Annotated in this window: 57 protein-coding genes (1 of these 57 cut by a window edge); 49 read left to right on the top strand and 8 right to left on the bottom strand. The window is 60.7% G+C overall.

The window, feature by feature from the left end:
- On the top strand, window positions 1-74 hold the final stretch of the coding sequence (locus HU743_RS23770) for a hypothetical protein (protein WP_186651559.1). The gene continues 106 nt to the left of window position 1, outside the view; the window shows 74 of its 180 coding nt (coding positions 107-180); its start codon lies off the left edge, out of view; its stop codon occupies window positions 72-74.
- Window positions 75-77: 3 nt separating this feature from the next.
- On the opposite strand, the gene HU743_RS23765 is transcribed toward HU743_RS23770, so the two are convergent.
- Both HU743_RS23765 and HU743_RS23760 read right to left on the bottom strand, forming a co-directional pair.
- Complete coding sequence (locus tag HU743_RS23765; protein WP_090285247.1) at window positions 78-485, bottom strand: PA2817 family protein; 408 nt, start codon at window positions 483-485, stop codon at window positions 78-80.
- Window positions 486-573: 88 nt separating this feature from the next.
- On the bottom strand, window positions 574-3021 hold the full coding sequence (locus tag HU743_RS23760; RefSeq protein WP_186651557.1) for an acyl-CoA dehydrogenase: 2448 nt from the start codon (window positions 3019-3021) through the stop codon (window positions 574-576).
- A gap of 247 nt (window positions 3022-3268) precedes the next feature.
- Between HU743_RS23760 and HU743_RS23755 the strand changes: the two genes are divergently transcribed.
- From HU743_RS23755 to HU743_RS23740, 4 genes are all read left to right on the top strand, one after another.
- Window positions 3269-3928 carry a transglutaminase family protein gene (locus HU743_RS23755; protein WP_186620805.1) on the top strand — a complete coding sequence of 220 codons (660 nt, stop codon included), beginning with the start codon at window positions 3269-3271 and terminating at the stop codon, window positions 3926-3928.
- 43 nt (window positions 3929-3971) lie between these two features.
- Window positions 3972-4595 (top strand): glutathione S-transferase, encoded by a 624-nt coding sequence (locus HU743_RS23750; RefSeq protein ID WP_186651555.1) that lies wholly within the window; start codon window positions 3972-3974, stop codon window positions 4593-4595.
- A 132-nt stretch (window positions 4596-4727) separates the two neighbouring features.
- Window positions 4728-5660, top strand: coding sequence for an ABC transporter ATP-binding protein (locus HU743_RS23745; RefSeq protein WP_186651553.1), 933 nt, complete (start codon window positions 4728-4730; stop codon window positions 5658-5660).
- Window positions 5657-6436, top strand: a complete 780-nt coding sequence (locus HU743_RS23740) for an ABC transporter permease (RefSeq protein ID WP_186620801.1) — start codon at window positions 5657-5659, stop codon at window positions 6434-6436. Before HU743_RS23745 ends, HU743_RS23740 begins: the two co-directional genes overlap by 4 nt.
- 146 nt (window positions 6437-6582) lie before the next feature.
- On the opposite strand, the gene HU743_RS23735 is transcribed toward HU743_RS23740, so the two are convergent.
- Window positions 6583-7101, bottom strand: coding sequence for a DUF2062 domain-containing protein (locus tag HU743_RS23735; RefSeq protein WP_186546951.1), 519 nt, complete (start codon window positions 7099-7101; stop codon window positions 6583-6585).
- A 135-nt stretch (window positions 7102-7236) separates the two neighbouring features.
- Between HU743_RS23735 and HU743_RS23730 the strand changes: the two genes are divergently transcribed.
- The 12 genes from HU743_RS23730 to HU743_RS23675 all read left to right on the top strand — a co-directional run bounded on the left by HU743_RS23730 (window position 7237) and on the right by HU743_RS23675 (window position 18762).
- Window positions 7237-9471 carry a DNA internalization-related competence protein ComEC/Rec2 gene (locus HU743_RS23730; protein WP_186651551.1) on the top strand — a complete coding sequence of 745 codons (2235 nt, stop codon included), beginning with the start codon at window positions 7237-7239 and terminating at the stop codon, window positions 9469-9471.
- A gap of 101 nt (window positions 9472-9572) precedes the next feature.
- Window positions 9573-10208 carry a MotA/TolQ/ExbB proton channel family protein gene (locus tag HU743_RS23725; protein WP_186546953.1) on the top strand — a complete coding sequence of 212 codons (636 nt, stop codon included), beginning with the start codon at window positions 9573-9575 and terminating at the stop codon, window positions 10206-10208.
- Window positions 10205-10633, top strand: coding sequence for a biopolymer transporter ExbD (locus tag HU743_RS23720; RefSeq protein ID WP_016771006.1), 429 nt, complete (start codon window positions 10205-10207; stop codon window positions 10631-10633). Before HU743_RS23725 ends, HU743_RS23720 begins: the two co-directional genes overlap by 4 nt.
- Complete coding sequence (lpxK, locus tag HU743_RS23715) at window positions 10633-11643, top strand: tetraacyldisaccharide 4'-kinase (protein WP_186546954.1); 1011 nt, start codon at window positions 10633-10635, stop codon at window positions 11641-11643. The genes HU743_RS23720 and lpxK overlap by 1 nt, the downstream gene beginning before the upstream one ends.
- Window positions 11644-11665: 22 nt before the next feature.
- Window positions 11666-11851: a Trm112 family protein gene (locus tag HU743_RS23710; RefSeq protein WP_003179363.1), complete on the top strand. Its 186-nt coding sequence runs from the start codon at window positions 11666-11668 to the stop codon at window positions 11849-11851.
- Window positions 11848-12612 (top strand): 3-deoxy-manno-octulosonate cytidylyltransferase, encoded by a 765-nt coding sequence (kdsB, locus tag HU743_RS23705; protein WP_186546955.1) that lies wholly within the window; start codon window positions 11848-11850, stop codon window positions 12610-12612. The genes HU743_RS23710 and kdsB overlap by 4 nt, the downstream gene beginning before the upstream one ends.
- A complete protein-coding gene (locus tag HU743_RS23700) occupies window positions 12612-13076 on the top strand; it encodes a low molecular weight protein-tyrosine-phosphatase (RefSeq protein ID WP_186651550.1) in 465 nt (154 codons plus the stop codon). Before kdsB ends, HU743_RS23700 begins: the two co-directional genes overlap by 1 nt.
- Window positions 13073-14092 (top strand): UDP-N-acetylmuramate dehydrogenase, encoded by a 1020-nt coding sequence (murB, locus tag HU743_RS23695; RefSeq protein ID WP_186651548.1) that lies wholly within the window; start codon window positions 13073-13075, stop codon window positions 14090-14092. The genes HU743_RS23700 and murB overlap by 4 nt, the downstream gene beginning before the upstream one ends.
- A 308-nt stretch (window positions 14093-14400) precedes the next feature.
- Window positions 14401-14871 carry a (2Fe-2S)-binding protein gene (locus tag HU743_RS23690; RefSeq protein WP_186651545.1) on the top strand — a complete coding sequence of 157 codons (471 nt, stop codon included), beginning with the start codon at window positions 14401-14403 and terminating at the stop codon, window positions 14869-14871.
- Window positions 14868-17189: a xanthine dehydrogenase family protein molybdopterin-binding subunit gene (locus HU743_RS23685; RefSeq protein WP_186651543.1), complete on the top strand. Its 2322-nt coding sequence runs from the start codon at window positions 14868-14870 to the stop codon at window positions 17187-17189. Before HU743_RS23690 ends, HU743_RS23685 begins: the two co-directional genes overlap by 4 nt.
- On the top strand, window positions 17189-18169 hold the full coding sequence (locus HU743_RS23680; protein WP_186651541.1) for an XdhC family protein: 981 nt from the start codon (window positions 17189-17191) through the stop codon (window positions 18167-18169). The genes HU743_RS23685 and HU743_RS23680 overlap by 1 nt, the downstream gene beginning before the upstream one ends.
- Window positions 18166-18762: a nucleotidyltransferase family protein gene (locus HU743_RS23675; protein WP_186651539.1), complete on the top strand. Its 597-nt coding sequence runs from the start codon at window positions 18166-18168 to the stop codon at window positions 18760-18762. Before HU743_RS23680 ends, HU743_RS23675 begins: the two co-directional genes overlap by 4 nt.
- 192 nt (window positions 18763-18954) lie before the next feature.
- Here HU743_RS23675 and rne read toward each other — a convergent pair whose 3' ends face one another.
- Entirely contained in the window at window positions 18955-22212 is a 3258-nt protein-coding gene (gene rne, locus HU743_RS23670) for a ribonuclease E (protein WP_186651537.1), read from the bottom strand.
- A gap of 699 nt (window positions 22213-22911) precedes the next feature.
- Here rne and rluC point away from each other — a divergent pair.
- Genes rluC through sppA form a run of 3 tightly spaced genes read left to right on the top strand, consistent with a single transcriptional unit; the run spans window position 22912 to window position 25534 of the window.
- Entirely contained in the window at window positions 22912-23871 is a 960-nt protein-coding gene (gene rluC, locus HU743_RS23665; protein WP_126365426.1) for a 23S rRNA pseudouridine(955/2504/2580) synthase RluC, read from the top strand.
- On the top strand, window positions 23858-24520 hold the full coding sequence (locus HU743_RS23660; RefSeq protein ID WP_016770993.1) for an HAD-IA family hydrolase: 663 nt from the start codon (window positions 23858-23860) through the stop codon (window positions 24518-24520). The genes rluC and HU743_RS23660 overlap by 14 nt, the downstream gene beginning before the upstream one ends.
- Before the next feature lie 24 nt (window positions 24521-24544).
- On the top strand, window positions 24545-25534 hold the full coding sequence (gene sppA, locus HU743_RS23655; protein ID WP_186620776.1) for a signal peptide peptidase SppA: 990 nt from the start codon (window positions 24545-24547) through the stop codon (window positions 25532-25534).
- A 120-nt stretch (window positions 25535-25654) separates the two neighbouring features.
- On the opposite strand, the gene HU743_RS23650 is transcribed toward sppA, so the two are convergent.
- Window positions 25655-26233 carry a nucleoside triphosphate pyrophosphatase gene (locus HU743_RS23650; RefSeq protein WP_186651535.1) on the bottom strand — a complete coding sequence of 193 codons (579 nt, stop codon included), beginning with the start codon at window positions 26231-26233 and terminating at the stop codon, window positions 25655-25657.
- Window positions 26234-26338: 105 nt separating this feature from the next.
- Here HU743_RS23650 and HU743_RS23645 point away from each other — a divergent pair, with 105 nt between their 5' ends.
- The 27 genes from HU743_RS23645 to HU743_RS23515 all read left to right on the top strand — a co-directional run bounded on the left by HU743_RS23645 (window position 26339) and on the right by HU743_RS23515 (window position 51495).
- Window positions 26339-26866, top strand: a complete 528-nt coding sequence (locus HU743_RS23645; RefSeq protein ID WP_003204262.1) for a YceD family protein — start codon at window positions 26339-26341, stop codon at window positions 26864-26866.
- 13 nt (window positions 26867-26879) lie between these two features.
- On the top strand, window positions 26880-27062 hold the full coding sequence (gene rpmF, locus HU743_RS23640; protein ID WP_003179396.1) for a 50S ribosomal protein L32: 183 nt from the start codon (window positions 26880-26882) through the stop codon (window positions 27060-27062).
- A 4-nt stretch (window positions 27063-27066) separates the two neighbouring features.
- A complete protein-coding gene (gene plsX, locus HU743_RS23635; RefSeq protein WP_186620773.1) occupies window positions 27067-28077 on the top strand; it encodes a phosphate acyltransferase PlsX in 1011 nt (336 codons plus the stop codon).
- A gap of 122 nt (window positions 28078-28199) precedes the next feature.
- Complete coding sequence (fabD, locus tag HU743_RS23630) at window positions 28200-29138, top strand: ACP S-malonyltransferase (RefSeq protein ID WP_186651533.1); 939 nt, start codon at window positions 28200-28202, stop codon at window positions 29136-29138.
- Window positions 29139-29154: 16 nt separating this feature from the next.
- Window positions 29155-29898 (top strand): 3-oxoacyl-ACP reductase FabG, encoded by a 744-nt coding sequence (gene fabG, locus HU743_RS23625; RefSeq protein ID WP_034155354.1) that lies wholly within the window; start codon window positions 29155-29157, stop codon window positions 29896-29898.
- Window positions 29899-30093: 195 nt separating this feature from the next.
- The gene (acpP, locus tag HU743_RS23620; RefSeq protein ID WP_186546969.1) at window positions 30094-30330 is read left to right on the top strand and encodes an acyl carrier protein; all 237 of its coding nucleotides are present in this window, start codon (window positions 30094-30096) and stop codon (window positions 30328-30330) included.
- Between the two features lie 108 nt (window positions 30331-30438).
- Complete coding sequence (gene fabF / locus HU743_RS23615; RefSeq protein ID WP_186620762.1) at window positions 30439-31683, top strand: beta-ketoacyl-ACP synthase II; 1245 nt, start codon at window positions 30439-30441, stop codon at window positions 31681-31683.
- On the top strand, window positions 31683-32498 hold the full coding sequence (gene pabC, locus HU743_RS23610) for an aminodeoxychorismate lyase (protein WP_186651531.1): 816 nt from the start codon (window positions 31683-31685) through the stop codon (window positions 32496-32498). Before fabF ends, pabC begins: the two co-directional genes overlap by 1 nt.
- A 3-nt stretch (window positions 32499-32501) precedes the next feature.
- On the top strand, window positions 32502-33683 hold the full coding sequence (gene mltG, locus HU743_RS23605; RefSeq protein WP_186546972.1) for an endolytic transglycosylase MltG: 1182 nt from the start codon (window positions 32502-32504) through the stop codon (window positions 33681-33683).
- 19 nt (window positions 33684-33702) lie between these two features.
- Window positions 33703-34335 (top strand): dTMP kinase, encoded by a 633-nt coding sequence (gene tmk / locus HU743_RS23600; protein ID WP_186546973.1) that lies wholly within the window; start codon window positions 33703-33705, stop codon window positions 34333-34335.
- Window positions 34328-35311, top strand: coding sequence for a DNA polymerase III subunit delta' (locus HU743_RS23595; RefSeq protein WP_186651529.1), 984 nt, complete (start codon window positions 34328-34330; stop codon window positions 35309-35311). Before tmk ends, HU743_RS23595 begins: the two co-directional genes overlap by 8 nt.
- 42 nt (window positions 35312-35353) lie before the next feature.
- Window positions 35354-35710 (top strand): PilZ domain-containing protein, encoded by a 357-nt coding sequence (locus tag HU743_RS23590; protein WP_186546975.1) that lies wholly within the window; start codon window positions 35354-35356, stop codon window positions 35708-35710.
- Window positions 35711-35724: 14 nt separating this feature from the next.
- Window positions 35725-36516: a TatD family hydrolase gene (locus tag HU743_RS23585; RefSeq protein WP_186651527.1), complete on the top strand. Its 792-nt coding sequence runs from the start codon at window positions 35725-35727 to the stop codon at window positions 36514-36516.
- Window positions 36517-36866: 350 nt separating this feature from the next.
- Window positions 36867-37505: a TetR/AcrR family transcriptional regulator gene (locus HU743_RS23580; protein ID WP_186651525.1), complete on the top strand. Its 639-nt coding sequence runs from the start codon at window positions 36867-36869 to the stop codon at window positions 37503-37505.
- 137 nt (window positions 37506-37642) lie between these two features.
- On the top strand, window positions 37643-38611 hold the full coding sequence (locus HU743_RS23575) for a radical SAM protein (protein ID WP_186651523.1): 969 nt from the start codon (window positions 37643-37645) through the stop codon (window positions 38609-38611).
- A 242-nt stretch (window positions 38612-38853) separates the two neighbouring features.
- The gene (locus HU743_RS23570; RefSeq protein WP_186651521.1) at window positions 38854-39459 is read left to right on the top strand and encodes a DUF4823 domain-containing protein; all 606 of its coding nucleotides are present in this window, start codon (window positions 38854-38856) and stop codon (window positions 39457-39459) included.
- 15 nt (window positions 39460-39474) lie between these two features.
- Window positions 39475-40035 (top strand): DUF1285 domain-containing protein, encoded by a 561-nt coding sequence (locus HU743_RS23565; RefSeq protein ID WP_186651519.1) that lies wholly within the window; start codon window positions 39475-39477, stop codon window positions 40033-40035.
- Window positions 40036-40229: 194 nt separating this feature from the next.
- On the top strand, window positions 40230-40946 hold the full coding sequence (locus HU743_RS23560) for a FadR/GntR family transcriptional regulator (protein ID WP_186651517.1): 717 nt from the start codon (window positions 40230-40232) through the stop codon (window positions 40944-40946).
- A 133-nt stretch (window positions 40947-41079) separates the two neighbouring features.
- The gene (locus tag HU743_RS23555) at window positions 41080-41955 is read left to right on the top strand and encodes an SMP-30/gluconolactonase/LRE family protein (RefSeq protein WP_186651515.1); all 876 of its coding nucleotides are present in this window, start codon (window positions 41080-41082) and stop codon (window positions 41953-41955) included.
- A 270-nt stretch (window positions 41956-42225) separates the two neighbouring features.
- On the top strand, window positions 42226-43044 hold the full coding sequence (locus HU743_RS23550) for an SDR family oxidoreductase (protein ID WP_186651513.1): 819 nt from the start codon (window positions 42226-42228) through the stop codon (window positions 43042-43044).
- A gap of 278 nt (window positions 43045-43322) precedes the next feature.
- Window positions 43323-44327, top strand: a complete 1005-nt coding sequence (locus HU743_RS23545; protein ID WP_186546983.1) for a substrate-binding domain-containing protein — start codon at window positions 43323-43325, stop codon at window positions 44325-44327.
- 53 nt (window positions 44328-44380) lie between these two features.
- Window positions 44381-45925, top strand: a complete 1545-nt coding sequence (gene araG, locus HU743_RS23540) for an L-arabinose ABC transporter ATP-binding protein AraG (protein ID WP_186633243.1) — start codon at window positions 44381-44383, stop codon at window positions 45923-45925.
- A 12-nt stretch (window positions 45926-45937) separates the two neighbouring features.
- The gene (gene araH, locus HU743_RS23535) at window positions 45938-46906 is read left to right on the top strand and encodes an L-arabinose ABC transporter permease AraH (RefSeq protein WP_186546985.1); all 969 of its coding nucleotides are present in this window, start codon (window positions 45938-45940) and stop codon (window positions 46904-46906) included.
- Window positions 46907-47171: 265 nt separating this feature from the next.
- A complete protein-coding gene (locus tag HU743_RS23530; protein ID WP_186651511.1) occupies window positions 47172-47885 on the top strand; it encodes a GntR family transcriptional regulator in 714 nt (237 codons plus the stop codon).
- On the top strand, window positions 47882-48880 hold the full coding sequence (locus tag HU743_RS23525; protein WP_186651509.1) for an ADP-ribosylglycohydrolase family protein: 999 nt from the start codon (window positions 47882-47884) through the stop codon (window positions 48878-48880). Before HU743_RS23530 ends, HU743_RS23525 begins: the two co-directional genes overlap by 4 nt.
- A gap of 226 nt (window positions 48881-49106) precedes the next feature.
- A complete protein-coding gene (locus tag HU743_RS23520) occupies window positions 49107-50573 on the top strand; it encodes a cytosine permease (protein WP_186651507.1) in 1467 nt (488 codons plus the stop codon).
- A complete protein-coding gene (locus tag HU743_RS23515; RefSeq protein WP_186651505.1) occupies window positions 50566-51495 on the top strand; it encodes a PfkB family carbohydrate kinase in 930 nt (309 codons plus the stop codon). Before HU743_RS23520 ends, HU743_RS23515 begins: the two co-directional genes overlap by 8 nt.
- A gap of 44 nt (window positions 51496-51539) precedes the next feature.
- On the opposite strand, the gene HU743_RS23510 is transcribed toward HU743_RS23515, so the two are convergent.
- Entirely contained in the window at window positions 51540-52454 is a 915-nt protein-coding gene (locus HU743_RS23510; RefSeq protein ID WP_186651503.1) for a DUF808 domain-containing protein, read from the bottom strand.
- Between the two features lie 135 nt (window positions 52455-52589).
- Between HU743_RS23510 and HU743_RS23505 the strand changes: the two genes are divergently transcribed.
- On the top strand, window positions 52590-53195 hold the full coding sequence (locus HU743_RS23505; RefSeq protein ID WP_186551057.1) for a TetR/AcrR family transcriptional regulator: 606 nt from the start codon (window positions 52590-52592) through the stop codon (window positions 53193-53195).
- Window positions 53196-53323: 128 nt separating this feature from the next.
- Here the strand turns inward: HU743_RS23505 and HU743_RS23500 are convergent, their stop codons facing one another.
- Entirely contained in the window at window positions 53324-53782 is a 459-nt protein-coding gene (locus HU743_RS23500) for a transposase (protein ID WP_186651501.1), read from the bottom strand.
- 211 nt (window positions 53783-53993) lie between these two features.
- Window positions 53994-54434, bottom strand: a complete 441-nt coding sequence (locus tag HU743_RS23495; RefSeq protein WP_186651499.1) for a heme-binding protein — start codon at window positions 54432-54434, stop codon at window positions 53994-53996.
- A gap of 268 nt (window positions 54435-54702) precedes the next feature.
- On the opposite strand from HU743_RS23495, the gene gcl reads away from it, so the two are divergent.
- Complete coding sequence (gene gcl, locus HU743_RS23490) at window positions 54703-56478, top strand: glyoxylate carboligase (RefSeq protein ID WP_186551060.1); 1776 nt, start codon at window positions 54703-54705, stop codon at window positions 56476-56478.
- Window positions 56479-56587 lie beyond the last annotated feature (109 nt).

Below are 56587 nucleotides of genomic sequence, written 5' to 3'. Positions count from 1 at the left end.
TTTGTGGGGGGGCTTTGGGTCTTGAAAAAAAGGCCCGCATGGGATTTCCAAGCGGGCCTCTGATCGTGTGTTGAAAATTAGTGTTTGCTGTCCTGTGCGGACATGGCCATCAGTTGTTTTTCCTGGTTCCAGTCGAAGGGTTCGTCGTTCTGTTCGGCTTCGAAGCGGCGTTCTTCGAGGGCCTGGTACAGGTCGATTTCTTCGTCGGACAGGTAGTGCAGGCAGTCGCCGGCGAAGTACCACAGCAGATCGCGCGGGATCAGGTGGGCGATTTGCGGGTAGCGGCTGATGACCTGGGTGAGGATGTCCTGGCCCAGGTATTGGCTTTCGATAGGGTCGATCGGCAGGGAGGCCAGCAGTTCGTCGAAGCGCTCGAGGAACAGGGCATGGCTTTCTTCGGGTACCTGTTCGGCCTCACCTACGGCGACCAGGATACTGCGCAGGTGGTCGAGCAAAACAAGATGGTCGGCAACGACGTTGGACACGAGATAAGTCCTCAAGAGCAAAACGGGCGCGGGAGTATAAAGCCCCCGCGCCCGTTTTTCATAAATAACCGCTAAACGTCAGCACGTCTCAGCGGATTTTTCCTTCGGCCAGCGCCAGCTCCTCTTTGTCGAAATCATCGACGTCGATCACTTTGCGGCGTGCCGCTTCGGCATCACGCAGGCTCTGCGCTTCCAGCGGTTGCAGCACGCCGGCTTCCAGTGCCGCGTCGATGGCGTGTTCGCCCGCAGTCGGTTTGACCTGACCGTTTTTCAGGGCGATGTGGAGTTTTTTGTGCAGCGGTTGTGTAGCATTCAGCAGATCGCTGGCGTGTTGCAGGGCGCCCACCGCATCGTCCGGTGCTTGCGGGCGATAGCAGCCGGCAAGCAGTTCTTCCAGCGCCGGATCGCCCTTGGCGCGACCGATGACTGCCGCGACTTCGGCACCGAGTTTGTCGGACGGGCCTTTATGGCGTCGGCCGAACGGGAACACGATGACGCGCAACAGGCAGCCGAGCACTTTGTTGGGGAAATTGCCCAGCAGTTCATCCAGTGCCCGTTCCGACTGGCCGAGGCTTTCTTCCATGGCCCAGCGGAACAGCGGCTCCATGTACGGCGGCGAATCCAGATCGTGATAGCGCTTGAGTGCGGCGGAGGCCAGGTACAGGTTGCTCAACACATCACCCAGGCGTGCCGACAGACGTTCGCGGCGTTTCAGTTCGCCGCCCAGCAGCATCATGCTGAAGTCGGCGAGCATGGCGAATGCGGCGGCCTGACGGTTGAGCGCACGGAAGTAACCCTGGCTGATTTTGTCGCCCGGCGCATGTTCGAAGTGGCCAAGGCCGAGGTTCAGCACCAGCGTGCTGGCGGCATTACTCACGGCGAAACCGATGTGCTTGAGCAGCAGGCCATCGAATTCCTTGAGCGCCTGATCTTTGTCTTCGCGACCAGCGAGGGCCATTTCCTTGAGCACGAACGGATGGCAGCGGATCGCGCCCTGACCAAAGATCATCAGGTTGCGCGAGAGAATGTTGGCGCCTTCCACGGTGATGAAGATCGGCGCGCCGTTCCAGCTGCGACCGAGGTAGTTGTTCGGCCCCATGATGATCGCCTTGCCGCCGTGCACGTCCATGGCGTGACTGATGCACTCGCGGCCGCGCTCGGTGAGGTGATACTTGAGGATCGCCGACAGCACCGAGGGCTTTTCGCCCAGATCCACGGCGTTGGCGGTGAGCATCCGCGCCGCATCCATCATCCACGCGTTGCCACCGATGCGCGCCATGGCTTCCTGAATGCCTTCGAAAGCGGACAGCGGCACATTGAACTGCTCACGAATCTGCGCGTACTGGCCGGTGACCAGACTGGTGAACTTGGCCGCGCCGGTACCCACCGCTGGCAGCGAGATCGAACGCCCGACCGACAGGCAGTTCATCAGCATCATCCAGCCCTTCCCGAGCATTTCCTGACCACCGATGAGGTAGTCCAGCGGAATGAACACGTCCTTGCCGGCGTTGGGGCCGTTCATGAACGCGGCGCCCAGCGGCAGATGGCGACGGCCGATTTCCACGCCGGCGGTGTCGGTCGGAATCAGCGCGAGGCTGATGCCCAGGTCTTCCTTGTCGCCCAGCAGGTGATCCGGGTCGTAAGCTTTGAACGCGAGGCCGAGCAGGGTCGCCACCGGGCCAAGGGTGATGTAGCGTTTTTCCCAGTTCAGGCGCAGACCAATGACTGGCTCACCTTCCCATTCGCCTTTGCAAATGATCCCGGTGTCGGGCATCGCTCCGGCATCGGAGCCGGCAAGCGGGCCGGTGAGGGCGAAGCAAGGGATGTCGTCGCCACGGGCCAGACGCGGCAGATAGTGATTGCGTTGGTCGTCGGTGCCGTAATGCAACAGCAGTTCGGCCGGGCCGAGGGAGTTGGGCACCATCACGGTGGAGGCAAGGTCGCCGCTGCGAGTCGCCAGTTTCATCGCCACTTGTGAGTGGGCGTAGGCGGAGAAACCCTTGCCGCCGTATTCCTTGGGAATGATCAGGGCGAAAAAGCCATGTTCCTTGATGTGTGTCCACGCTTCGGGCGGCAGGTCCATCGACTGGCCGATCTGCCAGTCTGTGACCATCGCGCAGAGTTCTTCGGTCGGCCCGTCGATGAAAGCCTGTTCTTCTTCGCTCAACTGAACCTTGGGGTAGGACAGCAGTTTGTCCCAGTCCGGACGGCCGCTGAACAGCTCGCCATCCCACCACACCGTGCCGGCATCGATCGCGTCGCGTTCGGTCTGCGACATCGGCGGCAGGGTTTTCTGAAACCAGTTGAACCGCGGCGCAGTGAAGTGTTTGCGGCGCAGGTCAGGCAGCAACAGCGGCGCGGCAACCACCGCCAGCAGGCCCCAGAAGATGAACAGCAGCCAGCCCGGCGCGTGACTGAAAATCCCCATTGCCAGTAAATAGACGGCAACGATGCCCAACGCGGGCAGCGGGGCGATGCGTCGGTGGGCGAGATACGCCACGCCGACGATCAAAACCAGTATCCACAACAACAGCATATTCAGTCCTCCGTGAACCAAGGCAAATCGACCCTCCAGAGCTTAGACGGCATCTGTAAAACCGGGTGGTCAGAGCATGGTGATTGAAATCGTGGGAAACCCCGGATGGTTTTTGTAGGTTCGGTGGGCAACACGTGTGGGAAATCGTTCGTAGCTGCGCAGCTTTGCTTTCAGGTTTGGCCGAAACGTCGTTATCTCTGTGCTCAGGCTGTCGCTAGACTCGTGACTCATCCAGGAGATTACCGCCATGCACGAGTATCTGAGCCCCGGCCGCTTCATCGATAGTGACCACCCGGCGGTGGTGGAGTTCGCCGAGCGGCATCGCGGCGCCAGCCATGATCCGCGTAAGCAGGCGATCAGTCTTTACTACGCCGTGCGCGAGGCGGTGCGTTACAACCCCTACACCTTCAGCCGAGATCCGCAAACCTTGCGTGGCAGCTACGCGCTGGCAGCGGGGGAGAGTTACTGCGTGCCGAAAGCCACGCTGCTCGCCGGTTGCGCGCGGCATTGTGGAATTGCGGCGCGCATCGGTCTGGCCGATGTGCGCAATCACCTGTCGACGCCGCGTCTGCTCGAGTTGCTGAAAAGCGATGTGTTTGCCATGCATGGCTATACCGAGCTGTTTCTCGATGGCCGCTGGGTCAAGGCCACTCCGGCGTTCAATCAGCAACTGTGCGAGTTGTTTAACGTTGAAGCATTGGATTTCGATGGCATCAACGACAGCGTTTTTCACCCGTTCAACCGTGACGGCGCGCAGTTGATGGAGTATCTGATCGATCACGGCCAGTTCACCGATGTACCGGAAACTTTCTTCTTCGAACACCTGGAAAAGTGCTACCCGCATCTGTTCAGTGCGCAGTTGCCGGTCCTGCTGGGCGATATGCAGACGGATTTGAGTCGCACCTGATCCGGCGTATGCTGGCCGTCCACTCACTTGCAAAGAGGCGGTCATGCTGAAGATCTGGGGACGGAAAAATTCGTCGAACGTCAGAAAGCCCTTATGGGCTGCCGAAGAGCTGGGCTTGGCGTACGAGGCCATCGATGCCGGCGGCGCGTTTGGTGTGGTCGACACGCCCGAGTACCGGGCGATGAATCCGAATGGCCGGGTGCCGGTGATCGAGGATGACGGTTTCGTGCTGTGGGAATCCAACGCCATCGTTCGCTATCTGCTGGCCAAACACGCCCCAGACAGCGCTTGGTATCCGGCGGATGCGCAAGCCCGCGCAACGGCGGACAAATGGATGGACTGGACCACTTCGAGTTTCGCCGGGCCGTTTCGCACGGTGTTCTGGGGTGTGCTGCGCACGCCTGCCGAGAAGCAGGACTGGAAGGCGATCAACGCCGCGATCAAGGAATGCGATGAATTGCTGAACATGGCCGACCATGCCTTGATCAGCCAGCCTTATCTGTCCGGAAACGAGATTGGCATGGGCGACATCCCGTTGGGCAGCTTCATTTATGCCTGGTTCGAAATGCCCATCGAACGCGCCGCGCAGCCCCATCTGCACGCCTGGTACCAGCGCCTGAAGCAGCGTCCGGCGTACCAGAAGGCGGTCATGACCGCGTTGACTTGATAATTACTATCGACACACTTGACTGTACTTGTGCGGCGACGGCAAGCACCATTGCGCTTCGTGTCGCGGTTGTTTCCCTCGCCGCCCGCCCTTATTTATTCCTTTCCTTCCTTCTTGGTGCATAAATCAGATATGAGTTCCGCTCTGTCCATCCGGCAGCTAACCAAAACCTACGGCAACGGGTTCCAGGCCTTGAGTGGTATCGATCTGGACGTCGCCGAAGGTGATTTTTTCGCCTTGCTCGGCCCCAACGGCGCCGGCAAATCCACAACCATCGGCATTCTCTCGACCCTGGTCAACAAGACCAGCGGCACGGTGAATATCTTCGGCCATGACCTGGACAAGAACCCGGCGGCGCTCAAGCGCTCGATCGGCGTCGTGCCTCAGGAATTCAACTTCAACCAGTTCGAAAAGACCTTCGACATCGTCGTGACCCAGGCCGGTTACTACGGCATCCCGGCGAAAATCGCCAAGGAGCGCGCCGAGCAGTACCTGACCGAGCTCGGCCTGTGGGACAAGCGCGATGTGCCGTCGCGTTCGCTGTCCGGCGGCATGAAGCGGCGCCTGATGATCGCCCGTGCGCTGGTGCATGAGCCACGCCTGCTGATCCTCGATGAGCCGACCGCCGGCGTCGACATCGAGTTGCGCCGTTCGATGTGGACGTTCCTCACCGAGCTGAACCAGAAAGGCATCACCATCATCCTGACCACGCATTATCTGGAAGAGGCGGAACAGTTGTGCCGCAACATCGGCATCATCGACCACGGCACGATTGTCGAGAACACCAGCATGCGCCAGTTGCTCAGTCAGTTGCATGTCGAGACCTTCCTGCTTGATCTCAAGGGCGATCTGTCTGCCGCGCCGCAGTTGGTCGGCTACCCGTCGCGGCTGGTCGATGCGCATACGCTGGAAGTCCAGGTCGACAAGTCGATGGGCATCACCGCGCTGTTTGGCCAACTGGCGCTGCAGAACATCGAAGTGCTGAGCCTGCGTAACAAAACCAATCGCCTTGAGGAGTTGTTCGTGTCCCTGGTGGAGAAAAATCTGTCGAAGGTGGCGGTATGAGTTCCGAGTTCGGTCCCAACCTTGTCGCCCTGCAAACCATCGTTTACCGCGAGGTCAAACGCTTCATGCGGATCTGGCCGCAGACCCTGCTGCCGCCGGCAATCACCATGGTTCTGTACTTTGTAATCTTCGGTAACCTGATCGGCCGGCAGATCGGCGATATGGGTGGCTTCACCTACATGGAGTACATCGTGCCGGGACTGATCATGATGTCGGTGATCACCAACTCCTACGGCAACGTGGTTTCCAGCTTTTTCGGCAGCAAGTTCCAGCGCTCGATCGAAGAATTGATGGTTTCGCCGGTGTCACCGCACACGATTTTGATCGGCTTCACCATTGGCGGCGTATTGCGCGGTTTGGCGGTGGGTCTGATCGTGACGATGCTGTCGCTGTTTTTCACCGATTTGCAGGTACATCACCTTGGCGTGACCATTCTGGTGGTGGTGCTGACGGCGACGATCTTTTCGCTGCTGGGTTTTATCAACGCGGTATTTGCGCGTAACTTCGACGATATCTCGATCATCCCGACCTTCGTGCTGACCCCGCTGACCTACCTGGGCGGCGTGTTCTACTCGATCACCTTGCTGCCGCCGTTCTGGCAGACCGTGTCGCTGGCCAACCCGGTGCTGCACATGGTCAATGCGTTCCGCTACGGGATTCTCGGTGTGTCGGATATTCGCATCGGCATTGCCATCACCTTCATGTTGGTGGCGACGGTGGTGCTGTATCTCGGCTGTGCGCGGTTGCTGGTGAGCGGGCGCGGGATGCGCACCTGATTACAGACCGCGTCGCCTTCTTCGCGAGCAGGCTCGCTCCCACATTGGAATGATTTTCTCTGTGGGAGCGAGCCTGCTCGCGAAGGGGCCAGTCCAGGCAGCGTAAAAAAAACGGCCTCCCATCGCGGAGGCCGTTTTGCATTCATTCATTTCTGCCGACTTTTCTTGCGCCGCCGCCATTGCCGTGCCACCCACCAGCGCCAGTACAGCATCACCAGGCAATAGGCGAGGGCGCCCAGCACCAGGCCGACCACCACCGAACCCAGCAGAAACGGCTGCCACAACGTTGACAGTTCACCGCTGATCCATTCCCAGGTCAGCTCATCCGGCAGGTGCCGTGCGGGCACGTCCATCAAGAACGCGCCGGCCTGATAGGTGCAGAAGAACACCGCCGGCATGGTGATCGGATTGGTCAGCCAGACCAGACTCACCGCGATCGGCATATTGCCGCGCACCATCACCGCCAGCGCAGCCGCCACCAGCATCTGCGCCGGGATCGGCAGGAAGGCCGCGAACAGGCCAACCGCCATCGCCCGGGCGACCGAATGGCGATTGAGGTGCCAGAGGTTAGGGTCATGCAGCAACGTGCCGAGAAAGCGTAAGGATTTGTGTTCCCTGATGCTCGTCGGGTCGGGCATGTATCGTTTGAATAAGCGCCGGGGCATAAGGCTTCTCGGTCGGTTAAGGCGGCAAGTATGTCTGGATTCTACGAACCACCCATTCAGACTTTGTGACAATTGTTGACGGCGGACGTGCCCGGCACCGGCTATGCCTAGGTGGGGACTCTCAAGGACGGGCATATGCGCACAGGGATGATGGCGCTGGCAGTCGGTCTGCTGGCCCCGGTTTTCATGCCGGCCTTGCCGCCGGTCGGTTTGTTGGTGGTGCTGCCAGTAATGGCGTTGATGCTGCTGCCCTTTCGCAGCTATCCATTGGCGTGTTTTCTGTTTGGCTTCACCTGGGCCTGCGTCGGCGCGCAGTGGGCGCTGAACGATCGCTTGCCGCCGCGCCTGGACGGCGAAACCCGCTGGCTCGAAGGACGGGTGGTCGGCTTGCCGCAGAGCAGTGACGGCGTGGTGCGTTTCGAGCTGGCCGATGCGCGCTCACGCCATGCAAAGCTGCCGTCGCTGATGCGCCTGGCCTGGTACGCCGGACCGCCAGTGAAAAGCGGTGAGCGCTGGCGCCTGGCGGTGAAGCTGAAGCGCCCCGGTGGCCTGCTCAATCCAGACGCGTTCGATTACGAGGCCTGGCTGTTGGCGCAGCGCATCGGCGCGACGGGTACGATCAAGGACGGCCAACGCCTCACGCCAGCCCGCAATGCCTGGCGCGACAGTCTTCGTCAGCGCTTGCTGGCAGTGGATGCACAGGGACGCGAGGGCTCGCTCGCCGCGCTGGTGCTGGGCGATGGTTCCGGTCTCAGCCGCGAGGACTGGCAAATTCTGCAGGACACCGGCACCGTGCATTTGCTGGTGATCTCCGGCCAGCACATTGGTTTGCTCGCGGCCGTGGTGTATCTGCTGGTCGCCGGGCTGGCGCGCTATGGGCTGTGGCCGCTGCGCTGGCCCTGGCTACCGTGGGCCTGCGGTCTGGCATTCGCCGCAGCGCTCGGTTACGGCCTGCTCGCCGGGTTCGACGTGCCGGTGCAGCGCGCCTGTGTGATGGTGGCGCTGATGCTGTTATGGCGCCTGCGCTTTCGCCACCTCGGTGCATGGTGGCCGTTGTTATTGGCATTCAACGGCGTGTTGTTGCTTGATCCGCTGGCGAGTTTGCGGCCTGGGTTCTGGCTGTCCTTTGCTGCGGTGGCGGTACTGATTCTCACCTTCGGCGGGCGGCTGGGCGCGTGGCGCTGGTGGCAGACCTGGACGCGCGCGCAGTGGTTGATCGCGATCGGGTTGTGCCCGGTGTTGCTGGCCTTGAGCCTGCCGATCAGCGTGAGCGGGCCGTTGGCGAACCTGCTGGCGGTGCCTTGGGTCAGCCTTGTGGTGCTGCCGCCGGCATTGCTCGGAACGTTGTCATTGCCCGTGCCCTATGTTGGCGAAGGGCTGCTGTGGCTGGCGGGCGGCCTGATCGACTGGCTGTTTATCGGGCTTGCGCTGATCGCCGGACAATGGCCGGCATGGATACCCGCAGCCATTCCATTCTGGGCACTGGCGGTGGGCGGCCTCGGCGCGGTCTTATTGCTTTTGCCCCGTGGCGTACCGCTGCGCCCATTGGGCTGGCCGCTGATGTTGCTATTGGTGCTGCCGCCCCGAGAGCCAATAGAAGAAGGGCAGGCGGATATCTGGCAACTCGACGTCGGCCAAGGTCTTGCCATCCTGATTCGCACCCGCCACCACGCGGTTCTGTATGACGCCGGCCCGCGTGTTGGTGATTTTGATCTGGGCGAACGCGTGGTGCTGCCTGCGCTACGCAAACTCAACGTGCAAAAGCTCGATTTGATGCTGCTCAGCCACGCCGATGCCGATCACGCCGGCGGTGCCCGGGCGGTGAGGCGCGGCTTGCCGGTGGCGCGGATCGTCAGCGGCGATCCGCTAAACCTGCCGGCGGAACTGAACGTCGCAGCCTGTGAAAGTGGCGAGCAGTGGCAGTGGGATGGCGTGCAGTTCCAGCTCTGGCAATGGTCGGACGCTGATGATAGCAATCAGCGTTCCTGTGTGTTGCAAATCGAGGCCAACGGCGAACGCCTGTTGCTCACGGGCGACATCGACACGCACGCCGAACGCGTCCTGCTCGCCAGCCCTCTGGCGGTGCCGACGCAATGGCTGCAATCGCCGCATCACGGCAGCCGCAGCTCATCATCGATGGCCCTGCTCAACGCGCTGCAAGCGCAATCGGTACTGATCTCCCGAGGCCACGGCAATGCCTTCGGTCATCCGCATCCGACCGTGCTTGCGCGCTATCGCAAGCAAGGCCTGCGCATCTACGACAGCGCCGAGCAGGGCGCCATTCATTTGCAGCTGGGTCGCTTCAAACCGCCGTGGACGATGCGTCAACAGCGGCGTTTCTGGCGTGATCCGCCTGCGCCCGGCCATTGATCGGTGCCAGCATGGATGCCACCTCACGGTCGTCGGGGCAGCGGGTCTTAAACGCCAATCGGTATGGTAAAGTGGCGCACTTTTTCGAGGGGGCTGTCACTGTGTGGGAATTGGTCAAATCCGGCGGCTGGATGATGTTGCCGATCATTCTGAGTTCCATCGCGGCCATGGCGATCGTCGCCGAGCGTCTGTGGACCCTGCGCGCCAGTCGCGTCACCCCCGAGCATTTGCTGGGCCAGGTCTGGGTCTGGATCAAGGACAAGCAGCTCAACAAGGAAAAACTCAAGGAACTGCGCGCCAACTCGCCGCTGGGGGAAATCCTCGCCGCCGGCCTGGCCAACTCCAAGCATGGTCGCGAGATCATGAAAGAGTGCATCGAAGAGGCCGCCGCGCGGGTCATTCATGAACTTGAACGCTACATCAACGCCCTCGGCACCATCGCGGCCATGGCGCCGCTGCTCGGTTTGCTCGGCACCGTGCTGGGCATGATCGACATTTTCAGTGCGTTCACCGGTTCCGGCATGACCACCAACGCTTCGGTATTGGCGGGCGGTATCTCCAAGGCGCTGATTACCACCGCAGCGGGCCTGATGGTCGGCATTCCGGCGGTATTCTTCCACCGCTTCCTGCAACGTCGTATCGATGAGCTGGTGGTCGGCATGGAGCAGGAAGCAATCAAACTGGTCGAAGTGGTGCAGGGCGACCGTGACGTCGACCTCTCTGAGGGCAAAGCGTGAAATTCCGTCGCAAGCCCCGGGAAACCGTGGACATCAACCTCGCGTCGCTGATCGACGTGGTGTTCATCCTGCTGCTGTTTTTCGTAGTGACCACCACGTTCACCCGTGAAACCCAGCTGCGCGTGGACCTGCCGGAAGCCGTCAGCGGCTCGCCGGCCGAAGACCAGCAGGTCAAACAGCTCGACGTTGCGATCAGTGCCGAAGGCGTGTTCTCGGTGAACAACAAGATTCTGCCGAAAAACGATCTGGCAACGCTGATGGAAGCCATGCAGAAAGAATCCAACGGCGACACCAACATGCCGTTGTCGATCAGTGCCGATGGCAAGGCCCAGCATCAATCGGTGATCACCGCCATGGACGCGGCCGGCAAGCTTGGTTTCAGCCATCTGCGCATGACGACGGTCGAGGCGGCGCCGAAATCCTGATGAGCCTGTCTGATCGTCTGCTCGCCGCGTGGTACCAGGGGCACCCGGCCCTGACGCTGCTGCGGCCGCTGGAAATGCTTTACCGCCGCGTGGTGGTCAACAAGCGTCAGCGCTTTCTCGACGGTGAAGGTGAAATCTATCAGTCGCCGGTGCCGTTGATCGTGGTCGGCAATATCACCGTCGGCGGCACCGGCAAAACGCCGATGATCCTCTGGCTGATCGAGCATTGCCGCCGCCGTGGACTGCGCGTCGGGGTGGTCAGTCGCGGTTATGGTGCCAAGCCACCGCAACTGCCGTGGCGGGTCGAGGCCGGGCACAGCGCCGAGGTTGCCGGTGACGAGCCGCTGCTGATCGTCCAGCGCACCGGCGTGCCGCTGATGATCGATCCTGATCGCAGCGCCGCCGTCAAAGCCCTGCTCGCCAGTGAGCCGCTCGATCTGATCCTCTCCGACGACGGCATGCAGCATTACCGCCTCGCGCGGGATCTGGAATTGGTGCTGATCGATGCCGCCCGTGGCCTCGGCAACAAACGCTGTCTGCCGGCCGGGCCGTTGCGTGAGCCTATCGAGCGTCTGAAAAGTGTCGACGGCGTGCTGTTCAACGGTGCCCTGGATGATCGCGACGATGGTTTCGCCTTTCGCCTGCAACCCACTGCGCTGGTCAATCTGCGCAGCGGCGAGCGCAAACCCCTCGATCATTTCCCGGCAGGCCAGGCCGTGCACGCGGTCGCCGGCATCGGCAATCCGCAACGTTTCTTCAATACCCTCGAAGCGCTAGACTGGCGCGCAGTGCCCCATGCGTTTGCCGACCACGCCGAATACAGCGTGCAAGCCTTGAATTTCACCCCGTCATTGCCGTTGGTGATGACCGAAAAGGATGCGGTCAAGTGCCGTGCCTTCGCTGCGGACGACTGGTGGTATCTGGCGGTCGATGCCGTGCCGTCGCCGGCCTTCGTGGCCTGGTTCGACACACAGCTGATACGCCTGTTGCCGGATCGTCTTTTGCCTTAACTCTTTTTTCCTGGGAATGTTCATGGACACCAAATTGCTCGACATCCTCGCCTGCCCCGTGTGCAAAGGCCCGCTCAAGCTCAGCGCCGACAAGACCGAACTGATCAGCAAGGGCGCCGGTCTGGCGTACCCGATCCGTGACGGCATCCCGGTGATGCTGGAAAGCGAAGCCCGCACCCTGACCACCGACGAGCGTCTGGATAAATGACCACTGCCTTCACCGTTGTCATTCCATCACGTTACGCCTCGACCCGTCTGCCGGGCAAACCGCTGCTGGATATCGGCGGCAAGCCAATGATCCAGCACGTCTGGGAGCAGGCGAGCAAAAGCAGCGCCAGCCGGGTCGTGGTCGCGACTGACGATGCGCGCATCGTCGAGGCCTGCAAGGGATTCGGCGCTGAAGTGGTGCTGACCCGTGAAGATCACAATTCCGGCACCGATCGTCTGGCCGAAGTGGCGGCGAAGCTGGGCCTTGAGCCGGACGCAATCGTAGTCAACGTGCAGGGCGACGAGCCGCTGATTCCGCCGAGCGTGATCGATCAGGTCGCGGCCAACCTGGCCGCCCACACCGAAGCGCGGATGGCGACGCTGGCCGAGCCGATCGAAGACGTCGAGACGCTGTTCAACCCGAACGTGGTCAAGGTCGTCAGCGACCTCAATGGCCTGGCGCTGACATTCAGCCGTGCCACGCTGCCGTGGGCGCGCGATGCGTTCGCCAAAAGCCGCGAGCAACTGCCGGAAGGCGTCCCCTATCGCCGCCACATCGGCATCTACGCCTACCGCGCCGGTTTCCTGCAGGATTTCGTTAACTGGGGCCCTTGCTGGCTGGAAAACACCGAATCGCTCGAACAGCTGCGTGCCCTGTGGCATGGCGTGCGCATTCATGTCGCCGATGCGTTGATCGCGCCGCCGACCGGTGTCGACACGATCGAAGACCTTGAGCGCGTTCGCCGCCTGCTGGAGGCGTGATGCGCGTTCTGTTTGTGTGCCTGGGCAACATCTGCCGGTCGCCCACGGCCGAAGGTGTGTTGCGCCATAAATTGCGCGAAGCGGGGCTGGCGGATCAGGTTGAAGTAGCCTCTGCGGGGACCGGCGACTGGCATGTCGGCAATCCGCCGGACAAACGCAGTCAGGCCGCCGCGAAACTGCGCGGATATGACCTGTCGCTGCAACGCGCGCAACAGGTCAGCCGCGCCGACTTCGCCAGCTACGACCTGATTCTGGCGATGGACCACAGCAACCTGCGCAACCTCAAGGCCTTGCAACCGTCTACCGGCAAGGCCGAACTGGATCTGTTCCTGCGTCGCTACGCCGGTCTGGTCGATGAGGTGCCGGACCCGTATTACGACGGCGACCAGGGTTTCGAGCAAGTGCTGGACCTGATCGAAGCGGCTTGCGACCAACTGCTGATCGAAGTGAAGGGCCGGTTATGAGTGTGCAGGTGCAATCGCAGGTTTCCCTGAAGCCGTTCAATAGCTTTGGTGTGGATGTTCGCGCGCAATTTTTTGCCGAAGCCCACAGCGATGCCGATGTGCGTGAAGCGCTGGACTATGCCAAATCTCATGAGCTGCCGTTGCTGGTCATCGGTGGCGGCAGCAACTTGCTGCTGACCGCGGATATCCAGGCGTTGGTCTTGCGCATGGCCACGCGGGGCATTCGCGTGCTCAGTGATGACGGCAACCGCGTGGTGATCGAAGCGGAAGCCGGCGAGCCGTGGCATCCGTTTGTGCAACACACTCTGGCCCAGGGTTTTTCCGGTCTGGAAAACCTCAGCCTGATTCCCGGCACCGTCGGTGCCGCGCCGATGCAGAACATCGGCGCCTACGGCGTCGAGATCAAGGATGTGTTCGCCGGTCTCACCGCGCTGGATCGCCAGTCCGGCGAGCTGCGCGATTTCAGCTTGCAAGAGTGCAACTTCGCTTACCGCGACAGCCTGTTCAAACAGCAGCCGGGGCGTTGGCTGATCCTGCGGGTGCGCTTTAACCTTGATCGCGCCGCGCATCTGCATCTTGAATACGGCCCGGTGCGTCAGCGCCTGAGCGAGCAGGGCATCGAGCAACCGACGCCCACCGACGTCAGCCGCGCCATTTGCAGCATCCGCAGCGAAAAACTGCCGGACCCGGCGGTGCTCGGCAATGCCGGCAGCTTCTTCAAGAATCCGCTGGTGCCTGCCGCCGTGGTCGCACAGATCAAGCAGCAGCACCCGGATGTGGTGGCTTATGCGCAACCGGACGGGCAGATGAAACTCGCTGCCGGTTGGCTGATCGAGCGCGCCGGCTGGAAAGGTTTTCGCGAGGCCGACGCCGGCGTGCATAAATTGCAGGCGCTGGTGCTGGTCAACTATGGCGCGGCGACCGGGCTGCAACTGCTCGACCTGGCGCAACGGATCCAGAAAGACATTGCCGAGCGTTTCAATGTCGAGCTGGAGATGGAGCCGAATCGGTATTGAAGCAGTTGCAAGCTTCAAGCGGCAAGCGGCAAGCTACACTGCGTCGTGAGCCACCTGCCGCTTGTGCTTGCAGCTTGTAGCTAAAAACTTGCAGCTAGAGGACGCCCTGTATAAGCAGGGCTTTTTTGTTAATGCTGGGTTAACTTAGCGAGCTAACGATACCACCCATTTGCTCCACCAAAGGCCCGGTTGCGAGCTACAAGCTACAAGCTACAAGCGAATCAGAAACGCCTTTACTTGCGCCTGAAGCTTGCCGCTTGCAGCTCAGATGTGACCCCATAACCTCCAATAACTATGCGGGCGTGCCCATGATTACCCTGAAACTCAACGGTCAAGACCATTCTCTCGATGTCACTGAAGACATGCCGCTGTTATGGGCGATTCGTGACGTCGCCGGTTACAACGGCACCAAATTCGGCTGCGGCATGGGCCTGTGTGGCGCCTGTACCCTCCATATCGACGGTTCACCGGCGCGCAGTTGCATCACGCCGATCGGCTCGGTAGTCGGCCAGAACGTCACCACCATCGACAACCTGCACGCCGACCCGATCGGCAAAGTCGTCCAGCAGGCATGGCTCGACAGCGCCGTTGCACAATGCGGTTATTGCCAGGGCGGGCAAATCATGTCCGCCACCGCTTTGTTGAAAACCAACCCGAACCCCAGCGACGAGCAGATCGAAGAAGCCATGGTCGGCAATATTTGCCGCTGCGGTACGTACAACCGGATCAAGACGGCCATCCGCCAGGCCTCCACCCACCTGAAGGAGGCCAAGGCATGAGCCGCCTTCCGAATGATTTCGCCCTGAGCAACCTCAGCCGTCGTGGCTTTCTCAAAGGCGTCGGCGCCACCGGAGCGCTGGTACTGGCCGCGAGCTGGGGCTGGCAGGATGCATTGGCCGAAGACGCGCCGAAGAAATTTGGCGCCGACGGCATGCCCAATGGCTGGATCGACGACCCCAAGGTTTATGTGAGCATCGCCGCCGACGGCAGCGTCACCGTGGTGTGCAACCGTTCGGAAATGGGCCAGGGCGTGCGCACCAGCCTGACCATGGTCGTGGCCGATGAGCTGGAGGCTGATTGGGCTCAGGTCAAAGTGCAGCAAGCGCCGGGCGATGAAGTGCGTTTCGGCAATCAGGACACCGACGGTTCGCGCAGCATGCGCCATTGGTATGAGCCGATGCGTCGTTGCGGTGCGGCCGCGCGGACCATGCTTGAGCAAGCGGCCGCCGCGCAGTGGAAAGTGCCGGTCGGCGAATGCCACGCGCAGCTACACAAAGTCATCCATAAACCGTCCGGTCGCGAGCTGGGCTATGGCGAACTCGCCGCTGCCGCGAGTGCGTTGGCGGTGCCGGCGCGTGACAGCCTGCGCCTGAAGCAGCCGTCGGAATTTCGCTACATCGGCAAGGAAGGCACCAAGGCCATCGACGGTGCCGATATCGTCAATGGCCGTGCGGTGTACGGCGCCGACGTGCATTTCGATGGCATGCTCTACGCCACCATCGCCCGCCCGGCGGTCTATGGCGGCAAGGTCAAAAGCCTGGATGACAGCGCCGCGCTGAAAGTGCCCGGCGTGCTAAAAGTGATTCAAATCGAAAGCCGGCCGTTGCCGTCGGAGTTCCAGCCACTGGGCGGCGTGGCCGTCGTCGCGAGCAATACCTGGGCGGCGATCAAGGGCCGCGAGGCGCTGAAGATCGAGTGGGACGATGGCCCGAATGCCAGCTATGACTCGATTGCCTATCGCAAGGAGCTTGAGGCGGCTTCGCTGAAGCCCGGCAAAGTGGTGCGCAATACCGGTGACATCGACAAGGCCTTGAGCGGCGCTGCCAGCACGCTTGAGGCGTCTTATTACTTGCCGCATCTGGCGCAGGCGCCAATGGAGCCGATGGTTGCCGTTGCTCGTTTCCAGGACGGCGTGTGCGAAGCCTGGGCACCGAGTCAGGCACCGCAAGTCACCCGTGAGCGCATCGCTGAGCGTCTGGGCGTGCCGTTCGACAAGGTCACCTTCAATGTGACGCTGCTGGGCGGTGGTTTCGGCCGCAAGTCGAAACCGGACTTCGTGGTTGAAGCCGCAATCCTCGCCAAGGAATTTCCGGGCAAGGCCGTACGGGTGCAGTGGACGCGTGAAGACGACATCCACAACTCGTATTTCCACACCGTGTCGGCCGAGTACCTGAAGGCCAGCGTCGACAAGAACGGCATGCCGTCCGGCTGGTTGCATCGCACCGTGGCCCCGAGCATCACCGCGTTGTTCGCGCCGGACATGAACCATGAGGCGGCGTTCGAACTGGGCATGGGCTTCACCAACATGGCCTACGCAATTCCCAACGTGCGTCTGGAGAACCCCGAAGCCAGGGTGCACACGCGGGTTGGCTGGTATCGCTCGGTATCGAACATTCCCCATGGTTTTGCGATCCAGAGTTTCGTCGATGAGCTGGCACACAAGGCCGGGCAAGATCCGCTCAAGTACCAGATCAAGCTGCTGGGTCCGGATCGGCAGATTGATCCGCGCACGCTGAGCGAGGAGTGGAACTACGGCGAATCCCCTGAGCGCTATCCGATCGATACCGGGCGCATGCGCACCGTACTGGAAACTGCGGCCAAAGCCGCCGGATGGGGTCGCAAACTGCCCAAGGGCCGTGGTCTCGGTCTGGCGGTGCATTACAGCTTCGTCACCTACGTGGCAGCGGTGATCGAAGTCGAGGTCAAGGACGACGGCACGCTGATCGTGCACAAGGCAGATATCGCCGTCGATTGCGGGCCGCAAATCAACCCCGAGCGGATTCGTTCGCAGTTCGAGGGCGCCTGTGTCATGGGCCTGGGCAATGCTGTGCTGGGCGAAATCAGCTTCAAGGACGGCAAGGTCCAGCAGGACAACTTCCATATGTACGAAGTCGCGCGCATGTCGCTGGCGCCGAAAGAAGTGGCCGTGCATCTGGTCACGCCGCCCGGTGAAGTGCCATTGGGCGGGGTTGGCGAACCGGGCGTGCCACCGATTGCGCCGGCGCTGTGCAATGCGATTTTTGCCGCTACCGGCAAGCGCATCCGCAATCTGCCAGTGCGTTATCAGTTGCAGGGCTGGCAAAAGGCAGAAGCGTAATGGACAGCGTCGACCTCAATGTCCTGCGCAGCGTGCTGGAATGGCGTCGCGCCGGACAACGGGTGGTGCTGTTCAGCGTGGTCCAGACCTGGGGCACCGCGCCCCGGGCACCTGGCGCCATGCTGGCATTGCGCGAGGATGGTGTGGTGATCGGTTCGGTGTCGGGCGGGTGTGTCGAGGATGACTTGATCGCCCGGCTGCACGACGGCCGGATCGCCGCCGACGGCCCGCCGGTACAGATGATCACCTACGGTGTGACCCGCGAGGAGGCTGCGCGTTTCGGCCTGCCTTGCGGGGGCACCCTGCGTTTGACCGAGGAGCGTGTTGGCGATCCGGCGTGGGTGGCCGAACTGCTGCAGCGTTGCGAAAACCATGAAATTGTCGCTCGCGAGCTGAACATCGAAACCGGCGAGGTGGTGCTTGCGCCGGCGAATAAAGCCGATTCGCTGGTGTTCGACGGCAAGACCCTGCGGGCGATTTACGGCCCGCGCTGGCGCTTGTTGTTGATCGGCGCCGGGCAGTTGTCGCGCTACGTTGCGGACATGGCGCGGCTGCTGGATTTCGAAGTGCTGATCTGCGATCCGCGCACTGAGTTCGTCTACGGTTGGGAAGAGCAGCACGGCCGATTCGTGGCCGGCATGCCGGATGAGGCAGTGCTGAACATCCAGACTGACGAGCGTACGGCGATCGTCGCATTGACCCATGATCCGCGTCTGGATGACATGGCGTTACTCACGGCGCTGGATTCGCCGGCCTTCTACGTCGGTGCACTCGGCTCGCGGATCAACAGCCGCAAACGCCGGGAAAACCTCGCTGAGCTAGGCTTGTCGCAAGCGTCGATCGATCGCCTGCACGGGCCGATCGGTTTACACATTGGCAGCCACTCGCCGGCGGAGATCGCCTTGTCCTTGCTGGCGGAGATTGTCGCGATCAAGAACGGTGTAGAGCTGAAACAGAAGAAACCGCTGGAGGGCGTATGAGCCGATCCATCGCAGTGATTGTGCTGGCGGCGGGCGAGGGCAGTCGCTTTCGCCAGGTCGCCGGCCCTGATAAGGACAAATTGCTGGCTGACTGTACGGGGCGCGACGGCGCGGTGCGTTCGGTGATTGAACAGGTGCTGGTGAATTTGCCGGCCAGCCTCGACAAGCGTGTGCTGGTGACGACTGAGGCACGGCCGCAGGCGATGCGCATGGCGCAGGCTTATGGCTGCGACGTCGTGTCGATCGAATCGACCGGGATGGGCGACAGCATTGCTGCAGGTGTTGCTGCGTGCGCCGATGCGGATGGCTGGTTGATTATCCTTGGCGACATGCCGTTTATCCTGCCATCGAGTATTGAACAGGTGGTCGCGGCGATGGCCGATGATGCGGTGAGCGTCCCGGTGCTGGGTGGCGAGTTTGGTCATCCGGTGGGGTTTGGACGTGGGTTTGGCGCGCAGTTGCAGGCGCTGACCGGCGATCGTGGGGCTCGGCCGTTGTTTGCGCAGGGGCGGGTGGTAGAAGTGGCGGTGGATGATCCCGGAGTGTTGTGGGATATCGATGTGCCTGAATCTTTGGTATTTCCTCATTCCTGAGCCATACACAGATCCCCTGTAGGAGTGAGCCTGCTCGCGAAAGCGGTGGTTCAGCTAAAGATGTGCTGACTGACACACTGCTATCGCGAGCAGGCTCACTCCTACAATGAACATCGGTGCGGTCTGGATTGCGTACATAAAAAAGCCCCGCCTGGCTTTCACCAGGCGGGGCTTTTTATTGAGCTTCAGTAATCAGACAAGCGGTTTAGGCTCGTGCTCTTTTTCCTGAGCCTCTTCGCGCTGTTCAACCGCGTCCTGAACGGAGCGTGGTGCTTCAGCGATTACCGCTTCAACCGATGCCCGCTCAGCGACCGGGGCAGGCGCTGCCTCGACCACGTCAGCCGCAGCGGCGGGTTCGGCGGCGACCGGAGCAGCAGCGGCAGCCAGTTCGGCCTCCTTCTGCAGACGCTCTTCTTCACGCTTGCGACGACGCACTTCACGCGGGTCGTTAGGCGCGCGGCCATTTGGCGTCAGGGCGCTGACCGGAGCCGGCGCTTCAACTACCGGAGCTGGCGCTTCGACAACGGCCGGCGCTTCGACAACCGGTGCCTCAACCACTGGCGCTGGTTCAGCCGCGGCGACTACTGGCTCGGAAACCATGGCTGGCGGTACTTCGGCTTCAGCGACCGGCGCTGGAGCTTCGGTGACAGCTGGCTCGGCAACCCAGTTGAACGCAGTCTGCTCTTCGCGAACTTCACGCACGGTCTCGGTCACTGTTTCAGCTACGGTTTCAACCGCTGGCTCAGTGATTGCCGTTGGCGCTTCAGCGACAGCTTCAGGTTCGGCAGCCGTCTCAACCTGAGGTTGAGCTTCGCGAGCAGGGGCCACTTCGATTTCCGGCGCGGCGGTCACTTGCACCGGAGTAGTCGCTTCGACAACCGGCGCTTCGACTGGAGCGCTTTCCAGTGTAGCGGCGGTAGCACGTTCAGCCTGCTCATGAGCCTGTGCTTCAGCCGGAGCGCTGATGGTGCTGCTGGCTACAGCGGCGGTGACTGCCAGGCCGGCGGCCAGATCGGCAGTGCTTGGGCTTTCAGCGTTTTCGCCGGACTCGGATTCTTCCGAACCTTCGATCACGTTGCCATTGGCATCGCGCTGACGTTCACGACGATTGCTGCGACGACGCTGACCACGGGAGCGACGACGTGGACGATCGCCTTCGGCGTTGTCCTGACCGTCTTCCGGCAGTTGCTCTTCGTTATTGGTGTTGACTTCTTCTTCAGCGACGGCAGCTGCGGCCTGCTCGGCACGCGGTTGACGCTCTTCACGCGGCGGACGCGGGGGGCGCTCTTCGCGTGGCTGACGGGCCGGACGCTCTTCAGCGGTCACGGCAGCAGCGGCTGCGGCTGCGGCTGGCACGGCGTCCAGTGGCTCGCGCAGTTCACGCACGCGTTCTTCACGCTCGCCACGTGGCTTGCGGTCTTCACGCGGGGCACGCGGTGCACGTTCTTCACGCGGAGCACGTGGTGCGCGCTCTTCACGGGCTACCGGTGCTTCGCTGCGAGCTTCACGAGGCTCGCGCACTTCGCGGGCTTCACGTGGCTGACGCTCTTCACGCGGCTCGCGTGGTGCGCGTTCTTCACGCGGGGCACGTTCTTCGCGTGGCTTGCGTTCTTCATCGCGGCGACCGTTACGGTTGCGGCTCTGCTGACGACCGTTGCGACGCTCTTCATTGCGGGCTGGACGCTCGGTGGCCGGTTTTTCTACGGCAACCGGTGCAGCAGGCTCTTCCTTGGTGGCGAACAGGCTGACCAGCGACTTCACCAGGCCTTTGAACAGGCTTGGTTCTGGCGCGGCGACCGGAGCCGGGGCTGGCGCAGCGGCGGCGACTTCGGTCGGCACCGGCGCGTTGGCGCGGGCCGGCGCTGTCTTGACCGCAGCTTCCTGGCGAACCAGGGTGCGGGTCGCGGCGGCTGGCTGGACTTCTTCGACTTCGGCAGCGGCCGCCGCGATTTCGTAGCTGGACTGGTTGGTCGCAGCTTCCGGGCTGTCGTCACGCAGGCGCTGAACTTCGAAGTGCGGCGTCTCGAGGTGATCGTTCGGCAGAATGACGATGCGCGCGCGGGTGCGCAGTTCGATCTTGGTGATCGAGTTGCGTTTTTCGTTGAGCAGGAAGGCTGCAACCGGGATCGGCACTTGCGCGCGGACTTCAGCGGTGCGGTCTTTCAGCGCTTCTTCTTCGATCAGGCGCAGGATCGCCAGCGACAGCGATTCAACGTCACGGATGATGCCGGTGCCGTTGCAACGCGGGCAGACGATGCCGCTGCTTTCGCCCAGCGATGGACGCAGGCGCTGACGGGACATTTCCAGCAGGCCGAAGCGCGAGATGCGGCCGATCTGCACGCGGGCGCGGTCGGCTTCCAGGCATTCGCGGACTTTCTCTTCCACGGCGCGCTGGTTCTTGGCCGGGGTCATGTCGATGAAGTCGATGACGATCAGGCCGCCGATGTCGCGCAGGCGCAACTGACGGGCGATTTCTTCGGCGGCTTCAAGGTTGGTCTGCAGGGCGGTTTCTTCGATGTCGCTGCCTTTGGTGGCGCGCGCCGAGTTGATGTCGATGGACACCAGGGCTTCGGTCGGATCGATGACGATGGAGCCGCCGGAAGGCAATTCGACGACGCGCTGGAAAGCGGTCTCGATCTGGCTTTCGATCTGGAAACGGTTGAACAGCGGCACGCTGTCTTCGTACAGCTTGATCTTGCTGGCGTACTGCGGCATCACCTGGCGGATGAAGGTCAGGGCTTCGTCCTGGGCTTCAACGCTGTCGATCAGCACTTCGCCGATGTCCTGGCGCAGGTAATCGCGGATGGCGCGGATGATCACGTTGCTTTCCTGGTAGATCAGGAATGGCGCGGAGCGATCCAGCGAGGCTTCTTTGATGGCGGTCCACAGTTGCAGCAGGTAATCGAGGTCCCACTGCATTTCTTCGCTGCTGCGGCCAAGGCCGGCAGTGCGCACGATCAGGCCCATGTCGGCTGGAGCGACCAGACCGTTCAGCGCTTCACGCAGTTCGTTGCGTTCTTCGCCTTCGATGCGACGGGAGATACCGCCGGCACGCGGGTTGTTCGGCATCAGCACGAGGTAACGACCGGCCAGGCTGATGAAAGTGGTCAGGGCGGCGCCCTTGTTGCCACGTTCTTCTTTCTCGACCTGAACGATGACTTCCTGGCCTTCGCTCAGGACGTCCTTGATATTGACGCGGCCTTCAGGGGCTTTCTTGAAGTATTCGCGGGAGATTTCTTTGAGGGGCAGGAAGCCGTGGCGCTCGGAGCCGAAATCGACAAAGGCAGCCTCAAGGCTTGGTTCGATGCGAGTGATACGGCCTTTATAGATGTTGGCCTTTTTCTGCTCGCGTGCACCGGATTCGATGTCCAGGTCGTAGAGGCGTTGGCCATCTACCAGTGCAACACGCAACTCTTCGGGTTGAGTTGCGTTAATCAGCATTCTTTTCATGTAGTACCGTCGGTTTCCGGGCTGCCGGAAACGGCGTTCGGCACACACGACTTCTCACGGTCGGTGTCAGGTGCGTCGGGAGTGGTTGGCCATTCCCGTGTCCAGCGATGTCAGGCCAATTGGGCCGATACCGCGACGTACGCGTCCTGCTTGCTGTGGCTACTTAAGCACTCAGTCAGGAGGAGGAATCAACCAGCGGCTGTGGACGAGATGAAGCGTCTTGATCAAACCTGTTGCTACACAGTCCGGCGGTTGTGCATCTCCACCCTACACGTATCCCTGATAATTCGGGTGCTGCCGCGCGCAGAATCCGCAGCGGGTTGGCATTTACCGTGAGCTCCGAAAGGGGAGGTCACGCATCATGGCTAATTCAGGCGATGTTTCCGAAGTCTTCGCTCGGGGTCATTTGCAGCTGACTGCACTTTGTGAACTGGCCGTGAATATTTGCCTGCCAGGCGAGTGAAAACTCTGCTCGGCGGTGTAATTCAGGCCTCATGTCACCTGCGCTCGTTACAACTGCAGACTCCACCGTTACGTAGCGAAAGCCCCGTAGGACGGCCTCGCGCCCTGGTGAATTGCGTTGGTCAGGGCCGGTCTTTGACCGTGGTTCCGCTGTCCAGGCCGCTTTTGGCGGCGTTCGCGACTATAGCAGCAATGATTAAGTGCTTCAATTCCATAAAAATTGTTATCATCCGCGGCATGACAACTACTGCCCCTTCGACTCCAGGCGTTCAACTGCTTGAAGTCTCGCCGGAGTATGCCGGCCAACGAATCGACAACTTTCTCCTCGCCCGGCTCAAAGGCGTGCCCAAGACCTTGATTTACCGCATTTTGCGCAAAGGCGAAGTGCGCGTGAACAAAGGTCGGATCAAGCCTGAATACAAGCTGCAGGCCGGCGATATCGTGCGCGTACCGCCGGTTCGCGTGCCTGAGCGCGACGAGCCGGTGCCGCTGGCCCAAGGGCTGTTACAGCGCCTGGAAGCCTCGATCGTCTTCGAAGATAAAGCCCTGATCGTGATCAATAAGCCCGCCGGCATTGCGGTTCACGGTGGCAGCGGCTTGAATTTCGGCGTGATCGAAGCCTTTCGTCAGTTGCGTCCCGATGCCAAGGAGCTGGAGCTGGTTCACCGTCTCGACCGGGACACCTCCGGCCTGCTGATGATTGCCAAGAAACGCAGCATGTTGCGTCACCTGCACGAGCAGTTGCGCGGCGATGGCGTCGACAAGCGCTATATGGCACTGGTCCGAGGCAACTGGGCCACCTCGATCAAGCAAGTCCGTGCGCCATTGCTCAAGAGCAATCTGCGCTCCGGCGAGCGCATGGTCGAAGTCAACGAAGAAGGCAAAGAAGCCCTGACCGTGTTCAAGGTGCTGCGCCGCTTCGGCGACTTCGCGACCATGGTCGAGGCCAAGCCTGTCACCGGGCGTACTCACCAGATTCGCGTGCACACCCTGCATGCCGGGCATTGCATTGCCGGCGACAGCAAATACGGCGATGACGATTTCACCAAAGAAATCCGTGATCTGGGTGGCAAGCGCCTGTTCCTGCACGCCTACATGCTGACCGTGCCGCTGCCCGACGGCGGCAAGCTGACCCTGCAAGCACCGGTCGATGAAATGTGGGCCAAGACCGTGGAGCGATTGAGTGCGCCCATCTGATTACAAACTGCTGATCTTCGATTGGGACGGCACGCTGGCTGATTCCATCCATCGGATCGTCGAAGCCATGCATTCGGCATCCGGGCGTTCCGGCTTCGAGCTGCGCGATGACTTCGCCGTCAAGGGCATCATCGGCCTCGGCCTGCCGGAAGCGATTCGCACCCTTTACCCCGAAATCAGCGACGCTGAAATGCTCGCGTTTCGCGAGTACTACGCCGATCACTACATCGCGGCAGAAGCCGTGCCTTCGCCGTTATTTGAAGGCGTCGTCGAGTCGATGGCGTCGTTTCGCGAACAGGGTTATCACCTGGCGGTCGCGACCGGCAAGAATCGTCGCGGGCTGGACCGCGTTCTAAAGGCCAACGGCTGGGAAGATTATTTCGATATCACCCGTGCTGCCGATGAAACTGCCAGCAAGCCACACCCTCTGATGCTTGAGCAGATCGTCAGCCACTGCGGCGTGCGCCCGGAGCAGGCATTGATGGTCGGAGATTCGTCCTTCGACCTGCTGATGGCGCGTAACGCGGGGATGGATTCGGTGGCGGTCAGTTATGGCGCGCAATCGATCGAATCCCTGCAGCAGTTCGAGCCGCGCCTGTCGATCGATCGTTTTTCTGAATTGCATGCCTGGCTGGGCCAGCGGGCTTAATAGATTTTTGTTGGGGTAGATGGCATGACCGACGAATGGAAAGCACCGGCCAAGGCAAGTGCCGACGACGGTGACGCAAAAAGCTGGAAGCTGCTGGAAAAGACGCTGCTTGCCGGTGTGCAGGAACAACGTCGCTCGCGGCGCTGGGGGATTTTCTTCAAGCTGCTGACGTTTGTTTATCTGTTTGTTGCGTTGATTCTGTTCACGCCGCTGATGGACATGGAAAAGAGTGCAGCGCGCGGCACGAATTACACCGCATTGATCGACATCAACGGCATGATCGCCGACAAGGAGCCGGCCAGTGCCGACAACATTGTCGGCAGTCTGCGGGCGGCGTTTGAGGACAAGAAGGTCAAGGGCGTGATTCTGCGCATCAACAGCCCGGGCGGCAGTCCGGTGCAGTCCGGTTATGTCTATGACGAGATCAAGCGCCTGCGGGGCCTGCACCCGGAGATCAAGCTGTACGCGGTGATTTCCGATCTCGGTGCGTCCGGTGCCTATTACATCGCCAGCGCGGCGGACCAGATCTACGCCGACAAGGCCAGTCTCGTCGGTTCGATTGGGGTAACGGCGGCCGGTTATGGTTTTGTCGGTACCATGGAAAAACTCGGCGTCGAGCGCCGCACCTACACCTCGGGCGAGCACAAGGCATTCCTCGATCCGTTCCAGCCGCAAAAGCCTGAGGAAACTGCATTCTGGCAGAGCGTGCTGGATACCACGCACAAGCAGTTCATCAATAGCGTGAAGCAGGGGCGCGGCGATCGCCTGAAGGATAAAGAGCATCCGGAGCTGTTCTCCGGGCTGGTCTGGTCCGGCGAGCAGGCCTTGCCGTTGGGGTTGATCGATGGTTTGGGCAATGCCAGTTCGGTGGCGCGTGACGTGATTGGTGAGAAGGAATTGGTGGACTTCACTGTTGAAGAGTCGCCGTTCGACCGCTTCTCGAAAAAGCTCGGTGCCAGCGTCGCTGAGCAGTTGGCGATGTGGATGGGCTTCCACGGGCCTTCGTTGCGTTAATCCGCCGGTAGATTAAAAGATCGCAGCCTGCGGCAGCTCCTACAGGATTAATGTTCAATCGCTTTTTTTGCGGTGACGCTGATTCTGTAGGAGCTGCCGGAAGGCTGCGATCTTTTGCTTTTAAGGAATCTGTACGCCTTCGGCCAACAACATGTCGATCAGGCGAATCAGCGGCAGGCCGATCAGGCTGGTGGCGTCCGGGCCTTCGGTCGATTGAAACAGGCTTACGCCGAGGCCTTCGGCCTTGAAACTGCCGGCGCAGTCGTACGGCTGCTCGAGGCGCAAGTAGCGCTCGATGCGTGCTTCATCCAGTGTGCGCATATGGACCGTGAACGGCACGCAGTCGACCTGGCAGCGCCCGGTCTGGCTGTTGAGCAGGGCGAGGCCGGTGAGGAAGGTCACGCTGGCGCCGCTGGCGGCCATGAGTTGCTCGCGGGCTTTGTCGAACGTATGAGGCTTGCCGATGATGCGGTCGCCGAGTACGGCCACCTGGTCCGAGCCGATGATCAGATGAGCAGGGTGGCTGTCAGCCAAGGCCCTGGCTTTTTCCTCGGCGAGGCGTTTGACCAGTTCGATCGCGGCTTCGCCTGGACGGTGACTTTCGTCGATATCCGGCGAGCTGCAGACGAACGGCAGGTGCAGGCGGGCGAGCAATTCCCGGCGATAGGTCGAGCTGGAAGCAAGTAATAAAGGCAGCATGGGTGTCTCCTGAGGCAGGAGCGGATTCTAACGGAGGCACGCAAGTGACGGACAGGGCACAATTTCCTTTGACATGGGTGGGTGCATCCCTATAATGCTGCGCCTATGTTGAATGACCCGATTCCACCTCACGTTGACCCGCGCAAATTGGCTGATCGTGGCACCACCCTTCAAGGTGAACTGCTGCTGGCCGATTTGAAGAGACTCTGCGACCCGCTTTCCGACGATGTCGGTACGGTGCAGGCCAAATTCGTTTTTGAACGAGATGAACGTAAATCTGTGGTCATCCACAGTTTTATCGACACCGAAGTCAAAATGGTTTGCCAGCGTTGTCTTGAGCTGGTCACCCTGCCGATCCACAGCGAATGCAGTTACGCGGTGGTGAAGGAGGGTGCGAATACCCAGTCGTTGCCGAAAGGTTATGACGTGCTGGAACTGGGCGAAGATCCATTGGATCTGCAGTCACTGATCGAGGAGGAGCTTCTGCTCGCCTTGCCCATTGTGCCTGCTCATCATCCGGAAGAATGCCAGCAGCCGGCGGGAGCAGATGAGCCCGAACCGAGCGAGGACGAGGTAACGCGGTCCAACCCGTTCAGTGTATTGGCGCAGTTAAAGCGTGACCCAAACGTTTAGGAGTTAATCAATTATGGCTGTTCAGCAGAACAAAAAATCCCGCTCTGCCCGTGACATGCGCCGTTCGCACGACGCTCTCGAGGCTAGCACCCTGTCTGTAGAAAAAACCACCGGTGAAGTTCACCTGCGTCACCACGTATCGCCAGAAGGCGTATACCGTGGCCGTAAAGTGATCGACAAGGGCGCTGACGAGTAATCACTTGTCTGCTCAAGTCATCGCGATTGACGCAATGGGCGGGGACTTCGGTCCCCGCAGCATTGTTCAGGCCAGTCTCGCTTGCCTGTCTGCTACGCCCTCGCTGCATCTGACCCTTGTCGGTCAACCCTCCCTTCTTGAAGAATTGATCACCGGCCATTCGGCTGCCGATCGCGCGCGCCTGACGATTGTTGCGGCCAGCGAAGTCATCACCATGGATGAAAAGCCTGCCCAGGCTCTGCGCGGCAAGCCGGACTCGTCGATGCGGGTCGCCCTCGAGCTGTTGCGTGACGGCAAGGTGCAGGCCTGTGTCAGTGCTGGCAATACTGGCGCGTTGATGGCGTTGTCGCGGTTTGTCCTGAAGACGCTGCCAGGTATTGATCGTCCGGCGATGGTTGCCGCGATTCCGACGCAGACCGGTTATTGCCAGTTGCTCGATCTCGGCGCCAACGTCGATTGCAGTGCCGAGCACCTGTTGCAGTTCGCCGTCATGGGTTCGGTGGCCGCGCAGACGCTGGGCATCGCCCGTCCGCGGGTGGCGCTGCTGAACATCGGTACCGAAGACATCAAGGGCAATCAGCAGGTCAAGCTGGCGGCAACGCTGCTGCAGGCGGCTCGTGGCATCAACTACATCGGTTTCATCGAAGGCGATGGTTTGTATCGCGGCGAGGCGGATGTCGTGGTGTGCGACGGTTTTGTCGGCAATATCCTGCTCAAGTCCAGCGAGGGGCTGGCGACGATGATCGCCGCGCGCATCGAAGCGCTGTTCAAGCGCAACCTCGCCTCCCGTGCCGTCGGCGCCCTGGCCTTGCCGCTGATGAAGCGCCTGCAGGCCGATCTGGCTCCGGCGCGACATAATGGCGCAAGCTTTCTCGGCTTGCAGGGCATCGTCGTGAAAAGTCACGGTTCGGCCGGCGTTCAGGGCTTTCAGAGCGCGATTTCCCGGGCGTTGATCGAGATTCAGGAGAACTTGCCCGAGCGCCTCCACGGTCGTCTGGAGGATTTGTTGTCTTAGGCGTTTTCGTCGGACAATGCTTAAATGTGACCGCCCGGTTCAAAGGGCCATCCAAACTGTCAGTTTCTTGCGTCCCACGCGGGGCGTCATTTTCGACGACAAGATCATTAGGGGCTTGTTACATGTCTGCTTCCCTCGCATTCGTCTTTCCAGGACAGGGTTCGCAGTCCCTCGGCATGCTGGCCGAGCTGGGCGCGCAACATCCGCTGATCCTCGAAACCTTTCAAGAAGCCTCTGCTGCGCTGGGCTACGACCTGTGGGCACTGACCCAGCAGGGCCCGGAAGAGCTGCTCAATCAAACCGACAAAACCCAACCGGCCATTCTGACCGCCTCGATCGCCCTGTGGCGTCTGTGGCTGGCTGAAGGTGGCGCGCGTCCGGCATTCGTTGCCGGTCACAGCCTGGGCGAATACAGCGCGCTGGTCGCAGCTGGCAGCCTGACGCTCGCTGATGCGGTCAAACTCGTCGAGCGCCGTGGCCAGTTGATGCAGGAAGCGGTTCCGGCCGGGCAGGGTGGCATGGCCGCCATTCTCGGTCTGGAAGATGCCGATGTCCTCGCGTCCTGCGCTGAAGCGGCGCAAGGCGAAGTGGTCAGCGCCGTCAACTTCAACTCGCCAGGCCAGGTCGTGATTGCCGGTGCCAAGGCTGCTGTCGAGCGCGCCATCGAAGGCTGCAAGGCTCGCGGTGCCAAGCGCGCCATGCCATTGCCAGTCAGCGTACCGTCGCACTGCGAGCTGATGCGCCCGGCCGCCGAACGTTTCGCCGAATCCATTGCCGCCATCGACTGGCAGGCGCCGCAAATCCCGGTGGTGCAGAACGTCAGCGCGCAAGTGCCGGCCGATCTGGACACCCTCAAGCGTGATCTGCTCGAACAGCTTTATAAGCCAGTGCGCTGGGTTGAGTCGGTACAGACTCTGGCGGCCAAGGGTGCGACCACTCTGGTCGAGTGCGGCCCGGGCAAGGTCCTCGCCGGCCTGAACAAACGTTGCGCCGAAGGCGTTGCGACTTCCAACCTCAATACCCCAGACGCCTTCGCTGCCGCTCGCGCAGCGCAGGCCTGAATCAGGAGAAACTTGCATGAGTCTGCAAGGTAAAGTTGCACTGGTCACCGGTGCAAGCCGCGGTATCGGCCAGGCCATCGCGCTGGAACTGGGTCGCCAGGGCGCCATCGTTATCGGCACCGCGACCTCCGCGTCGGGCGCCGAGCGCATTGCCGCCACCCTGAAGGAGAACGGTATCCAGGGCGCGGGTTTCGAACTCAACGTCACCAGCGACGAATCGGTCAGCGCCGTGCTGGCAGGCATTCAGGAGCAGTTCGGTGCGCCAGTGGCGATTCTGGTCAATAATGCCGGCATCACCCGCGATAACCTGATGATGCGCATGAAAGACGACGAATGGTACGACGTGATCGATACCAATCTGAACAGTCTGTATCGCCTGTCCAAGGGCGTTTTGCGTGGCATGACCAAGGCGCGTTGGGGTCGAATTATCAGTATTGGCTCAGTGGTGGGTGCCATGGGCAACGCAGGCCAAGTAAACTATGCAGCCGCCAAGGCCGGTCTGGAAGGTTTCAGCCGTGCGATGGCGCGTGAAGTCGGTTCGCGTTCGATTACGGTCAACTCGGTAACCCCAGGGTTCATCGACACCGATATGACCCGCGAGCTGCCTGAAGCACAGCGTGAAGCCTTGCAGACGCAGATTCCGCTGGGTCGTCTGGGGCAAGCTCAAGAGATCGCGTCCGTGGTCGCTTTTCTTGCATCCGACGGTGCGGCATATGTCACCGGGGCTACAATTCCGGTGAACGGTGGGATGTACATGTAAGTAAAATGTGACGGATTGCTTCAAAAAAATGTCATACGAGCTGTCTAAAATCCGTTATAAAGCTGCAATCTATTTATAGACAGAGGGTCGCAGGGTTTGAGGAGTGAAGCTTTCAGTTGAAAAGCTGAAAAGTCTTTCTATACACTTACCCACTGGCCAGCTGCCTGAATTTGTCCATTAGGAGTGATAAAAGGTATGAGCGACATCGAATCGCGCGTCAAGAAAATCGTTGCCGAGCAACTGGGTGTTAAAGAAGAAGAAGTGGTCAACACTGCTTCCTTCGTAGAAGACCTGGGTGCCGACTCCCTTGACACCGTTGAGCTGGTGATGGCTCTGGAAGAGGAATTCGAGACCGAAATCCCTGACGAAGAAGCTGAAAAGATCACTACCGTACAAGCTGCAATCGACTACGTTACTGCCCACCAGGCGTAATAGTTTGTAATCGTTGCTCGCTGTCATGGAAAAACCGCACTGCCATCATGGCGTGCGGTTTTTTCTTTAGGCCTGATGCAAAATCGTCATCTGAAAAAGGAGAGTGCTGTGTCGCGTAGACGCGTCGTAGTCACCGGTATGGGTATGTTGTCGCCACTGGGCACCACTGTGCTGAGCAGTTGGCAGGGCATTCTGGCTGGCCGCAGTGGCATTGGTCTGATCGAACACACCGACCTTTCTGCCTACTCCACCCGCTTCGGCGGTTCGGTAAAGGGCTTCAATGTCGAGGAATATCTGCCGGTCAAGGAAGCACGCAGGCTTGACCTGTTCATTCAGTACGGCCTCGCTGCAGGCGTTCAGGCAATGAACAACGCCGGGCTGCAAGTCACTGACGCCAACCGTGAGCGCATCGGCGTCGCCATGGGTTCGGGTATCGGCGGTCTGACCAATATCGAAGAGACCAGCCACGCACTGCATGAGTCGGGCCCACGCAAGATTTCGCCATTCTTCGTGCCTGGTTCGATCATCAATATGATTTCCGGTTGCCTGTCTATCCATCTGAAAGTGCAGGGACCCAACTACGCCATCGCCACGGCCTGTACCACCGGTACGCACTGCATTGGCATGGCGGCGCGCAACATCATGTACGACGAAGCCGATGTAATGATCGCCGGCGGTGCTGAAATGGCCGCATGCGGTCTGGGCATGGGCGGCTTTGGCGCGTCCCGTGCGCTGTCGACCCGCAATGGCGAGCCGACCCGCGCCAGCCGTCCCTGGGACAAGGACCGTGACGGTTTTGTCTTGTCCGACGGTGCCGGAGCGCTGGTGCTCGAAGAGCTGGAGCACGCCAAGGCGCGCGGTGCGACCATCTACGCCGAGCTGATCGGCTTCGGTACCAGCGGCGATGCGTACCATATGACCTCGCCGCCCTGCGACGGCGCCGGGGCTGCACGCTGCATCACCAATGCGCTGCGCGATGCGAAGATCAACGCCGATCAGGTGCAATACATCAACGCTCACGGTACTTCGACCCCGGCTGGCGACCTCGCCGAAGCCAACGCAATCAAGTCCGTGTTCGGTGATCACGCCTACAAACTGGCGGTCAGCTCCACCAAGTCCATGACCGGTCACCTTCTGGGTGCGGCGGGCGCGGTCGAGGCGATCTTCAGTGTGCTGGCAATCAACGGTCAGGTCGCGCCGCCGACCATCAACCTTGATGAGCCGGGCGAAGGCTGCGATCTCGATTTTGTGCCGCACACCGCGCGCAACATGGACATCGATGTCGTGTTGTCCAACTCCTTCGGGTTCGGCGGCACCAACGGCACCTTGGCCTTCCGTCGGTTTGCAGGCTGATGGACTGCTGGGTCGACGGTCAACCGGCTGACAGTCTGTCGCTGAAAGATCGCGGCCTGGCCTACGGCGACGGTCTGTTCGAGACCATCGCCGTGCACGGTGGCCAACCGATCCTGCTGGATCGGCACCTGGCGCGTTTAGCCGATGGCTGCACGCGTCTGGCTATCGCTGCGGACATCGAGCTGATCCGCGCCGAGTTGCTCAGCTATGCGGCAGCGATGGGCACGGGTGTGCTCAAGCTTATCCTCACGCGGGGTGACGGCTTGCGCGGCTATGCGCCCGATCCGGCGGCACCGGGCCGGCGTATTCTGCAAGGCAACCCTCCTGCGGCGTATCCCGCTGTTCATGGCGAAGCCGGCATTCGTCTGTTCCCATGCAATACGCGCCTGTCCAGGCAGCCTTTGCTCGCCGGGCTCAAACACCTGAATCGACTGGAGCAGGTTCTCGCCCGTGCCGAATGGCAGGATGACGAGCATGCCGAAGGCTTGATGCTCGATCAGGCGGGGCGAGTCATCGAAGGCGTGTTCAGCAATCTGTTCCTGGTGCGCGACGGTGTCTTGATCACGCCTGATTTGAAGCGTTGCGGGGTCGCCGGGGTGATGCGCAGCGAAATATTGTTTCAGGCCGAGTCGTTGGCAATCCCCAGCCAAATCGCCGATATCAGCCTGGAACAGCTGCAATGGGCCGATGAAGTGTTTGTCTGCAACAGCGTGTATGGCGTCTGGCCGGTACGCGCCTACGCTGCACTGAGCTGGCCGGTTGGGCCGCTCACCCGTAAACTGCAAACCATTGCCCGCGCGCTACTGGATGCTTGATTCGTGAGACGTAAACTATTGCTGCTGCTGGAAACCGGACTGGTTCTGGCGGGGCTGCTGTTGGGCGCCAGCGCCTGGAAGATTCATTCCGCACTGGAACAGCCCCTGAACATCACGCAGGAAGAACTGCTGGATGTGCCGAAAGGCTCTACACCGACCCGGACTTTTCTGGGGCTCGAAACCGATGGCGTCATCCGGGACGCGTTCTGGCTCCGGGTGTACTGGCGCTTCAATCTTGCCGGCACGCCGATTCACAGTGGCGAATACCGCATGCAGCCGGGCATGACCGTCAACGGTCTGATCGACTCGTGGAAGCGTGGCGATGTGGTGCAATACAGCCTGACCCTGGTCGAAGGCTGGAACTTTCAGCAAGTACGCGCCGCTTTGGCCAAGGATGAGAAACTCACTCAGACTTTGAACGGTCTGAGCGACAGTGAAGTGATGGCAAAGATCGGCCACAAGGGCTTGTTTCCTGAGGGCCGGTTCTTTCCTGACACCTATCGTTTCGTGCGCGGTATGTCGGATGCCGAGTTGCTGAAAAAAGCCTTCGATCGCCTCGACGAAGTGCTCGCCAGGGAATGGGAGCAACGTTCGGCCGATGTGCCTTATACCGAACCCTATCAAGCGCTGATCATGGCCTCGCTGGTCGAAAAGGAAACCGGTGTGCCTCAGGAGCGCGGTCAGATTGCTGGCGTGTTTGTGCGGCGCATGGCCTTGGGCATGCAGTTGCAGACCGATCCGACCGTCATCTACGGTCTGGGCGATCGCTACACCGGCAAACTGACCCGCGCGCACCTGAAAGAGCCGACGCCATACAACACTTACGTGATTCCCGGTTTGCCGCCGACACCGATTGCAATGGTCGGGCGTGAAGCGATTCACGCCGCGCTTAATCCGGTGGCGGGCACCAGTCTGTATTTCGTCGCCCGTGGCGATGGCAGCCATGTGTTTTCCGACGACCTCGACGCGCATAACAACGCGGTGCGTGAATACCAGCTGAAGCGCCGCGCCGACTACCGTTCAAGCCCCGCGCCAGCGACAACGCCGCAAACGGCTCCGGCAGTCGATGAGGCGATTCCTGCGGCCTCGCCGAACACCGCGCCCGAAGCGCTGCCGCCAGTGCCGCCGCAGTCACCTGCGCCGGTCGCGGAACCTGAAGCCGATGCCCCGCAAAACGCGCAATGACTTTGATTAAGGACTGCCTGTGACTGGCTTGTTTATTACCCTGGAAGGCCCGGAAGGCGCCGGCAAGAGCACCAATCGCGAATACCTCGCCGAGCGCCTGCGCGCCGCGGGTGTCGAAGTGGTGCTGACCCGCGAGCCCGGCGGCACGCCGCTGGCCGAGCGGATTCGCGAGGTGCTGCTGGCACCGGCCGATGAAGTGATGAACCCGGACGCTGAGCTGTTGTTGGTCTTCGCCGCACGTGCGCAGCATCTGGCAGAAGTGATTCGCCCGGCGCTGGCCCGTGGCGCCGTGGTTCTGTGTGATCGCTTTACCGACTCGACTTACGCTTATCAGGGTGGCGGTCGCGGTTTGTCGCTGGAGCGCATTGCCACGCTGGAAACCTTCGTACAGGGCGACTTGCGTCCCGATCTGACGCTGATTTTCGATCTGCCAGTGGAAATCGGCCTGGCCCGTGCCAGTGCGCGGGGGCGGCTGGATCGTTTCGAACTGGAAGGCCGGGCGTTTTTCGAGAGCGTGCGTAATGCGTTTCTCAAGCGTGCCGAAGCCGATCCTGCGCGCTATGTGCGCATTGATGCCGGTCAGCCGTTGACCAAGGTGCAACAATCGCTGGATACCTTGCTGCCGAACTTGCTGGAGCTGGCCCGTGGCTGAGGCCTACCCATGGCAGGCCAGCCTCTGGCAGCAACTGGCCGGACGCAGTCAGCATGCCCACGCCTATTTGCTGCACGGTCCGGCCGGGATCGGCAAGCGCGCGCTCGCCGAGCGGTTGATGGCCAGCCTGCTGTGTCAGCGCCCGACGCCCGAGGCGTGCGGTGAGTGCAAATCCTGCCTGTTGCTCAGGGCCGGCAGTCACCCGGACAACTACATTCTCGAACCGGAAGAAGCCGACAAGGCGATCAAGGTTGATCAGGTCCGTGATCTGGTCAGTTTCGTGGTGCAGACCGCACAACTGGGCGGGCGCAAGGTGGTGCTGATCGAGCCGGTGGAGTCGATGAATATCAACGCCGCCAACGCTTTGCTCAAAAGTCTTGAAGAACCTTCCGGCGATACCGTTCTGCTGCTGGTCAGCCATCAGACCAGTCGTCTGCTGCCGACCATCAAGAGCCGTTGCGTACAGCAGGCCTGTCCGCTACCGGGCGAAGCGATGAGCCTGCAATGGTTGGCTCAGGCGCTTCCTGATTGCTCCGAAGAAGAACGCGTCGAATTGCTGACACTCGCGGCCGGCTCGCCCCTGATGGCGGTCACCCTTCAGTCTCAGGGCGTGCGTGAACAGCGCGCGCAAGTGGTCGAGGGTGTCAAGAAGCTGCTCAAGCAGCAGCAATCGCCGACGCAACTGGCCGAAGAATGGAAAAACATTCCGATGCTGCGCCTGTTCGATTGGTTCTGCGACTGGTCGAGCCTGATCCTGCGCTATCAACTGACACAGGATGAAGCCGGCCTCGGCCTGAACGATATGCGCAAGGTCGTACAGTATCTGGCGCAGAAAAGTGCGCAGGGCAAAGTGCTCGATATTCAGGACTGGATTCTCGCCCAGCGCCAGAAAGTCCTGAGCAAGGCCAATCTCAATCCGGCGCTGCTGCTCGAAGCATTGTTGGTGCAATGGGCGGGATTGCCTGGTCAAAGATAGAAATGTGTACCTAGACTCTGAATGTCAGCAGTGGAGGTCAACATGATTGAATCCGTCAGCCCCGGGCCGCGCAACGGCATCTTGTCCCTGACCATCAAGGACAAGGCCGTGCTTTACGCTGCTTATATGCCATTTATCAAGAATGGCGGTCTGTTCATCCCGACCAACAAAAGCTACAAGTTGGGCGACGAGGTGTTCATGCTGCTGCATCTGATGGATGAAGCGGAGAAAATTCCAGTCGCCGGAAAAGTCACCTGGATCACCCCCAAAGGTGCACAAGGCAATCGCGCGGCGGGTGTCGGCGTACAGTTCAACGATGGCGACAACACCGCGCGCAGTCGCATCGAAACCCATCTGGCCGGAGCGATGAAGTCCGACCGTCCCACTCATACGATGTAAGTTGCAGCCCTTTTATGCTCGTAGATTCCCATTGTCACCTTGATCGCCTCGACCTCACCGCCCATGACGGCTCGCTGGAAGCCGCACTGGATGCCGCCCGCGCGCGCGGGGTGGGGCACTTTCTGTGTATCGGTGTAAGCGCCGACAACGCCGCCGACGTCAAAGCCCTCGCCGAGCGTTACGACGACGTCGATTGTTCCGTCGGCGTTCATCCGCTGGATGTGCAGCCCGGCGCGGCTCCGGCGCTGGATTGGCTGCTGCACGAACTCGGTCACCCGAAAGTGGTGGCGATCGGTGAAACCGGTCTGGACTATCACTACGAGCCGGAGGCCGCCGAGTTGCAACAGGCGTCGTTCCGCCTGCACCTGCAAGCGGCGCAACAGACCGGCAAACCGGTGATCATCCACACCCGCGGCGCCCGTGCCGACACCCTTGAACTGCTGCGCGAAGCGGCGCTGCCTCAAGCCGGCGTGCTGCATTGCTTCACCGAAGACTGGGACATGGCCAAGGCTGCGCTGGACATGGGCTATTACATTTCCTTGTCAGGCATTGTCACCTTCCGAAACGCCGACGCGCTGCGCGATGTGGCGAGCAAGGTCCCGGCCGATCGCCTGCTGGTTGAAACCGATTCGCCGTATCTGGCGCCGATTCCGTATCGCGGCAAGCCCAACCTGCCGCAGTACGTGCGCGAAGTGGCTGAGTTCCTGGCGATGCTGCGCGGTGAGAATTACGAGCGTTTTGCCGAGCAGACCACGGAAAACTTCAAGCGCCTGTTCCCGCTCGCCAGTGTTAAATCTGCCGCGTGACGGCTGGCTGAATCGCAGGCAAAAAAAACCCGGGTTCTGGGGGGTGAATCCGGGTTAAGACCATTAGGAGTAAAACAAAGGCACGCGGTCCGTTGGTACCTTTATCGGCGCGGCACTTGGGGGAGATGCCGCCCGACAGTTCAAGTATTGATCAGTCTGGCGTGCAGTCCAGTGAGCCGGTCGGGGTTTTTAAACAAATTTGGAATACGTTCGCTTCAGTTGAGTTCTCACTCCCTCCGAAACGTTCTCAAAATGAACAGCAAACACAGATATGGTCGGATGATCCGTGCATTTTTGCGCAAGTTAGGCATAATACGCGGCTTCGATTTTGACCCTTCAGACCTTTTCTTATGCACAAAGAACCTCGTAAGGTCCGTGAGTTTCGTCGCCGCGAGCAAGAAATTCTCGATACCGCGCTCAAGCTGTTCCTCGAACAAGGTGAAGACAGCGTCACCGTCGAGATGATTGCTGATGCCGTGGGTATCGGCAAAGGCACGATCTACAAACACTTCAAATCCAAGGCGGAGATCTATCTGCGCCTGATGCTCGACTACGAGCGCGATTTGAATGCGCTGCTGCATTCGGCCGACGTCGACAAGGACAAGGAGGCGCTGTCGCGCGCCTACTTCGAATTCCGCATGCGCGACCCGCAGCGCTACCGTCTGTTCGACCGACTCGAAGAGAAGGTGGTCAAGGGCAATCAGGTGCCGGAGATGGTCGAGGAGCTGCACAAGATCCGCGCCTCGAACTTCGAACGCCTGACCCTGCTGATCAAGGGCCGCATCAGCGAAGGCAAGCTGGAAGACGTGCCGCCGTATTTCCATTACTGCGCCGCCTGGGCGCTGGTGCACGGCGCAGTTGCGCTGTATCACTCGCCGTTCTGGAGCAATGTGCTGGAAGATCAGGAAGGTTTCTTCCAGTTCCTGATGGACATCGGCGTGCGCATGGGCAACAAGCGCAAGCGTGATCCGGAAACGCCGAGCAGTTGAGTCATTCAGCTGCTCGATTGCGCCGTTATTTCGCTATTGGGCGCAATACCGCAGGAATATACTCAGGCATAGGGCTTGCTAAAACTTGATTTGTGAGTCAAGTTTTAGCGGCTCGAAATTCTATTGCCGGAGTGCTCATGATCGTTGACCGTCAAGGCAGGCGTTTTCGCAATTTGCGGATCAGCCTGACCTCTGCCTGCAATTACGCCTGCACCTACTGCGTGCCCAACGGCAAGCGGCTGGTCGCGGCGCAGGACGAGTTGTCGGCCGACGCCATGGCGCGTGGCGTGGCGTACTTGATCGAAGCCGCCGGCATCGAACGCCTGCGCATCACTGGCGGCGAGCCACTGGTCAGCCCCAAGCTCGAATCGTTCATGAGCGCCATCGGCCAGATGGGCCTGGACGACATCAGCCTGACCACCAACGGTCAACTCCTCACGAAAAAGCTCCCGCTGCTGGTGGACGCCGGTCTGCGCCGGATCAACGTGTCCCTCGATACTCTCGATCCCGCCGCCTTCCGCAGCATCGCCCGTGGCGGCGACCTGGAGAGCGTGCTCGACGGCATGGAGCAGGCTGCGGCGGCAGGCATGAAAATCAAAGTCAACATGGTGCCGCTGCGTGGGCAGAACCTTGATCAGGTGCTGCCGTTGCTTGATTACTGCCTGGAGCGCGGGTTCGAATTGCGTTTCATCGAGCTGATGCGCATGGGCCACTTGGCCAAAGATGCCAACGCATTCCTGCAACAGTTCGTCAGCCTGCAGCAATTGCTGACGCTGATCGGCGAGCGCTACGAGTATGCGCAAACTGACGCGCCAGTCGATGCCACGGCGGTGCGGTATGCGATTGCGGGACGCGGCAACTTCGGCGTGATCGCCAACGAAAGCGTGCCGTTCTGCAGAACCTGCTCGCGGTTGCGCCTGTCTTCCACCGGCTGGCTGCACGGTTGCCTGTCGTCGAGCAACCGCCACTATGTCGGGGACCTGCTCGACAAGCCGCGCCATGAGGCATTGCCGGCGTTGCAGCGTTTGCTGGTGAAAGCGTTGGGAGACAAACAGGAAGTGGCGTTCTCTGGCGGCGCTACTGTCATGAAGATTATCGGCGGCTGATGTGGCGAGGGAGCTTGCTCCCGCTGGGTTGCGAAGCGACCCCCAAATCAATCCCCCAACAGACCTGTCCGCACACCGCAGCGCGCGGTTTTACGTCGGCTGCGCCGCCGAGCGGGAGCAAGCTCCCTCGCCACAAATAAAGCATTTCAGATTCGATACCTGCACATTCCTGCGAGCTGGCGCAAAAGCTGCATTCAACGGCCATTCGCCGGTTTTCCGTCACCGGCCTTTGGAGGAATAGGATGCGTAGCCTGGTTTTGCTGCTGGCCGTTTTGGCGCTTGGCGGCTGTATGACTGTCAGCGATATGGCCGAAGGCACTCGCGGCCAGATGAGCGATGCAGGGTTGCTGGACCACAGCGACAGCCGGCGCGTGAACAATTTCCGCATTCAGCCGGACTCGTTCATTTACATCGCTCAGGGTGCTTTTGCCCCGCCGGGTGGTTCTTATCCTCGGCCAAACGTGGTCGCAGAAGAAGCCTTCAAGGGCTTTATCGAATACTTCCCGATGGTCCGCCGCGCCGGTGCGCCGGAAGGCCTCGACCAGGCCATGGGCGAAGCCCGCGATGCCGGCGCGCATTATCTGCTGTACACGCGTTTCGCCAGGGCTGACGACCGCATCGGCAACTCCGACGAGTGGCTGGATGAGGAGGCCGTGGATCGTCTCGGCATCGACGGCGGAGTGATTCAGATCATGTTGATCGAGACCAGCACCCAGTATTTGATTGATACTGCACGGATCAAGAGTCGTGGCGGTTTACTGACGTTCCACGACAACAAACCCGAGGACCTGATCGGCCCGCCGCTGACGCAATATGCGCGCAGTCTGCTGGGGATCGGCAACCCGTAAACACAGGAGTAAGCCATGAGTGGCCCGCAAAAAGCCAATGACCTGTTGGGACAGATCCCGAAAACCAAAGGCTTACCGCCGGTGCATTTGTGGAACCCGGATTTCTGTGGCGACATTGACATGCGCATTGCGCGCGACGGCACCTGGTTTTACCTGGGCACGCCGATCGGACGCAAGCCGATGGTCAAGTTGTTCTCCACGATCATCCGTCGCGACGGTGATGATTACTTTTTGATCACGCCAGTCGAGAAAGTCGGGATCAAGGTCGATGACGCGCCCTTCGTGGCGATTGCCGTGGAGGTGGAGGGCGAGGGCGAAGCGCAGGTTTTGCGTTTTACCACCAACGTCGATGAAACCACCGAAGCGGGGCCTGAGCATCCGATCCGGGTCGAGATCGATCCGCAGACCCAGGAACCCGCGCCTTATGTGCATGTGCGCACCAACCTCGAAGCACTGATTCACCGTAATGTGTTTTACCAGTTGGTGGAACTGGCGGTGAGCCGTGAGATCGAGGGCCAGCGCTGGCTTGGCGTGTGGAGCGGCGGCGAGTTCTTTCGCATCGGTCTGGAACCCTGACATAAAATTCCCTTGTAGGAGTGAGCCTGCTCGCGATAGCGGTATGACAGTCGACATTTGCTTTGACTGGTACACCGCTATCGCGAGCAGGCTCACTCCTACATTTGTTTTGTGTTTCAGCTGAAAATCCTGATTGACTGTTATTCATATGATGATTAGCGTAGACCCCCATCGCGATCTGCCTTGAGGTGTCCATGTCCAGCAGCTTTCATGCGTCGACGGTCGACTGGCTTGGCAGCTGGATTGCCGCCGGCCAGGTCAAACCGGGCCAGACCATCAAAGTCGAGGCAGATCTGGGCGAACAGCTGGGCGTCAGCCGCACGGTCATTCGCGAAGCGATCAAAACCCTCGTCGCCAAAGGCCTGCTCGAAGTCGGGCCGAAAGTCGGCACGCGGGTGTTGCCGGTGCGGCGCTGGAACCTGTTTGATCCGCAAGTCGTCGGCTGGCTGTCGCGCAACGGCTTGCCGGAAAATTTCGTCGATGACCTGCTGGATTTACGCCGCACCATCGAACCGATGGCAGTGCGCTGGGCTTGCGAACGTGCCACGCCGGAGCAGATCGAAGCGGTGCAATTGGCCTATAACGCCCTTGAACGGGCCGTCGACAGTGGCAGCGATTACAACCGCGCCGACCGGGTCTTTCATGAATGCATTCTGGCCGCCAGCCATAACCAATTCATCGAGCAAATGGTGCCGGCCCTGGGCGCGCTGCTGGCGGTGTCATTCGAAGTGTCCGCCGCCGACCCCGATGAACTGCGCCGCACCTTGCCGATCCACAAAGACATGGCCGACGCCATCGCTGCGCGGGATTCGACCCGTGGCGTGTGGGCGTGCATGACGTTGATCGACAACGCCGATCTGGCGATCAAACGGTTTTACCCGAAAGTCATGGCCGACAAAAAAGCCAGCTGACACACACAGCCCTTGTAGGAGTGAGCCTGCTCGCGATGGCGGCGTGTCAGGCGACACCGTTGGTACTGAACCACCGCTTTCGCGAGCGGCTCACTCCTACAAAGAAAACAACAAGAAACATGAAGGATCAGACATGACCTGCACCGCCCTGACCCAACACCGCGCGCAACTCGGCGAAGGCCCGTTCTGGGATGCGCCGACCCAGGCGCTGTACTGGGTCGATATCGCCGGCAAACAAGCGCTGCGCCTGATCGGCCAGAACGTGCAGATCTGGCAGATGCCCGAGCACATCTCGGCATTCATCCCCTGCGCCAGCGGCGATGCACTGGTCACTCTGAGCAGCGGTGTCTATCGCCTCGACCTTGACTCTCCAGGCCTTGAACCACGCCTGAGCCTGTTCTGTGTCGCCGATCCGCAACCGGGCAACCGTCCCAATGAGGCCCGTTGCGATGCCTTGGGCCGACTGTGGCTGGGCACCATGCAAAACAACATCGGCGAGCAGGGCGAGGATCTGCCGATTGTGCGCCGTTCTGGTGGGCTGTTCCGCATCGATCCGGACCAGCGTGTGACGCCGCTGTTGCTCGGGCTGGGCATTCCCAATACGTTGCTCTGGAGCGATGACGGCACCACGCTGCTGTTTGGTGAAAGTCTCGACAGTACGCTCCACCGCTATTTCATTCACCCCGACGGTCACCTTGACGTCCCGCAGGTCTGGTACGGCCCGGACGCACAGGGCGGCCCCGACGGTTCGGCGATGGACGCCGAAGGCTACGTATGGAATGCCCGCTGGGACGGCAGTTGCCTGTTGCGCCTGACGCCTGAAGGGCAAGTGGACCGTAAAATCGATCTGCCCGTCAGTCGCCCGACCAGTTGTGTATTCGGTGGCGAAGACCTGAAAACCCTGTACATCACCAGCGCCAAAAGTCCGCTCGAGCACCCCCTGGATGGCGCCGTGCTGACAATGCGCGTCGATGTTGCAGGAAAACTCTGTACGCGTTTTGCTGGTTAGATCCCAGAATATGGGATGCAAAATTATATATTGAGATTATTTGCGGGTCGGGTTTATAGTCGGCTCCAGCAGTAACACGCACTCACACTTAAAAAGAACAAAACAGGTGAAGTGATGCAGCGAATCTTGATCGCACTCCCCAGCGGAGTCCGCGTCTCGCAACGGCTCAATGCCGTGAGCGACGCCTGTCTGTTTGATTCCCCATGCCGTCAAGACCGGACATCGATCGATGCCCGGTTTTTTTGCGCTTGCGCGCAGGAGGCCTGAGCCATGGCTGAAGCGCTGACATTGCCAGCCGTGCCGCCACCGCCGAAAGGTGAGCGCCTGAAAAACAAGGTCGTGCTGCTGACCGGCGCCGCTCAGGGCATCGGCGAAGCGATTGTTGCCGCCTTCGCCTCACAGCAGGCCAAATTGCTTATCAGCGATATCCAGGCCGACAAGGTCGAGCAGGTTGCCGTCCATTGGCGCGAGCAGGGCCATGACGTGCAGGCGCTCAAGGCTGACGTGTCGAGCCAGCAGGATCTGCACGCCCTGGCCAGACGCGCGGTGGAGTTGCATGGCCGCATCGACGTGCTGGTCAACTGCGCCGGAGTCAATGTCTTCCGCGATCCGCTGCAAATGACCGAAGAAGACTGGCGCCGTTGCTTCGCAATCGATCTGGATGGCGCCTGGTATGGCTGTAAAGCCGTGCTGCCGCAGATGATCGAGCAGGGCGTCGGCAGCATCATCAATATCGCCTCGACCCATTCCAGCCACATCATTCCCGGTTGCTTTCCGTACCCGGTGGCCAAGCACGGTCTGCTCGGTCTGACCCGCGCCCTCGGCATCGAATACGCGCCGAAGGGTATTCGCGTCAATGCGATTGCGCCTGGCTACATCGAAACGCAATTGAACGTCGATTACTGGAACGGTTTTGCCGACCCACAGGGCGAGCGTCAGCGTGCTTTCGACCTGCATCCGCCCAAGCGCATCGGTCAGCCGATTGAGGTGGCGATGACCGCGGTGTTCCTGGCCAGCGACGAAGCACCGTTTATCAACGCCTCGTGCATCACCATCGATGGTGGACGCTCGGTGATGTACCACGACTGAATAAAGCGGATTCCGAGCGCTGGACTACGCTTGAAATCCAATCATCATACGATATGACTATTTTTACCCAGCTTTGCAGCAGTATGTGTCACGCCACCACACCTGTGGCGAGGGAGCTCGCTCCCGCTCGGCTGGGCAGCAGTCGTAAGTTCGGGCCACGCGGTGTGTCTGATTGACCGAGGTAACCGGTTTTAGGGCCGCTTCGCAGCCCAGCGGGAGCAAGCTCCCTCGCCACAAGCTGTTAAATTTGCTCAAAAAAAATAACAAGGAGTCATCTGATGAAACGTCGTTTCGGGATTCGTACCCTGTGCAGCACTGCCCTGGCGGTCACTGCGTTCAGCCTGAGCAGTGCGCTGCTCGCCGCCGATGCGGTGAAGATCGGTTTTCTGGTCAAGCAGGCCGAAGAACCGTGGTTCCAGACCGAGTGGGCTTTTGCCGAAAAAGCCGCCAAGGACAAGGGCTTTGAGCTGATCAAGATCGCCGTGCCGGATGGCGAGAAAACCCTCTCGGCGATCGACAGTCTGGCGGCCAACGGCGCCAAGGGCTTCGTGATCTGCCCGCCGGATGTGTCCCTCGGCCCGGCCATCATGGCCAAAGCCAAACTCAACGACCTGAAAGTGATTGCCGTGGACGACCGTTTCGTCGATGCCAACGGCAAGTTCATGGAAGACGTGCCGTACCTGGGCATGGCCGCATTCGAAGTCGGTCAGAAGCAGGGCGCCGCCATGGCTGCGGAAGCGAAAAAGCGTAACTGGGACTGGAAAGACACCTACGCGGTCGTCAACACCTACAACGAACTCGACACCGGCAAGAAGCGCACCGACGGTTCGGTCGATGCCCTGAAGAAGGCCGGAATGCCTGCGGACCACATCCTCTTCGCCGCGCTGAAAACCCTTGACGTGCCGGGCAGCATGGACGCCACCAACTCGGCGTTGGTGAAGCTGCCGAGCGCGGCAAAAAACCTGATCATTGGCGGCATGAACGACAACACCGTGCTTGGCGGCGTGCGCGCCACCGAAGCCGCCGGTTTTGCCGCCGCCAATGTGATCGGCATCGGCATCAACGGTACCGACGCCATCGGCGAATTGAAAAAGCCCAACAGCGGCTTCTTCGGTTCGATGCTGCCAAGCCCGCACATCGAAGGCTACAAGACCGCCGAGATGATGTACGAGTGGGTCACCACCGGCAAAGAACCGCCGAAGTACACCGCCATGGATGACGTCACCCTGATCACCCGCGAGAACTTCAAGCAAGAGCTGGAAAAAATCGGCTTGTGGAACTGAGCCAGCGACGGCCCGGGCAGCCGGGCCGTTTTTCGGTGTGAAGAGGTGGCTTTATGCACGCGCAAGTACAGACACAACAACACAGCGCCAGTGGCAGCCTGCGTTTTAACGGGATCGGCAAAAGCTTTCCCGGCGTAAAAGCGCTCGACGGCATCAGCTTCGTCGCTCATCCCGGGCAGGTTCATGCCTTGATGGGCGAGAACGGCGCGGGCAAATCGACCCTGCTGAAGATCCTGGGTGGCGCCTATATTCCCAGCAGCGGCGAACTGCAGATCGGCGAGCAGACGATGGCGTTCAAGTCCACCGCCGACAGCATTGGCAGTGGCGTCGCGGTGATTCACCAGGAGCTGCATCTGGTTCCGGAAATGACCGTGGCCGAGAATCTGTTTCTTGGCCATCTGCCGGCCAGTTTCGGCCTGATCAATCGCGGCGTATTGCGTCAGCAAGCCTTGAGTTGCCTCAAAGGCCTGGCCGATGAAATCGACCCGCAGACCAAAGTCGGACGCTTGTCGCTCGGCCAGCGGCAGTTGGTGGAAATCGCCAAGGCGTTGTCCCGTGGCGCCCATGTCATCGCTTTCGACGAGCCGACCAGCAGCCTTTCGGCCCGCGAAATTGACCGCTTGATGGCGATCATCGGCCGCCTGCGCGACGAAGGCAAAGTCGTGCTCTACGTTTCCCATCGCATGGAAGAAGTGTTCCGCATCTGCGACGCCGTCACGGTGTTCAAGGACGGCCGCTACGTGCGCACCTTCGACGACATGAGCCAGTTGACCCACGATCAACTGGTGACGTGCATGGTCGGGCGTGACATTCAGGACATCTACGATTATCGCCACCGCCCACGCGGCGCCGTGGCGCTGAAAGTTGATGGGCTGCTCGGCCCGGGCCTGCGCGAGCCGATCAGTTTCGAAGCGCACAAGGGCGAAATCCTTGGTCTGTTCGGGCTGGTCGGGGCAGGGCGTACCGAGCTGTTTCGTTTGCTCAGCGGCCTGGAGCGCCACACTGCCGGACGCCTTGAACTGCGCGGCCACGAACTGACGTTGCGCTCACCGCGCGATGCGATTGCCGCGGGGATTCTGCTGTGCCCGGAGGATCGCAAGAAGGAAGGCATCATCCCGCTGGCCAGCGTTGCCGAGAACATCAACATCAGCGCCCGCGGTGCGCATTCGAGCCTGGGCTGTCTGATCCGTGGCTTGTGGGAAAAGGACAATGCCGACAAGCAGATCAAGGCCCTGAAAGTGAAAACCCCGCACGCCGGGCAGCAGATCAAATTCCTTTCCGGCGGCAACCAACAAAAGGCCATTCTGGGCCGCTGGCTGTCGATGCCGATGAAGGTGCTGCTGCTCGACGAACCGACCCGTGGTATCGACATCGGCGCCAAGGCGGAGATCTACCAGATCATTCACAACCTCGCCGCCGACGGTATTTCGGTGATTGTGGTGTCCAGCGACCTGATGGAAGTGATGGGCATTTCCGACCGCATCCTGGTGCTGTGCGAAGGCGCCTTGCGCGGCGAAGTCAGCCGTGACCAGGCCAATGAATCCAACCTGCTGCAACTGGCTTTGCCGCGCCACCGCGCTGACGGCGTGGCGAACTGAGAGGTGACTATGATGACAACCCAAAACGAAACCCTGCCGACCGCGCGCAAACCCCTGGATCTGCGCCGCTTTCTCGATGACTGGGTCATGCTGCTCGCGGCCGTCGGCATCTTTGTCGCCTGTACGCTGCTGATCGATAACTTCCTCTCGCCCCTGAACATGCGCGGTCTGGGCCTGGCGATTTCCACCACCGGCATCGCCGCGTGCACCATGCTCTATTGCCTGGCGTCCGGGCACTTCGACCTGTCGGTCGGCTCGGTGATTGCCTGTGCCGGCGTGGTCGCGGCGGTGGTCATGCGCGACACCAACAGCGTGTTCCTCGGTGTCAGCGCAGCGCTGGTGATGGGCCTGATCGTCGGGCTGATCAACGGTATCGTGATTGCCAAGTTGCGAGTCAACGCATTGATCACCACGTTGGCGACGATGCAGATTGTTCGTGGCCTTGCCTACATTTTTGCCAACGGCAAAGCGGTGGGCGTGTCGCAGGAGTCGTTCTTCGTGTTCGGTAACGGCCAGTTGTTCGGTGTGCCGGTGCCGATCCTGATCACCATCGTCTGCTTCCTGTTCTTCGGATGGCTGCTGAATTACACCACCTACGGGCGCAACACCATGGCCATTGGTGGCAACCAGGAAGCGGCGCTGTTGGCAGGCGTGAACGTTGACCGGACCAAGATCATCATCTTCGCCGTGCACGGCGTGATTGGTGCGCTGGCTGGCGTGATCCTGGCGTCGCGGATGACTTCCGGGCAGCCAATGATTGGCCAGGGTTTTGAGCTGACGGTGATTTCTGCCTGCGTATTGGGCGGGGTGTCGCTGAGCGGCGGCATCGGCATGATCCGCCATGTGATTGCCGGGGTGTTGATTCTGGCGATCATCGAGAATGCGATGAACCTGAAGAACATTGATACGTTTTATCAGTATGTGATTCGGGGTTCGATCTTGCTTTTGGCCGTCGTCATTGACCGCTTGAAACAACGCTGATCTCTTATTCTGGAAAGCCATTGTGGCGAGGGAGCTTGCTCCCGCTCGGAGAGCTATTGTGGCGAGGGAGCTTGCTCCCGCTCGGCTGCGCAGCAGTCGTGATTCGGGCTTATGCGGTGTGTCAGGCGCACCGTATTGACTGGATTCAGGGCTGCTTCGCAGCCCAGCGGGAGCAAGCTCCCTCGCCACAGTTATCGATTGCCTTCTGTCATCCCCGTTAAATATCCCTTGCCCGCCGCCCGCCGTTTCGGTTATCAATTTGTACATGATTAGACAGGTACGATTTGACAAGAAAAAAAGGGTGGTCGACGAGCTCGTTCGACGCATCGAAAGCGGCCTGATGGAGGACGGCTTTCTGTTGCCCGGCGAACACCAGTTGGCTCAAGAATTCCAGGTCAGCCGTGGCACGCTGCGCGAAGCGCTGGCCGAACTGAAGCGGCGCAATTACATCGCCACGCAAAGCGGGGTTGGCTCGATCGTCACCTACGACGGTGTTGCCCTCGATCAGCGCAGCGGCTGGGCGCAGGCGCTGGCCGACAGCGGGGCGCTGATCAATACTGAAGTGTTGCGCCTCGAAGCCGTGACCCGTCCGGATCTGCTGGTGCGGTTCGGCACCGATCAATTCATCACCCTCGACCGTCGCCGGCGCGCCACCGACGGTACGCTGGTGTCTCTGGAACGTGCATTGATGCCGGCCAACGGCGGCCTGGAAAGCCTGCCGCGCGTCGGTCTGATCGACAATTCCCTGACCATCACCCTGGCCGCCTACGGCTACATCGGCGAGCGCGGCGATCAGTGGATCGGCGCCGAGCCGCTGAACAGCGAAGACGCCGAACTGCTCGGCCGTCCGGTCGGCACGGTGTTTCTCAAAGCCCTGCGCACCACGTACGACCGGCAGAACCGTTTCATGGAGCAGGTCGAAAGCCTGCTCGACCCGGTGCATTTTCGTCTGCACCTGCAATTTGGAGAATCGCGATGACCACGCTCAACCGTGCGCTTGGCGCTTTCTACGGTCTGGCCCTAGGGGATGCGCTAGGCATGCCGACCCAATCGCTGGACCGCGAAACCATCAAAAGCCGTTTTGGCCAGATCACCGATCTGCAGGACGCCGGACCGCTGCAACCGATCGCTGCGAACATGCCCAAAGGCTCGATCACCGACGACACCGAACAGGCAATCCTGGTTGGCGAGTTGCTGGTCGAAGGCCAGGGCCGCATCGAGCCGGCCATCCTCGCCCAGCGCTTGATCGAATGGGAAGCCGAGATGCAGGCCAAAGGCTCGCAGGATTTGCTCGGCCCCTCGACCAAACGCGCCATTGAAATGATCCTCGCCGGCCATTCGCCCGAAGAAGCCGGGCGCTATGGCACCACCAACGGCGCGGCGATGCGGATTACCCCGGTCGGCATTGCGGCGAATGTCGCTGATCCCGAACGCTTTATCGCCGCCGTGGTGCAGGCCTGTCAGGTGACCCACAACACCACACTGGGGATTTCCAGTGCGGCGGCGGTGGCGGCGGTGGTGTCCGCTGGTATCAATGGCGTCGACCTGCGCGAGGCGTTGAACCTCGGGCAACACATTGCCCAACAAGCCGAAGCCCACGGACACTGGGTGGCCGGTGGGCGCATCGCATCCCGGATCAGTTGGGCGCGCAGCATCAGCGTCGACAGCGATAAGGCATTGCTTGCCGACCTGCTCTACGACGTGATTGGCACGTCGGTGGCGTCGCAGGAGTCGGTGGTGGTTTCATTCGCGCTGGCCCAACAAGTGGCCATTGGTGAGATGAGCGCATTCGAAGCGCTGTGCATGGCCGCCAGTCTGGGGGGCGACACGGATACCATCGCGGCGATTCTCGGGGCGATGCTCGGTGCCTGTCTGGGGCTTGAGTGTTGGCCTGTCGAGATGATCGAGACGGTCAAGGCCGTTAATCATTTGGAGCTGGGACCGTTGGTGCAGGGGCTGTTGGTCTTGCGCTAATTGAACTGACGCCATCGCTGGCAAGCCAGCTCCCACAGGTTTTTGCTGTGAACACACATTTGTGTACACCCTGATCCCTGTGGGAGCTGGCTTGCCAGCGATAGGCGCACCGCAAATCTTGAATATCCACCCGCAATGGATCGCACAGACAGGCCTCGGAAGGCCAATGGTCATGTCGTTTTGCATCATTGCCACAACCACAATAAAGGCAAACAGGAGCACGTTCATGAGTTCAACAACCACCGGGCAAAGCGTCGGGCAGCTGGAAACCCGCGGCATCGAGCCCGTGCCGGAAGCCGAGTGCAACGGCCATCCGCTGCAGCTGTTCTGGGTCTGGTTCGCCGCCAATATTTCCATTCTCGGCCTGCCGTTGGGGGCGACGCTGGTGGCGTTTCGCGGTCTGGCGATCTGGCAGGCGATCATCGTCGCCATTCTCGGCGCGGCCGGTTCGTTTGCCGTGGTCGGGATCATCTCCATCGCCGGCCGTCGTGGCCGCGCACCAAGCCTGACGCTGTCCCGCGCGATCTTCGGGGTACGCGGCAACATCGGCCCGACACTGGTCTCGCTGATGTCGCGGCTGGGCTGGGAAACCGTCAACACCACCACGGCGGCGTTTGTGCTGCTGTCGCTGTGTTCCATGCTGCTCGGCTCGCCGGTGGAGGCCAAAAGCGCGCCCTTGCTGACACTGCTCTTCATCGCGTTTTTCGTGCTGCTGACGTTAGCGGTGTCCGGCCTTGGCCACGCGACCTTGCTGGTAATCCAGAAATGGGCGACCTACGTGTTCGGCGCGCTGAACATTCTGGTCGGCGGTTTTCTCTGCGCAACCATCGACTGGAGCGCAGTGTTCAACGCCACGCCGGCGCCGCTGAGCGCGATGATCATCGGCATCGGCACCATGGCCGCCGGCACCGGGATCGGCTGGGCCAATGCCGGCGCGGACATGTCGCGCTATCAGCACCGCAGCGTCAAAGCCGCGCGGCTGGTGGCGTCGGCAGCGTTCGGCGCAGGCATTCCGCTGGTGCTGCTGATCACCCTCGGCGGCTTGCTCTCGGTGGGCAACAACGACCTGGCGTCAGCGACTGACCCGATCGTGGCCATACGCGACATGTTGCCGGCGTGGATGGCCGTGCCGTACCTGATCACCGCGTTCGGCGGTCTGCTGCTGTCGAACAACCTGTCGGTGTACTCGGCCGGCCTGACCACGCTGACCCTTGGCCTCAAGGTCAAGCGCGTCTACGCGGTGGTGGTCGACATCGTCGCGATCTTCGCCGGTTCGATCTACTTCATGCTGATCGCTGACAGCTTTTACGGCCCGTTCATCACCTTCATTTCCCTACTGGCCGTGCCCATCACCGCATGGGTCGGGATCTTCGTGGTCGATCTGATTCACCGTCATTACTACAGTCCGCAAGACCTGCTCGACGTCAGTCCTCGCAGCGCATACTGGTACAGCGGTGGCATCGAGTGGCGTGCATTCGGCGCCTGGGCCATTGCCATCGTGCTGGGGTTCAGCTTCACCACCATCGGCACCACCTCCGAGAACGTCTGGTTCAAGGGCTTTCTGTCCGACTCGTGGCTGGGCCATAACGGCCTCGGCTGGATCGTGACCTTCGTTGTGGCCGGTGGCATTTACTTCCTCCTCGGCGGGGCGAAGGATCGCCGCGCCGCGCCAACCGAGAATGCCCATGCCTAAGCTGTTGCACACCGGCCAGGTCATCATCGACCTGGTCATGGCCGTGGAAAAACTGCCGCAAATCGGCGGTGATGTACTGGCGCAGTCGGCCGGATTCGAAGCGGGTGGCGGGTTCAATGTGATGGCGGCGGCGGCGCGCAATGGCTTGCCGGTGGTTTATCTGGGGCGCCACGGCAGCGGGCGTTTCGGCGACCTGGCGCGCCAGGCGATGAACGCCGAAGGCATTCGCATCGGCATCCGTAAACCGGCGCTGCGCGATACCGGTCTGTGTGTGGCGCTGACCGATGCGTCGGCCGAGCGCAGTTTCATTTCGTACATCGGCGCAGAAGGCGAGGTCACCGAGGAGGATCTGAACAGCGTCGCTGCCGAGGCCGGCGACTACGTTTATCTCAGCGGTTACAGCTTGCTCCACGCCGGCAAGGCCCAGGCCTTGCTCGACTGGACGCAGGCATTGCCGGCAACGGTTCACGTGGTATTCGATCCCGGGCCGTTGGTGGAATCGCCGGATTCGCCGCTGATGCAGGCGCTGCTGCCGCGCATCGATGTGTGGACCAGCAACAGCGTCGAGGCGCTGCGTTTTACCGGTGCCGAGGACATCGCTGTGGCGCTGGATCGTCTCGCCGGGCATCTGCCGGCCAACGTGCTGATGGTGGTGCGCGACGGGCCGCAAGGCTGCTGGATTCATCAGGCCGGCGAGCGTCGCCACGTGCCGGGTTTTGCCGTGCACGCGGTGGACAGTAACGGGGCTGGCGATGCTCATGCCGGGGTATTTATTGCGGGATTGGCGCAGGGGCTGGATGCACCGGAAGCGGCGCGGCGGGCGAATGCCGCGGCGGCGCTGGCCGTGACGCGCTGGGGGCCGGCGACTGCGCCGGGGGCGGCTGAGGTGGATGCATTTATCCGCGAGTCCTGCGCTGGCTGATCATTAGCTATCGCGAGCAGGCTCACTCCTACAGGGGTTCGTGTTCAGCCTTTTATTGCGCGCCAGATCTTGCCGACAACGGAGACCACCGCCAACACCGCCGCCCCGGCAATAATCCCCGCCACGCCATTGAGCAGCATCGGCACCGCAAATCCGGCACTGCCCGCCGCCGCGCCAACGCCTTCAATCCAGTGATGCACCACCGGCACGCCGTGGGTGAGGATGCCGCCGCCGACCAGAAACATCGCCGCCGTACCGACCACCGACAGGGTTTTCATCATGTATGGCGCTGCGCTGAGGATGCCGCTGCCGATTTTTTTTGCCATTTGCCCAGGCTTCTGGGTCAGCCACAGGCCCAGGTCGTCGAGTTTGACGATGCCCGCCACCAGACCGTAAACGCCCACAGTCATGACGAGGGCGATGCCGGACATCACCACCACTTGCTGGGTCAGTGAGGCATCCGCCACTGTGCCGAGGGTGATGGCAATAATTTCTGCCGAGAGGATGAAGTCTGTGCGAACCGCGCCCTTGATCTTGTCTTTCTCAAAAGCGACCAGATCGGTGGCCGGGTCGGCGACGGCTTCGGTCAACTGCGCATGCCCGGCTTCGTCTTCCTCTTTGCTGTGCAGGAATTTGTGCGCGAGTTTTTCGAAACCCTCGAAGCACAAGTATGCACCACCGACCATCAACAGCGGCGTCACCAGCCATGGCACGAACGCACTGATCGCCAGCGCCGACGGCACCAGGATCAGTTTGTTGACGAACGAGCCCTTGGCCACTGCCCAGACTACGGGAATTTCCCGCTCGGCACGCACACCGGAGACTTGCTGGGCATTGAGCGCCAGATCGTCACCGAGCACGCCGGCGGTCTTCTTCGCAGCCATTTTAGTCATCAATGCAACGTCATCCAGAACGGTGGCGATGTCATCGATCAGCACCAGCAAACTGCTTCCTGCCATGAATCCTGTTTCCTTCTGTGTATGAATGTTGCCAAGCATAACGCGACCGCCGGCCACAGGCTGCATTGTTGAGCGTCGCTCAAGGCCGGTGCTACCATGCGCCACCGCCAGAACAGGCAAGGAATCACCGGGTTTATGAGCACAATCCGCGAGCGTAACAAAGAACTGATCCTGCGCGCCGCCAGCGAAGAGTTTGCCGACAAGGGCTTCGCGGCGACCAAAACCAGCGACATCGCCGCCAAGGCGGGATTGCCCAAGCCCAACGTCTACTACTACTTCAAGTCCAAGGAAAACCTCTACCGCGAGGTGCTGGAAAGCATCATCGAGCCGATTTTGCAGGCCTCGACGCCGTTCAACCCGGACGGCGTGCCGAGCGAGGTGCTGAGCGGCTACATCCGCTCGAAAATCCGCATCTCCCGCGACCTGCCCTTCGCCTCCAAGGTGTTCGCCAGCGAAATCATGCACGGCGCCCCACACCTGAGCGCCGATCTGGTCGAACAACTCAACGCCCAGGCCAAGCACAACATCGATTGCATCCAGAGCTGGATCGACCGCGGCCAGATCGCCCCGATCGACCCCAACCACCTGATGTTCAGCATCTGGGCCGCGACCCAGACCTACGCCGACTTCGACTGGCAGATTTCTGCAGTGACCGGCAAAGACAAGCTCGATGAAGCCGATTATGAGGCGGCGGCGCAGACGATTATCCGGTTGGTGTTGAAGGGGTGTGAGCCGGACTGAAAGACCGTAGCGATGCTATCGCTGGCAAGCCAGCTCCCACCGATTCATGGGTTGAAATAGGCTTCGGCAGACAGCATAGACCCCTGTGGGAGCTGGCTTGCCAGCGATGGGGGCAACTCGGCTTCATGTCAAAACCAAATGGTGTCCCAAAGCGGATAGTCGCCAACCGTCCCTACCAAGCCAGCCCGTAACGGGTTAGCCACGATATAACGCGCCATTTTCTCCAGATTTTCTTCCCTCCTCAGCGCACGGTCATGATAACCCTGCTGCCAAAGCGGCCCGGTTCTACCACTGGAAAGATTAACCTCGCGCGTACTCAGTGATTTGGTTTCTCGCATCAGCTTGCAGAGAGAGCAGTTTTCAAGCTCAACGAGCCAATGAAAATGGTCAGGCATGACAACCCATGCCAATGATTTCGCCAACCCCAGGTCATGCGCACGACGAAATTGCGCAACGACCAGTCTGCCCAAAGCGAAATCAGCAAATACCGGCTCGCGACCAAGTGTGTTGGTGGTGAGAAGATAAATTCGATTCGGCTCTGCATAGCGGCCGATACGCAAGCGATGTGAAGCAGGAAAATCAGGCAATCCATTGCCCCTTTCATGATGTGTTCAGATGGAAGGCTAGACCTCAAAGCCAACTACATCGCGGCAGTCTTTTTTCTTGATGTGTCAGCCAGACCGCCATCGCTGGCAAGCCAGCTCCCACAGGGATTTGTGTCGTGCATACATAATTGTTCAACACAAAAACTTGTGGGAGCTGGCTTGCCAGCGATGACTATCGATCAAGCACCAGAGATCAGGAAACCACCCCGCCATCCGCCCTCAAATCCAGCGCTTCAACCGCCCTGATCGCCACTTGCTCATCCACATCCGACAAATCCCCACTGATCCCGATCGCGCCGAGCACTTCACCCGCCTGATTTCGAATCAACACGCCACCCGGTGCCGGGACGACGCTGCCCTGCCCCATGCTGTTCAACGAAGAAAAAAACGCCGGGCGTTGTTGTGCGTCTTGGGCGAGCAGGCGCGAGCCTTTGCCCAAGGCGATGGCGCCCCAGGCTTTGCCGATGGCGATATCGGGGCGCAACAGGCTGGCGCCGTCTTCGCGCTGCAGGGCGATCAGGTGGCCGCCGGTATCGAGTACCGCGATGGTCAGCGGCGCGGCGTTGATGCCGCGCCCTGCGCTGATGGCTTCGCTGACCAGGTTGACTGCGACTTTCAAGGTTAAAGCGCTCATGGTGCCGTCCTCATTTTGTTATAGGGAAAGTCGTGGGACTGCGCGTTTGTGCCGCAGTCCGATAAAACAAATAGAACACAATGAGATATGTTTTTGTATACAATAATTCTCTAAAAGCGCCACGTGCGACGAAAAGCCACAGCAAAGTGGGCTTCCGACGAATGAAACAGACGCTTGAGAAAATGGATTGACCTGCGCCGTCCGCCGTGAATACACTCTGCGCAAAGCCACTTGTATACAATTACAAAACGTAAAGAGGCACAAAACCATGAGCAAAATGAGAGCAATCGAAGCCGCCGTTCTGGTGATGCGCCGTGAAGGGGTTGATACCGCTTTTGGCATCCCGGGCGCAGCGATCAACCCGCTGTACTCCGCCCTGCAGAAGGTCGGTGGCATCGATCACGTCCTTGCTCGCCACGTTGAAGGCGCCTCGCACATGGCCGAGGGCTACACCCGCACCAAGGCCGGCAACATCGGCGTGTGCATCGGTACATCCGGCCCGGCCGGTACCGACATGGTCACCGGGCTCTACAGCGCCTCGGCCGACTCGATTCCAATCCTCTGCATTACCGGCCAGGCACCCCGCGCCCGTATGCACAAGGAAGACTTTCAGGCGGTCGACATCACCAGCATCGTCAAGCCAGTCACCAAGTGGGCAACCACCGTTCTCGAACCGGGCCAGGTGCCTTACGCGTTCCAGAAAGCTTTTTATGAAATGCGCTCCGGCCGCCCAGGCCCGGTGCTGATCGATCTGCCGTTCGACGTGCAGATGGCCGAAATCGAATTCGACATCGACGCCTATCAGCCGCTGCCACTGGCCAAACCGACTGCGACCCGCGTGCAGGTCGAGAAAGCCCTGGCGTTACTGGATCAGGCCGAGCGTCCACTGCTGGTTGCCGGTGGCGGCATCATCAACGCCGATGCCAGCGATCTGCTGGTCGAGTTCGCCGAGCTGACCGGCATCCCGGTCATCCCGACCCTGATGGGCTGGGGCACCATTCCTGATGATCATCCGTTGATGGTCGGCATGGTCGGTTTGCAGACGTCGCACCGTTACGGCAACGCGACGATGCTCAAATCCGACGTGGTGCTGGGCATCGGCAACCGTTGGGCCAACCGTCACACCGGCTCGGTCGACGTTTACACCGAAGGTCGCAAGTTCATTCACGTCGACATCGAAGGCACGCAAATCGGCCGCGTGTTCACCCCGGACCTGGGCATTGTTTCCGACGCAGCCGCCGCGCTGACGGTGTTCATCGAAGTCGCCCGTGAATGGCAAGCCGCCGGCAAGCTGAAGAACCGCAGTGCGTGGCTGCAGGATTGCCAGCAGCGCAAGGCCAGCCTGCATCGCAAGACCCACTTCGACAACGTGCCGGTCAAGCCGCAGCGCGTATACGAAGAAATGAATCAGGTGTTCGGCAAGGACACCTGCTACGTCAGCACCATTGGTCTGTCGCAGATTGCCGGCGCGCAGTTCCTGCATGTCTACAAACCGCGTCACTGGATCAACTGTGGCCAGGCCGGCCCGTTGGGCTGGACCATTCCGGCGGCGCTGGGCGTGGTCAAGGCCGATCCGAACCGCAAAGTCGTGGCCCTGTCGGGGGACTATGATTTCCAGTTCATGATCGAAGAACTGGCGGTCGGCGCTCAGTTCAAACTGCCGTATATCCACGTCGTGGTGAACAACTCGTACCTGGGCCTGATCCGTCAGGCACAGCGCGGGTTCGAAATGGACTACTGCGTGCAGCTGTCCTTCGATAACCTGAACGCGCCGGAACTCAACGGTTACGGTGTCGACCACGTCGCGGTTGCCGAAGGCCTCGGCTGTAAAGCGCTGCGTGTATTCGAACCATCAGAAATCGCCCCTGCCCTGCGCAAGGCTGAACAGATGATCGAAGAGTTCAAGGTGCCGGTGATCGTCGAGATCATTCTGGAGCGTGTGACCAACATCTCCATGGGCACCGAGATCAATGCGGTCAACGAGTTTGAAGACCTGGCACTGGTCGGCAACGATGCGCCGACGGCGATTTCGTTGCTTGACTGACTGCTGACTGCTCTTTCTGTGGGAGCGAGCCATGTGGCGAGGGAGCTTGCTCCCGCCGGGGCGCGAAGCGGCCCAGAATCGTGGGTCTGCTACGCAGCCCAGCGGGAGC

It is taken from the genome of Pseudomonas sp. SWRI99 (assembly GCF_014270125.1).
Classification (GTDB): domain Bacteria; phylum Pseudomonadota; class Gammaproteobacteria; order Pseudomonadales; family Pseudomonadaceae; genus Aquipseudomonas; species Aquipseudomonas hamedanensis.
This window is presented reverse-complemented; position numbering and strand designations above follow the sequence as displayed.

Bases quoted from the DNA above. Each gene is read 5' to 3' on its own strand.
- HU743_RS23760 (WP_186651557.1), bottom strand. From the start codon at position 3,021: ATGCTGTTGTTGTGGATACTGGTTTTGATCGTCGGCGTGGCGTATCTC.
- HU743_RS23755 (WP_186620805.1), top strand. From the start codon at position 3,269: ATGCACGAGTATCTGAGCCCCGGCCGCTTCATCGATAGTGACCACCCG.
- HU743_RS23750 (WP_186651555.1), top strand. From the start codon at position 3,972: ATGCTGAAGATCTGGGGACGGAAAAATTCGTCGAACGTCAGAAAGCCC.
- HU743_RS23745 (WP_186651553.1), top strand. From the start codon at position 4,728: ATGAGTTCCGCTCTGTCCATCCGGCAGCTAACCAAAACCTACGGCAAC.
- HU743_RS23740 (WP_186620801.1), top strand. From the start codon at position 5,657: ATGAGTTCCGAGTTCGGTCCCAACCTTGTCGCCCTGCAAACCATCGTT.
- HU743_RS23735 (WP_186546951.1), bottom strand. From the start codon at position 7,101: ATGCCCCGGCGCTTATTCAAACGATACATGCCCGACCCGACGAGCATC.
- HU743_RS23730 (WP_186651551.1), top strand. From the start codon at position 7,237: ATGCGCACAGGGATGATGGCGCTGGCAGTCGGTCTGCTGGCCCCGGTT.
- lpxK (WP_186546954.1), top strand. From the start codon at position 10,633: ATGAGCCTGTCTGATCGTCTGCTCGCCGCGTGGTACCAGGGGCACCCG.
- HU743_RS23710 (WP_003179363.1), top strand. From the start codon at position 11,666: ATGGACACCAAATTGCTCGACATCCTCGCCTGCCCCGTGTGCAAAGGC.
- kdsB (WP_186546955.1), top strand. From the start codon at position 11,848: ATGACCACTGCCTTCACCGTTGTCATTCCATCACGTTACGCCTCGACC.
- HU743_RS23700 (WP_186651550.1), top strand. From the start codon at position 12,612: ATGCGCGTTCTGTTTGTGTGCCTGGGCAACATCTGCCGGTCGCCCACG.
- murB (WP_186651548.1), top strand. From the start codon at position 13,073: ATGAGTGTGCAGGTGCAATCGCAGGTTTCCCTGAAGCCGTTCAATAGC.
- HU743_RS23690 (WP_186651545.1), top strand. From the start codon at position 14,401: ATGATTACCCTGAAACTCAACGGTCAAGACCATTCTCTCGATGTCACT.
- HU743_RS23685 (WP_186651543.1), top strand. From the start codon at position 14,868: ATGAGCCGCCTTCCGAATGATTTCGCCCTGAGCAACCTCAGCCGTCGT.
- HU743_RS23680 (WP_186651541.1), top strand. From the start codon at position 17,189: ATGGACAGCGTCGACCTCAATGTCCTGCGCAGCGTGCTGGAATGGCGT.
- HU743_RS23675 (WP_186651539.1), top strand. From the start codon at position 18,166: ATGAGCCGATCCATCGCAGTGATTGTGCTGGCGGCGGGCGAGGGCAGT.
- rne (WP_186651537.1), bottom strand. From the start codon at position 22,212: ATGAAAAGAATGCTGATTAACGCAACTCAACCCGAAGAGTTGCGTGTT.
- rluC (WP_126365426.1), top strand. From the start codon at position 22,912: ATGACAACTACTGCCCCTTCGACTCCAGGCGTTCAACTGCTTGAAGTC.
- sppA (WP_186620776.1), top strand. From the start codon at position 24,545: ATGACCGACGAATGGAAAGCACCGGCCAAGGCAAGTGCCGACGACGGT.
- HU743_RS23650 (WP_186651535.1), bottom strand. From the start codon at position 26,233: ATGCTGCCTTTATTACTTGCTTCCAGCTCGACCTATCGCCGGGAATTG.
- HU743_RS23645 (WP_003204262.1), top strand. From the start codon at position 26,339: ATGTTGAATGACCCGATTCCACCTCACGTTGACCCGCGCAAATTGGCT.
- rpmF (WP_003179396.1), top strand. From the start codon at position 26,880: ATGGCTGTTCAGCAGAACAAAAAATCCCGCTCTGCCCGTGACATGCGC.
- fabD (WP_186651533.1), top strand. From the start codon at position 28,200: ATGTCTGCTTCCCTCGCATTCGTCTTTCCAGGACAGGGTTCGCAGTCC.
- fabG (WP_034155354.1), top strand. From the start codon at position 29,155: ATGAGTCTGCAAGGTAAAGTTGCACTGGTCACCGGTGCAAGCCGCGGT.
- acpP (WP_186546969.1), top strand. From the start codon at position 30,094: ATGAGCGACATCGAATCGCGCGTCAAGAAAATCGTTGCCGAGCAACTG.
- pabC (WP_186651531.1), top strand. From the start codon at position 31,683: ATGGACTGCTGGGTCGACGGTCAACCGGCTGACAGTCTGTCGCTGAAA.
- HU743_RS23590 (WP_186546975.1), top strand. From the start codon at position 35,354: ATGATTGAATCCGTCAGCCCCGGGCCGCGCAACGGCATCTTGTCCCTG.
- HU743_RS23585 (WP_186651527.1), top strand. From the start codon at position 35,725: ATGCTCGTAGATTCCCATTGTCACCTTGATCGCCTCGACCTCACCGCC.
- HU743_RS23580 (WP_186651525.1), top strand. From the start codon at position 36,867: ATGCACAAAGAACCTCGTAAGGTCCGTGAGTTTCGTCGCCGCGAGCAA.
- HU743_RS23575 (WP_186651523.1), top strand. From the start codon at position 37,643: ATGATCGTTGACCGTCAAGGCAGGCGTTTTCGCAATTTGCGGATCAGC.
- HU743_RS23570 (WP_186651521.1), top strand. From the start codon at position 38,854: ATGCGTAGCCTGGTTTTGCTGCTGGCCGTTTTGGCGCTTGGCGGCTGT.
- HU743_RS23565 (WP_186651519.1), top strand. From the start codon at position 39,475: ATGAGTGGCCCGCAAAAAGCCAATGACCTGTTGGGACAGATCCCGAAA.
- HU743_RS23560 (WP_186651517.1), top strand. From the start codon at position 40,230: ATGTCCAGCAGCTTTCATGCGTCGACGGTCGACTGGCTTGGCAGCTGG.
- HU743_RS23555 (WP_186651515.1), top strand. From the start codon at position 41,080: ATGACCTGCACCGCCCTGACCCAACACCGCGCGCAACTCGGCGAAGGC.
- HU743_RS23550 (WP_186651513.1), top strand. From the start codon at position 42,226: ATGGCTGAAGCGCTGACATTGCCAGCCGTGCCGCCACCGCCGAAAGGT.
- HU743_RS23545 (WP_186546983.1), top strand. From the start codon at position 43,323: ATGAAACGTCGTTTCGGGATTCGTACCCTGTGCAGCACTGCCCTGGCG.
- araG (WP_186633243.1), top strand. From the start codon at position 44,381: ATGCACGCGCAAGTACAGACACAACAACACAGCGCCAGTGGCAGCCTG.
- araH (WP_186546985.1), top strand. From the start codon at position 45,938: ATGACAACCCAAAACGAAACCCTGCCGACCGCGCGCAAACCCCTGGAT.
- HU743_RS23530 (WP_186651511.1), top strand. From the start codon at position 47,172: ATGATTAGACAGGTACGATTTGACAAGAAAAAAAGGGTGGTCGACGAG.
- HU743_RS23525 (WP_186651509.1), top strand. From the start codon at position 47,882: ATGACCACGCTCAACCGTGCGCTTGGCGCTTTCTACGGTCTGGCCCTA.
- HU743_RS23520 (WP_186651507.1), top strand. From the start codon at position 49,107: ATGAGTTCAACAACCACCGGGCAAAGCGTCGGGCAGCTGGAAACCCGC.
- HU743_RS23515 (WP_186651505.1), top strand. From the start codon at position 50,566: ATGCCTAAGCTGTTGCACACCGGCCAGGTCATCATCGACCTGGTCATG.
- HU743_RS23510 (WP_186651503.1), bottom strand. From the start codon at position 52,454: ATGGCAGGAAGCAGTTTGCTGGTGCTGATCGATGACATCGCCACCGTT.
- HU743_RS23505 (WP_186551057.1), top strand. From the start codon at position 52,590: ATGAGCACAATCCGCGAGCGTAACAAAGAACTGATCCTGCGCGCCGCC.
- HU743_RS23495 (WP_186651499.1), bottom strand. From the start codon at position 54,434: ATGAGCGCTTTAACCTTGAAAGTCGCAGTCAACCTGGTCAGCGAAGCC.
- gcl (WP_186551060.1), top strand. From the start codon at position 54,703: ATGAGCAAAATGAGAGCAATCGAAGCCGCCGTTCTGGTGATGCGCCGT.